This window comes from Uliginosibacterium aquaticum (genome assembly GCF_012972705.2).
GTDB classification, from domain to species: Bacteria; Pseudomonadota; Gammaproteobacteria; order Burkholderiales; family Rhodocyclaceae; genus Uliginosibacterium; species Uliginosibacterium aquaticum.
This window is the reverse complement of sequence record NZ_JABCSC020000006.1, coordinates 1-57,671: the sequence shown is the minus strand read 5'-3', so window position 1 is coordinate 57,671 and position 57,671 is coordinate 1. Positions and strand designations below refer to the sequence as shown.

47 protein-coding genes and 1 tRNA gene (1 of these 48 running past the window's edge) are annotated in these 57,671 nt (G+C 63.0%); 17 read left to right on the top strand and 31 right to left on the bottom strand.

Translation table 11 applies throughout. From position 1 onward, the window contains the following. Both gudD and HJ583_RS17950 read right to left on the bottom strand, forming a co-directional pair. Positions 1-1,199 carry the 5' portion of a glucarate dehydratase gene (gene gudD / locus HJ583_RS17955; RefSeq protein ID WP_170023200.1) on the bottom strand. The gene continues 157 nt to the left of window position 1, outside the view, so 1,199 of the gene's 1,356 nt are visible here — the first part of the coding sequence; it begins with the start codon at positions 1,197-1,199; its stop codon lies beyond the left edge, outside the window. 74 nt (positions 1,200-1,273) lie between these two features. Then, the gene (locus HJ583_RS17950) at positions 1,274-2,662 is read right to left on the bottom strand and encodes an MFS transporter (RefSeq protein ID WP_328824943.1); all 1,389 of its coding nucleotides are present in this window, start codon (positions 2,660-2,662) and stop codon (positions 1,274-1,276) included. Between the two features lie 197 nt (positions 2,663-2,859). Here HJ583_RS17950 and HJ583_RS17945 point away from each other — a divergent pair, with 197 nt between their 5' ends. The 4 genes from HJ583_RS17945 to groL all read left to right on the top strand — a co-directional run bounded on the left by HJ583_RS17945 (position 2,860) and on the right by groL (position 6,895). Next, the gene (locus tag HJ583_RS17945; protein ID WP_170023198.1) at positions 2,860-3,615 is read left to right on the top strand and encodes a FadR/GntR family transcriptional regulator; all 756 of its coding nucleotides are present in this window, start codon (positions 2,860-2,862) and stop codon (positions 3,613-3,615) included. Positions 3,616-3,680: 65 nt separating this feature from the next. Further along, positions 3,681-4,544, top strand: a complete 864-nt coding sequence (locus HJ583_RS17940) for a DMT family transporter (protein WP_170023197.1) — start codon at positions 3,681-3,683, stop codon at positions 4,542-4,544. Between the two features lie 317 nt (positions 4,545-4,861). Beyond that, positions 4,862-5,149, top strand: coding sequence for a co-chaperone GroES (locus HJ583_RS17935; protein ID WP_101940417.1), 288 nt, complete (start codon positions 4,862-4,864; stop codon positions 5,147-5,149). A 102-nt stretch (positions 5,150-5,251) separates the two neighbouring features. Further along, positions 5,252-6,895: a chaperonin GroEL gene (gene groL / locus HJ583_RS17930; protein WP_101940418.1), complete on the top strand. Its 1,644-nt coding sequence runs from the start codon at positions 5,252-5,254 to the stop codon at positions 6,893-6,895. Between the two features lie 217 nt (positions 6,896-7,112). Here groL and HJ583_RS17925 read toward each other — a convergent pair whose 3' ends face one another. Next, a complete protein-coding gene (locus HJ583_RS17925; RefSeq protein WP_170023196.1) occupies positions 7,113-7,739 on the bottom strand; it encodes a DUF4241 domain-containing protein in 627 nt (208 codons plus the stop codon). Between the two features lie 653 nt (positions 7,740-8,392). Here HJ583_RS17925 and HJ583_RS17920 point away from each other — a divergent pair. Together HJ583_RS17920 and HJ583_RS17915 are read left to right on the top strand one after the other, a co-directional pair. Then, complete coding sequence (locus HJ583_RS17920) at positions 8,393-8,899, top strand: DUF2214 family protein (protein WP_170023195.1); 507 nt, start codon at positions 8,393-8,395, stop codon at positions 8,897-8,899. 127 nt (positions 8,900-9,026) lie between these two features. After that, the gene (locus tag HJ583_RS17915; RefSeq protein WP_170023194.1) at positions 9,027-9,638 is read left to right on the top strand and encodes a LysE family translocator; all 612 of its coding nucleotides are present in this window, start codon (positions 9,027-9,029) and stop codon (positions 9,636-9,638) included. A 30-nt stretch (positions 9,639-9,668) separates the two neighbouring features. Here the strand turns inward: HJ583_RS17915 and HJ583_RS17910 are convergent, their stop codons facing one another. The 10 genes from HJ583_RS17910 to HJ583_RS17865 all read right to left on the bottom strand — a co-directional run bounded on the left by HJ583_RS17910 (position 9,669) and on the right by HJ583_RS17865 (position 22,173). Then, entirely contained in the window at positions 9,669-10,448 is a 780-nt protein-coding gene (locus tag HJ583_RS17910) for a substrate-binding periplasmic protein (RefSeq protein WP_170023193.1), read from the bottom strand. A gap of 104 nt (positions 10,449-10,552) precedes the next feature. Next, positions 10,553-11,251 (bottom strand): phospholipase D-like domain-containing protein, encoded by a 699-nt coding sequence (locus tag HJ583_RS17905; protein WP_170023192.1) that lies wholly within the window; start codon positions 11,249-11,251, stop codon positions 10,553-10,555. 8 nt (positions 11,252-11,259) lie between these two features. Then, a complete protein-coding gene (locus HJ583_RS17900; protein WP_170023191.1) occupies positions 11,260-12,021 on the bottom strand; it encodes a magnesium transporter CorA family protein in 762 nt (253 codons plus the stop codon). Between the two features lie 18 nt (positions 12,022-12,039). Next, a complete protein-coding gene (locus HJ583_RS17895) occupies positions 12,040-17,298 on the bottom strand; it encodes a DNA repair ATPase (protein WP_217423503.1) in 5,259 nt (1,752 codons plus the stop codon). Between the two features lie 215 nt (positions 17,299-17,513). After that, positions 17,514-17,753 carry a hypothetical protein gene (locus HJ583_RS17890; RefSeq protein ID WP_101940429.1) on the bottom strand — a complete coding sequence of 80 codons (240 nt, stop codon included), beginning with the start codon at positions 17,751-17,753 and terminating at the stop codon, positions 17,514-17,516. 15 nt (positions 17,754-17,768) lie between these two features. Then, a complete protein-coding gene (locus HJ583_RS17885) occupies positions 17,769-19,871 on the bottom strand; it encodes a flotillin family protein (protein WP_170023189.1) in 2,103 nt (700 codons plus the stop codon). Positions 19,872-19,935: 64 nt separating this feature from the next. Continuing rightward, positions 19,936-20,559, bottom strand: coding sequence for an OB-fold-containig protein (locus tag HJ583_RS17880; RefSeq protein ID WP_217423502.1), 624 nt, complete (start codon positions 20,557-20,559; stop codon positions 19,936-19,938). Positions 20,560-20,671: 112 nt separating this feature from the next. Further along, a complete protein-coding gene (locus HJ583_RS17875; RefSeq protein ID WP_101940432.1) occupies positions 20,672-21,013 on the bottom strand; it encodes a hypothetical protein in 342 nt (113 codons plus the stop codon). Then, the gene (locus HJ583_RS17870) at positions 21,010-21,744 is read right to left on the bottom strand and encodes a PspA/IM30 family protein (RefSeq protein WP_170023187.1); all 735 of its coding nucleotides are present in this window, start codon (positions 21,742-21,744) and stop codon (positions 21,010-21,012) included. The genes HJ583_RS17875 and HJ583_RS17870 overlap by 4 nt, the downstream gene beginning before the upstream one ends. A 12-nt stretch (positions 21,745-21,756) precedes the next feature. Beyond that, a complete protein-coding gene (locus HJ583_RS17865; RefSeq protein WP_101940434.1) occupies positions 21,757-22,173 on the bottom strand; it encodes a DUF2170 family protein in 417 nt (138 codons plus the stop codon). A 394-nt stretch (positions 22,174-22,567) separates the two neighbouring features. Here HJ583_RS17865 and HJ583_RS17860 point away from each other — a divergent pair, with 394 nt between their 5' ends. The 3 genes from HJ583_RS17860 to HJ583_RS17850 all read left to right on the top strand — a co-directional run bounded on the left by HJ583_RS17860 (position 22,568) and on the right by HJ583_RS17850 (position 26,042). Next, positions 22,568-23,614, top strand: coding sequence for a hypothetical protein (locus HJ583_RS17860; RefSeq protein ID WP_170023186.1), 1,047 nt, complete (start codon positions 22,568-22,570; stop codon positions 23,612-23,614). 223 nt (positions 23,615-23,837) lie between these two features. After that, positions 23,838-24,896: a hypothetical protein gene (locus tag HJ583_RS17855; RefSeq protein ID WP_170023185.1), complete on the top strand. Its 1,059-nt coding sequence runs from the start codon at positions 23,838-23,840 to the stop codon at positions 24,894-24,896. 132 nt (positions 24,897-25,028) lie between these two features. Next, the gene (locus HJ583_RS17850; RefSeq protein WP_170023184.1) at positions 25,029-26,042 is read left to right on the top strand and encodes a Fe(3+) ABC transporter substrate-binding protein; all 1,014 of its coding nucleotides are present in this window, start codon (positions 25,029-25,031) and stop codon (positions 26,040-26,042) included. A gap of 46 nt (positions 26,043-26,088) precedes the next feature. Here HJ583_RS17850 and HJ583_RS17845 read toward each other — a convergent pair whose 3' ends face one another. Both HJ583_RS17845 and HJ583_RS17840 read right to left on the bottom strand, forming a co-directional pair. Continuing rightward, positions 26,089-27,741 (bottom strand): GGDEF domain-containing protein, encoded by a 1,653-nt coding sequence (locus tag HJ583_RS17845; RefSeq protein ID WP_170023183.1) that lies wholly within the window; start codon positions 27,739-27,741, stop codon positions 26,089-26,091. Between the two features lie 62 nt (positions 27,742-27,803). Beyond that, positions 27,804-29,498, bottom strand: coding sequence for an ABC transporter permease (locus tag HJ583_RS17840; RefSeq protein ID WP_170023182.1), 1,695 nt, complete (start codon positions 29,496-29,498; stop codon positions 27,804-27,806). A gap of 23 nt (positions 29,499-29,521) precedes the next feature. Between HJ583_RS17840 and HJ583_RS17835 the strand changes: the two genes are divergently transcribed. After that, positions 29,522-30,580, top strand: a complete 1,059-nt coding sequence (locus HJ583_RS17835; protein WP_170023181.1) for an ABC transporter ATP-binding protein — start codon at positions 29,522-29,524, stop codon at positions 30,578-30,580. A 96-nt stretch (positions 30,581-30,676) separates the two neighbouring features. On the opposite strand, the gene pdxH is transcribed toward HJ583_RS17835, so the two are convergent. The 16 genes from pdxH to HJ583_RS17755 form a co-directional block, all read right to left on the bottom strand. Further along, entirely contained in the window at positions 30,677-31,270 is a 594-nt protein-coding gene (gene pdxH / locus HJ583_RS17830) for a pyridoxamine 5'-phosphate oxidase (protein WP_170023180.1), read from the bottom strand. Between the two features lie 36 nt (positions 31,271-31,306). Further along, positions 31,307-34,378, bottom strand: a complete 3,072-nt coding sequence (locus tag HJ583_RS17825; RefSeq protein WP_170023179.1) for an efflux RND transporter permease subunit — start codon at positions 34,376-34,378, stop codon at positions 31,307-31,309. 10 nt (positions 34,379-34,388) lie between these two features. Beyond that, positions 34,389-35,447, bottom strand: coding sequence for an efflux RND transporter periplasmic adaptor subunit (locus tag HJ583_RS17820; RefSeq protein ID WP_170023178.1), 1,059 nt, complete (start codon positions 35,445-35,447; stop codon positions 34,389-34,391). 122 nt (positions 35,448-35,569) lie between these two features. After that, on the bottom strand, positions 35,570-35,998 hold the full coding sequence (locus tag HJ583_RS17815; protein ID WP_170023177.1) for a hypothetical protein: 429 nt from the start codon (positions 35,996-35,998) through the stop codon (positions 35,570-35,572). Positions 35,999-36,168: 170 nt separating this feature from the next. After that, positions 36,169-40,092 (bottom strand): DUF3683 domain-containing protein, encoded by a 3,924-nt coding sequence (locus HJ583_RS17810; RefSeq protein WP_170023176.1) that lies wholly within the window; start codon positions 40,090-40,092, stop codon positions 36,169-36,171. A gap of 176 nt (positions 40,093-40,268) precedes the next feature. Further along, a complete protein-coding gene (locus HJ583_RS17805) occupies positions 40,269-40,625 on the bottom strand; it encodes a RidA family protein (protein ID WP_170023175.1) in 357 nt (118 codons plus the stop codon). Further along, positions 40,622-42,436: a protein-disulfide reductase DsbD gene (gene dsbD, locus HJ583_RS17800; RefSeq protein ID WP_170023174.1), complete on the bottom strand. Its 1,815-nt coding sequence runs from the start codon at positions 42,434-42,436 to the stop codon at positions 40,622-40,624. Before dsbD ends, HJ583_RS17805 begins: the two co-directional genes overlap by 4 nt. Continuing rightward, the gene (cutA, locus tag HJ583_RS17795; RefSeq protein ID WP_170023173.1) at positions 42,433-42,756 is read right to left on the bottom strand and encodes a divalent-cation tolerance protein CutA; all 324 of its coding nucleotides are present in this window, start codon (positions 42,754-42,756) and stop codon (positions 42,433-42,435) included. Before cutA ends, dsbD begins: the two co-directional genes overlap by 4 nt. Positions 42,757-42,785: 29 nt before the next feature. Further along, entirely contained in the window at positions 42,786-44,654 is a 1,869-nt protein-coding gene (locus HJ583_RS17790; RefSeq protein WP_170023172.1) for a sensor histidine kinase, read from the bottom strand. A gap of 101 nt (positions 44,655-44,755) precedes the next feature. Next, the gene (locus HJ583_RS17785) at positions 44,756-45,541 is read right to left on the bottom strand and encodes an ABC transporter permease (protein ID WP_170023171.1); all 786 of its coding nucleotides are present in this window, start codon (positions 45,539-45,541) and stop codon (positions 44,756-44,758) included. Then, on the bottom strand, positions 45,534-46,463 hold the full coding sequence (locus tag HJ583_RS17780; protein ID WP_170023170.1) for an ATP-binding cassette domain-containing protein: 930 nt from the start codon (positions 46,461-46,463) through the stop codon (positions 45,534-45,536). Before HJ583_RS17780 ends, HJ583_RS17785 begins: the two co-directional genes overlap by 8 nt. Continuing rightward, positions 46,463-47,071, bottom strand: a complete 609-nt coding sequence (locus tag HJ583_RS17775; protein ID WP_170023169.1) for a glutathione S-transferase — start codon at positions 47,069-47,071, stop codon at positions 46,463-46,465. Before HJ583_RS17775 ends, HJ583_RS17780 begins: the two co-directional genes overlap by 1 nt. Before the next feature lie 96 nt (positions 47,072-47,167). Further along, on the bottom strand, positions 47,168-47,824 hold the full coding sequence (locus tag HJ583_RS17770; protein ID WP_170023168.1) for an alpha/beta hydrolase: 657 nt from the start codon (positions 47,822-47,824) through the stop codon (positions 47,168-47,170). Further along, positions 47,821-48,132, bottom strand: coding sequence for a (2Fe-2S) ferredoxin domain-containing protein (locus HJ583_RS17765; RefSeq protein ID WP_101940454.1), 312 nt, complete (start codon positions 48,130-48,132; stop codon positions 47,821-47,823). The genes HJ583_RS17770 and HJ583_RS17765 overlap by 4 nt, the downstream gene beginning before the upstream one ends. Before the next feature lie 70 nt (positions 48,133-48,202). Then, positions 48,203-50,101 carry a PAS domain-containing hybrid sensor histidine kinase/response regulator gene (locus tag HJ583_RS17760; RefSeq protein ID WP_170023167.1) on the bottom strand — a complete coding sequence of 633 codons (1,899 nt, stop codon included), beginning with the start codon at positions 50,099-50,101 and terminating at the stop codon, positions 48,203-48,205. Then, the gene (locus tag HJ583_RS17755; RefSeq protein WP_170023166.1) at positions 50,098-51,408 is read right to left on the bottom strand and encodes an HD-GYP domain-containing protein; all 1,311 of its coding nucleotides are present in this window, start codon (positions 51,406-51,408) and stop codon (positions 50,098-50,100) included. The genes HJ583_RS17760 and HJ583_RS17755 overlap by 4 nt, the downstream gene beginning before the upstream one ends. Positions 51,409-51,553: 145 nt before the next feature. Between HJ583_RS17755 and HJ583_RS17750 the strand changes: the two genes are divergently transcribed. The 7 genes from HJ583_RS17750 to HJ583_RS17720 all read left to right on the top strand — a co-directional run bounded on the left by HJ583_RS17750 (position 51,554) and on the right by HJ583_RS17720 (position 57,526). Further along, positions 51,554-51,629, top strand: a tRNA-Phe gene (locus HJ583_RS17750). A gap of 417 nt (positions 51,630-52,046) precedes the next feature. Further along, on the top strand, positions 52,047-52,880 hold the full coding sequence (locus HJ583_RS17745; protein WP_170023165.1) for an ABC transporter ATP-binding protein: 834 nt from the start codon (positions 52,047-52,049) through the stop codon (positions 52,878-52,880). Beyond that, a complete protein-coding gene (locus HJ583_RS17740) occupies positions 52,877-53,755 on the top strand; it encodes an ABC transporter permease (RefSeq protein ID WP_170023164.1) in 879 nt (292 codons plus the stop codon). The genes HJ583_RS17745 and HJ583_RS17740 overlap by 4 nt, the downstream gene beginning before the upstream one ends. Then, a complete protein-coding gene (locus HJ583_RS17735) occupies positions 53,752-54,885 on the top strand; it encodes an ABC transporter permease (protein ID WP_170023163.1) in 1,134 nt (377 codons plus the stop codon). Before HJ583_RS17740 ends, HJ583_RS17735 begins: the two co-directional genes overlap by 4 nt. 53 nt (positions 54,886-54,938) lie before the next feature. Continuing rightward, a complete protein-coding gene (locus HJ583_RS17730; RefSeq protein ID WP_170023162.1) occupies positions 54,939-55,955 on the top strand; it encodes an ABC transporter substrate-binding protein in 1,017 nt (338 codons plus the stop codon). Positions 55,956-56,060: 105 nt separating this feature from the next. Next, positions 56,061-56,750: a TetR family transcriptional regulator C-terminal domain-containing protein gene (locus HJ583_RS17725; protein ID WP_170023161.1), complete on the top strand. Its 690-nt coding sequence runs from the start codon at positions 56,061-56,063 to the stop codon at positions 56,748-56,750. A 425-nt stretch (positions 56,751-57,175) separates the two neighbouring features. After that, positions 57,176-57,526 carry a hypothetical protein gene (locus HJ583_RS17720; RefSeq protein ID WP_170023160.1) on the top strand — a complete coding sequence of 117 codons (351 nt, stop codon included), beginning with the start codon at positions 57,176-57,178 and terminating at the stop codon, positions 57,524-57,526. The last annotated feature ends 145 nt before the right edge of the window (positions 57,527-57,671 follow it).

Genomic DNA, 57,671 nt, shown 5'->3' with positions numbered 1-57,671 from the left:
TTGTTCGACACGCGGATCAGGCCGCCTTCGATCTTGTAGGGCTCCTTGGTCAGGCGCTGCCCGTCCTGCCAGATCCAGTGCGTGTCGATGGCGGTGACCTTGCCCGGCGCAGCTGCGCCGACGTGGGTGAACATCGCCAGCGAAATGTCGAAGTGATTGTTGGAATGCGAGCCCCAGGTGAGGCCGAACATTTCGCACATCTGCGCGACACGCACCGAGCCCTGCATAGTCCAGAAATGGGGATCGGCGAGTGGGATGTCGACCGATTGCAGCTGGATCGAGTGGGCCATCTGGCGCCAGTCGGTGGCGATCATGTTGGTGGCGGTCGGCAGGCCGGTGGCACGGCGGAATTCAGCCATCACCTCGCGGCCGGAGAAGCCGCCTTCGGCCCCGGTGGGGTCTTCGGCGTAGGCCAGGATGCCGTGCTTGTCGCGGCACAGGCGGATGGCCTCGGCCAGCGACCAGGCGCCGTTCGGATCCAGCGTGATGCGGGCCTCGGGGAAGCGCTCGTGCAGGGCGATGATGGCTTCCATCTCTTCGTCGCCCGAGAGCACACCGCCCTTGAGCTTGAAATCGTTGAAACCGTAGCGGGCGTGAGTGGCTTCGGCGAGGCGCACGATGGCTTCCGGGGTGAGGGCTTCTTCATTGCGCAGACGGAACCAGTCGTTGTCCGCGCCTTCTTCGCTGCGGTAGTTCAGCGTGGTCTTCTTGCGGTCGCCCACATAGAACAGGTAGCCGAGGATCTCGACCGCCTCACGCTGCATGCCTTCGCCCAGCAAGGCGGCGACCGGCACGTTCATGAACTGGCCGAGCAGGTCCAGCAGGGCCGATTCAACCGCCGTGACGGCGTGAATCGTGGTGCGCAGATCGAAAGTCTGCAGACCACGGCCACCGGCATCGCGGTCTGCGAAGGCACGGCGCATGGCGTTGAGGATCTCGTTGTAGTCGCCCAGGGCCTTGCCGATCATGAAGGGGCGTGCATCTTCGATGGTCTGGCGGATCTTCTCGCCACCGGGCACTTCACCCAGGCCGGTGTTGCCGGCGCTGTCGGTGATGATCACGATGTTGCGGGTGAAGAAGGGACCGTGCGCACCGGAGAGGTTCAGCTCCATGCTGTCCTGCCCAGCCACCGGGATCACTTGCAGATTGACGATCTTCGGAGCGCCGCTGACGCGCTGATTGCCTGTGGTCTGATTCATGATGATTGCTTCCATGCTGTTTTGATTTGGCCGCCCCCGCATGGAGGGCGGCTCAAGAGGGAGGTCTTGTGATTTCAGCTGCGGGCGGCTGCGGGCAGGGCGCCTGTTGCGCTCGCCTGATCACCCAGCAGGGACTTCTTCAGGGTCACCCGCTTGATCTCGCCGACGATCAGCAGATAGCTCAGGATCGCCACCGCGGCATTGGCACCCACGAAGACCAGTGCGCCAGAGAAGGAACCGGTGCCCTGTACGATGTAGCCGATGATGATCGGGGTGGTAATGCCGGCAGTATTGCCAAAGGTGTTGAATAGGCCGCCGGAGAGACCGCCCGCTTCCTTCGGCGAGGTGTCAGCCACTACCGCCCAGCCCAGTGCACCCACGCCCTTGCCGAAGAAGGCCAGCGACATGATGGCGACGACGACCATGTCGGCCTCGACGTAGTTACAGGCAATCATGCTCATCGACATCAGCATGCCCATCACGATCGGCGTCTTGCGTGCCACGGAGAGGGAATAGCCGGCCTTGATCAGGCGGTCGGAGATGAAACCGCCGAGCACGCCGCCAAGGAAGCCGGCCACGGCCGGAAGCGAGGCCACGAAACCAGCCTTGAGGATGGTCATGTGGCGTTCCTGCACCAGATACACCGGGAACCAAGTCAGGAAGAAGTAGGTCAGGGTGGTGATGCAGTACTGGCCGATATACACGCCCAGCAGCATGCGGTTACTGAGCAGCTCCTTGATACAGGCCCAGGTGTTCACCTGCTTGGGAGCGGCATGGGCGCTGTCGAGATCAACCAGTGCGCCGCCGGCCTCGATGTAATCCAGCTCCTCGACACTGACGTTGGGATGGCTCTTCGGCCCGTAGATCGTCTTCATCCACACGAAGGCCACCACAATACCGAGGCTGCCCATCACGTAGAAGACGCTTTCCCAGCCATAGGTATGCACGATCCAGCCCATGATCGGTGCAAACAGCACGGTGGCGAAGTACTGCGCCGAGTTGAAGAGGGCCGCCGCCAGACCTCGCTCTTCGGTCGGGAACCAGGCCGAAGTGATCCGGCTGTTGCCCGGGAAGGACGGTGCTTCTGCAGCCCCGACCAGCAGGCGCAAGGCGAACAGCAAGGCAACCGCCAAGCCTCCTGACACGAAGCCGACCGTGCCCTGGAGCAGGGTGAACAGCGACCAGAAGAAGATGCTGAAGAAATAGGTGATCTTGGAACCGAAGCGGTCCAGCAGCCAGCCGCCAGGCAACTGGGCAAGGACGTAGGACCAGGCAAAGGCCGAGAAGATGTAGCCCATCTCCACCGGCGACAGGCCGAGCGCCTTCTTGATTTCCGGCCCGGCGATCGAAATCGTCGCGCGGTCGGCATAATTGAGGGTGGTCACAATGAAGAGGATCGCGAGGATGAACCAGCGCGTCCTGCCGACACTGCGTTTTGCTGAAGTTTCTTGCGTGCTATCCACTTTTGTCTCCTGTGTGAACGGCCCCGGACTGTCAGCAAACCTTTCGTTCACCGCAGGCCAGAACACCGCCAAGTCATCGCTGATAAAACTCGGATGCAGACGTCGCCAAGTCATCAGTCGTCGTACGTCTTATCAGCCAGTATAATGACGGCATGAGCATTTCCTATAAGCGTTATCTCTGACTGCGGAAAACCCCTATGAACCAAGCAGACGGCTCGCTGCAGCCAACCCGCAAACGCGGTCCCAGCCTGGTCGAAACAGTCATGAACGACCTGGCGGGCAAGATCCGCAGCGGTGTCTATCGGGCCGGTGCCAAGTTGCCGACCGAACCCGAAGTGATGGCCGAACATGGCGTGAGCCGCACTGTGGTGCGCGAAACCATGTCGCGCCTGCAGGCTGCCGGGCTGGTCGAGACGCGCCACGGCGTCGGCACCTTCGTGCTAGCTCAGGCGACAGCCTCGCCCTTGCGCATGGACAGCGCCACGGTCATGACCATCCGCGAACTGCTGGCCATGCTGGAGCTGCGCATCAGTGTGGAAACCGAGGCGGCTGGCCTCGCCGCCATGCGCCGCACAGATGAGCAGGTAGAGGCGATGCGCCAGGCACTGCGCGAATTCGACGACGAGCTCAGCAAAGGCGGTAGCTCGGTCGACGCAGATTTCAAGTTCCACCTGCTCGTTGCCCAGGCCACCGGCAATCCGTATTTCGAGAATTTCTACCGACAGCTCGGCACAAACACCATTCCGCGCACGCGGCTGGATACCTCGGTGTTTTCCTCGGCGCCAGGCCAGAACTATCTGCGCCGCTCCAATGAAGAACATATGAACATTCTCGAAGCGATTGCCCGTCGTGATCCTGAAAACGCCCGCGCCGGCATGCGCCTGCACCTCTCCAATAGCCGCGAACGACTGCGGCTGGCAAGCGAGGAGAGCGACAGACAGAATGCGGGCTGAAACCTCGCCCTTGTCATACGACGTCTTCTGACGAAAAATGGCGCCTCTTTTCAGGGGTTGCCGAGATGAACGCGCTGTGGATGCTGCTGACCTGCTTTCTGTTTGCCACCATGGGCGCCTGCGTGAAATCCGTTGGCGGCCACTTCAATATCGGCCAGATCGTGGGTGTGCGTGGTCTGGTGCCGGCCCTGATCCTGGGCCTGTGGGTGCTGTGGCAGCAGCGCTCGCTGTACTCGGCGCACTGGAAGAGCCACCTGTATCGCTCCACCGCCGGCACCCTGTCGATGCTGCTGTACTTCCTGGCGATCACGCACCTGCCGCTGGCCACGGCGGTCACGCTTAACAACACCTCGGCGCTGTTTCTCGCGGGCATCCTGTCTTTCCGCCAGCCGCCGCCGCGCGCGGTGTTTGGCGCGCTGGCGCTGGGTTTTGCCGGTGTGATCCTGGTGCTGCAGCCAAGCTTTGCCCAGGAGCAGTGGGTAGGCGCGGCCTATGGCCTGGCGTCAGCCTTTCTGACCTGTGTGGCGCAACTTAACCTGCGCGAGTTGGGGCGTGCCGGCGAGCCTGAATGGCGCACCGTGTGCATCTTTTCCCTGACCACGGCCTTGCTGGCCCTGCCGCTGGCGTTGTGGCTCTCCTCTTCCGCCGCGCAGGCAAGTGAGCTTGAGTGGGGCTACCTGATCGCTGTCGGACTGTGCGGCGGCCTCGGCCAGCTCACGCTGAGCCGGGCCTTCGGGCGCGGGCGGGCCATCGTCACGGCCAGCGTAGGCTATTCGACGGTGATCTTCTCCAGCCTCTACGGCGCGCTGCTGTGGGGAGACCGGATTTCCCTGCTCTCCACCCTGGGCATCGCCATGATCATCGTCGCCAGCCTGATCAGTACCCACCCCGCTGTGTGGCGCGGACACAAGGCCGAACACGCAGACTGAGCCCGCTCGGAACGAGTACCTGCAAACCTCCGTCGGTGTCTGCACAGAAGGCGCCGTAAGGCATCGCCCCCCCTGCAGAGGCTTGTCAGCAGCCCCTCTGCCAGCGGCTTTGGGCCGCCTTGGCTTACCCAAGCCGTTGGTGCGTAACAAAAATAGTTCACGGTCGTCCCTTGAAACCGCCCCACCCCGCCCCTATCATTAGCACTCGTCAGGGGAGAGTGCTAACAGCGCGGCGTCAGCCGCCCCGGCCCTCCCCGGGTTCCCCCGGGTGCCATGCACCCAAGATTTTTTAAATCAAACCCTTAACAGGAGTGGATATGAAGATTCGTCCCCTGCACGACCGCGTGGTCGTCAAGCGCGTTGAAGCCGAAGAAAAGACTTCTTCCGGCATCGTTCTGGCCAGCTCTGCCGTTGAAAAGCCCGACATGGGTGAAGTGGTGTCCGTGGGCACCGGCAAGCTGCTGGATGACGGCTCCGTGCGCGCCCTGCAACTGAAGGCTGGCGACAAGGTCATCTTCGGCAAGTACAGCGGCCAGACCGTCAAGGTCGACGGCGAAGAACTGCTGGTGATGCGCGAAGAAGACATCTTCGGCGTCATCGAGTAAGGACTGGTCTCGCGCAACGAATGCGGGTCGGGCTGAAGGCTCCGCTCGCGCAGCGCACCTCCTTTCATTCCACGAATTTTCTGAATATCACTGGAGCTATAAATGGCTGCTAAAGAAGTCAAGTTCGGCGATTCCGCTCGCGAACGCATGGTTGCTGGCGTTAACGTTCTCGCCAATGCCGTTAAAGTCACCCTCGGCCCGAAGGGTCGCAACGTGGTGCTGGAGCGCTCCTACGGCGCCCCGACCGTGACCAAGGACGGCGTTTCCGTCGCCAAGGAAATCGAACTGAAGGACAAGTTCGAAAACATGGGCGCCCAGATGGTCAAGGAAGTCGCTTCCAAGACCTCCGACATCGCCGGTGACGGCACCACCACCGCGACCGTGCTGGCCCAGGCCATCGTGCGCGAAGGCATGAAGTTCGTGGCCGCCGGCATGAACCCGATGGACCTGAAGCGCGGCATCGACAAGGCTGTTGCAGCCCTGATCGAAGAGCTGAAGAAGGTTTCCAAGCCCTGTTCCACCTCCAAGGAAATCGCTCAAGTTGGCTCCATCTCGGCCAACAGCGATGCTTCCATCGGCGAAATCATCGCTACCGCGATGGATAAGGTTGGCAAGGCTGGCGTGATCACCGTTGAAGACGGCAAGAGCCTGGACAACGAGCTGGACGTCGTCGAAGGTATGCAATTCGACCGCGGCTACCTGTCGCCCTACTTCATCAACAACCAAGATCGTCAGATCGCCACGATGGATAGCCCCTTCGTGCTGCTGTACGACAAGAAGGTCTCCAACATCCGTGACCTGCTGCCGGTGCTGGAGCAAGTCGCCAAGGCTGGCCGCCCGCTGCTGATCATCGCTGAAGACGTGGATGGCGAAGCTCTGGCAACCCTGGTGGTGAACAACATCCGTGGCATCCTGAAGACTGTTGCCGTCAAGGCTCCTGGCTTCGGCGACCGTCGCAAGGCCATGCTGGAAGACATCGCCATCCTGACCGGCGGTCAAGTGATCAGCGAAGAAGTTGGCCTGTCGCTCGAGAAGGCCACCCTGGCTGACCTGGGCCAAGCCAAGCGCATCGAAGTCGAGAAGGAAAACACCACCATCATCGACGGCGTGGGCAAGGCTGACGCCATCCAGGCGCGTGTCGCCCAGATCGAAGCACTGATCCAGGCATCCACCTCCGACTACGACAAGGAAAAGCTGCAAGAGCGCAAGGCCAAGCTGGCCGGCGGTGTTGCCGTGATCAAGGTTGGCGCTGCCACCGAAGTCGAAATGAAGGAAAAGAAGGCTCGCGTGGAAGACGCCCTGCACGCTACCCGCGCTGCTGTGGAAGAAGGCATCGTGGCCGGCGGCGGCGTGGCCCTGCTGCGTGCCCGCTCGCAAATCGGCGCTGTGAAGGGTGACAACCCCGATCAGGAAGCCGGCATCAAGATCGTGCTGCGCGCGATCGAAGAGCCGCTGCGCCAGATCGTCCAGAACGCCGGTGACGAGCCCTCCGTGGTCGTCTCCAAGGTGCTGGAAGGCAAGGGCAACTTCGGCTTCAACGCTGCCAACGGTGTCTATGGCGACATGGTTGAAATGGGCGTGCTGGACCCCACCAAGGTCACCCGCACCGCACTGCAGAACGCTGCTTCCGTCGCATCCCTGATGCTCACCACCGACTGCATGATCGGCGAACTGGCTGAAGACAAGCCGGCCGGCGGCATGCCTGACATGGGCGGCATGGGTGGTATGGGCGGCATGGGCATGTAATTTCGCTGCGCACTGCGCGCCATGGCGTCGTTGCCCGCCGCTTGCCGTACTAAATGTACTGTCTGCGCGGCGGGCGCCTAGCCCTGGCGCCCATTGCTTGCGAAACCGCGCCCCAAGCGCACTGCACTACAAAAGCAAAACCCCGCATCACGCGGGGTTTTGCTTTTGAAGCTAGTCATTTGGTCCTTTAAGGCAACTGCCGACGCCCTGCCAGCCCTCACTCCCAGGGCACCAGACCAAAATCGGTGATCGCAGCGATCAGCTTGCCGCGACTGTCGTAACCGAACCAGGTGGAATACACACCATCGCCATAGCCACTGGAGAACATGGCCACGGTTCCCTTGGCGGTTTCAAGCAGGTGCCAGCTGCGCGTGTGCTGGTAATGCTTGTCGAGCTCTTCGAACAAAGCATCGTCGAATTCCTCTCCCTCACGCTGGCGCCGCGCTTCGAATTCGCGCAAGGCGGCCAGATCCATGAATGCGCCGGTTCCGCTGTCCACGCCATAACCGAAGAATTCGCCCGGCTTGAGGCTGGCGCGATCCTGGCCGGCGGTGAGCGCCAGCTCCCAGGCCTCGATCCGCCCCGGGGCAAAGACGATTCGGGCGAAACCGATCCGCTCATCTTCCCCATTGCGGGCAATCGCCAGTTGAAGTGGGAAACGCCCGGCGGGCACGGCTTGAGTAAAGGGGAGATCGCAACTGACCAACGGATCGCAGGCCACGAGCTGGCCGCTTTCAAGGCGGATTTCGCCAATGAGCTGAGGGCGGAACTGATAGCGCTGCTCATCCACGGCAATCATGAAACCATCCGTGAACGCCTCGTTGAAGATCGGACCCTTGTGCATTTGCACGCCGGCTTGCTGAGGCGGCGCCGGAGGGCTGCCGCAGGCACTCAGTACCAGCCCCAGTACGCCACACAAGAATGCCCCCAGATGCGATAGCAAAGCCGTGGTACATGGCGGAGGCGGCATACGACCCATCATGCGGTGTCCTTTCGGCGCCAGTGGCAGCAAGGGTTGAAGCCATCGATGCTAGCGAATGTCATCACGCGCCAGCACGCACGCGCCCTCTTGGGACATCACTCCGCGAAGCACACGGCTTGAAGCCCGCACACTCAGGCGAGACGGGGATTGGTCGCGCCGCTCACCAACGCAGCGGATCAGAACTGCAGCGCTGCGCACCGGGCGGATTCCTGCCGCGTTACTCCGGCGCGATTTGACGCACGAGCGGAGGACGGCAGGTTCAGGCAGAGCGTTTCGCTCCGCGCAGGCCGGCTTTATTGATATACGTAAATGAACTCCAATCAGGAATCATTATCATTTACGGAGTCCTGTTCTTTCCTTGGGGGAGGCATTGGTGTGCGCGGCGTCCTGATCTGCCTTGCGCCGGCCGATTCCGGCTGGCTCCCGCAACTGGGCCCCCGAGAACACGATCCATCGCGTCGGCCTCACTGCGGGCCGACAACACCCGACAAGCCCCTGATATTGATGGCCTGAAAATGACTGCAAAATTCATCGTCGCGCTTGCGGCCTTCTACCACCTCATGGCGACCGTGGCGGCCATGATGGCGATTTTCCACTTCGCCCGCGTCTTGCGTGGCGAGGAAAGCAGCCACCCCGTCTGGCGGTATGTCTTCAACTGGGGCGAAGCTCATCTGTGGATTTCGGGCGCCATCCTGATCGGCGTCGGCATCTACCTGAACGGGCTGAGCGAATACCTGAACAATCCCAAGCTGTGGACCAAGGTGAGCCTCGTGCTGCTGTGGGGCTTGAACTCATGGGGAATCAGGAAAACCATCCAGACGGCTTCGGCGCTGCGCCGCAAGCTGATGTTCGGGATTTCTGCGGGCAGCCTGCTCTACGGCAGCTTCCTCGGTGTCGCCAAGCCCTTGGCCTACGGAGTGCTCGCTTTCCCGTGGTTTCTGGCCGGATTTCTCGCCACCATTGCAGCCTGCACCTACGGGGTCAGCCGGCTTTTCCCGCCATCCTCCACAGCAACCGTGTAGGACGACACGGAACAGTGCAATCCGCCACAAAGACAGCCGATAGAGGATTGAAATTGCCGGGGGCCATCCGCACCTGAGAGAGACGGCGTAGCATTCGGCAAGCCCTCGCATTTCAAGAAAACTCTCCATGTCCCTCGACTCCCTGCTGTTCGTCCTGAGCATCCACGCGCTGGCGCTGATTTCACCGGGACCGGACTTCGCGGTGGTCACGCGTCTTTCGATCGTCTCGGGACGGCAGACGGGGCTATGGGCCGCAGCCGGCGTAGCCAGCGCCATCGGCGTGTATGTCCTGATCTGTGCGCTGGGCTTGTCGCTGGTGCTGGCGGCGCTGCCGGGACTCTCCCGTCTGCTGGCCATCGTCGGGGCGCTTTATCTGGGCTGGCTGGGCGTGCAATGCCTGCGCTCACGTGGTGCGCTGCCCGAGGCTCAGGCCGCACAAGCCGGCGGCCGTGCCTTCGTGACCGGCTTCCTGACCAACCTGTTGAATCCGAAAGCCATGCTCTATTTCGGCTCCATCCTCTCGCAGGTGCTGACGCCAGAGCTGGGGCACACCGAAACCGCTCTGATCGGCGTCCTGCTTGTGGGTGAATCCCTGCTCTGGTTCGGGCTGGTCGCGAGCCTGTTCTCCTCACCTCAGGTGCTGAATTGGCTGCGCCACCGCATGGTCTGGTTCGAACGCTGTATCGGCGCGGTGCTGCTGGCCCTGGCCGCCAAGCTGGCCAGCTCCGCATTGCGTTGAAGGGCTGTTATCCGCGAGCCAGGTGAGCGCTCAATCCAGATTGCGCACCAGGTACTGAACTTTTCCGGCGAATTCCGGAGAAGTCCGTAGTTGCTGAATCTGCTTCCAGAAGTCCTTCACGACCTGAGGTTTGCGACTCGCGCAAACCTTTGAAAAAACAGTGTAAAAAGCCTCACGCTCAAAGGGCTGCGGGTGCATTTCAATCAGGCTGCGCAGGCTGATGGTATGGCGAAGCATTTCGCTGCCGTCGATAGTCTCGATGACAGCGGCTGCAATCTCGCCACGCTCCAGGCGCTTGAAGAGGTCCACATAGGACGTGGACGTGCTATCCACTTTGATCCCCATGGCCTGCAGGCTTTGAGCCGCAAAATTGCCGCGCCGGACACCGACCACCCCGCTCACCTGAAGTTTCTTGCCGTCCCAGAGCAGCTTGTCCTGCTTGCGATGAAACAGGCTGACACTGTTGTTGTACATGCGCTGCTGGACATCGGCGGGTCCGCTGGCCGGGCCCGGATACACCATGCTGGTCAGCCGTTCCGGCAGAAAGGCAATGCTGATCGCGCCATCCACGCGGCCTTGTTGCACCGCCTCGACACAGCCGGCGCCCGGCATCGGCAGCAGAACCAGCTTGATCTTCAGCGCCTTGGCCGCTTCGGTGGCCATGATCTGGCTGACTCCGGGCGTACGCTTGAGGAGCCAGGGGAAGGATTCGTCCTGGTTGTGACACAGCCGCAGGGATTCCTGCGCGGCGGCCGTCAGCGCAAAGAGGCTCAACCCTGCAAGAACGAAATACCTCGGGATGGGATGCATGATGATTCCGCAAAGAGAAACAGAGTCTCTTTCTTGACGGCGGGCCAGACCCGAAATGAAGAGGCGCCGCCGCAGACTACCCGGAAGGCCGGCACGGGCAGACTTCAGCTGCCCAAAGCACTCCAGAGCTGTTCGAACTGGGTGGAGAAGGCCGCCACGAGCGCCGCATCCTTGCTCACGACGAGGTTTTCCTCATTGCTGTGCGCGGCACTGCGCGTCCAGTTGTAACTACCGTTGAGGAGGTAGCTCTGATCGAGCAGCGCGAACTTGTGATGCATGTGGGCGGTGCTGCGATCGACGCGGACCGGAATGCCGGACTGCCGCAAGGCGGCGATGTCACTGCCGACATCGTCTTCCTTTTCGTTGTCGGTAATCAGGCGGATACGTACGCCACGCCGATGTGCTGCGTGGATCTCGTCGCTGATCCGGTCGTCCGAGATCGTGAACACGCAGATGTCGATCTGCCTGGCAGCCTGACGCAGGCGTTGCAGGATGGCGTTCAGGCAGTCCTGGCCCGGGCTGAAGAAAACCGCGTGGCTGGCGCTAGCAGGGGCCGGGCGCGCGGAATCAAGCGCCCGCATCACGCCCTCCAGCCAACGCAAGATATCCTGCACGGCAGCGTCCTCGCCCAGATGCTGGCGGGCAATTGCAAACGCGAGCTTGCGCACATGGCGCAGATTCTCTTCGAGTGGCCGTACCTCTCGCAGCACTTCAGTCAGGCCGCGTCGCTCTTCTTCGCTGAGGCGCTGATCAACAAAACTGGCTTCGAGCCGGGTAATGGCTTCTTCAAGGTAGGCGTGCATGGCGGCGCTTAGGATCGTCCGGACTTCTTCTTGCTGCCCGCTTCGAGCGCACTGACGCCGATCCAGCTCTTGACCAGCATGCCGAGCCCGAGCCCGCCAATGAACACCAGCCAGAAAAGCAGCGCCGACATCTGTTCCAGCCCGCTGTGCAGATTCATGCCGAATACGGCCGACACGCTCATCAACGGAAAGGCGATAGCGGCCAGGATATTGAGCTTGTGCTGGGCCCGGTTGCCAGCCTCTGCGGCCCGGGTCTGTTCCTCAGCGCTGCGCGCCAGGCGGAACTCCAGCGCCAGGCGGGCATCCGCCAACAGAAGCTCGAAACCACGCGCGATCTCGACGCTGCGATCTCGGAAATCGATGATGCGCGGGTCATTGCCCAGTTGCTCGCGGGCAGACTGCAGAGCAGCCTTCATGTTGGCAGAGGCACGTGCAATCGGAATCAGGCTGTCAATGATGGCAAACAGCGCGTCGATGCCGTGTGCTTTCTCGAAGCGCCTTTCCAGCTCGGCATGCAGGCCAAGATAGTCCTCCAGGTATTTGTTCAGAGCATGCTCGCCGCGATCCAGCCCCTTGTGCATCCACTTGCCTTCGGGCAGCCGCAGGAAGACTTCGTGCTCACGCTCGTTACCATCGCCACGCGGCGGCGTGTGCAGCACGAGCAGCAAATGCCCGGCCTCGAAGATGGCGCGCTGGGCGCCCCAGCTCTCGCTGCCCAGGCGAGCGTTGATGGCCTCTGGCAGGGGCCAGGCATACTGGGTTCGCTTCATTCGCTTGCTTCTCCTCGCTCAGGCCTTGTCACCGGATTTGCTGCGGCCAGCCCCGGCTTCGAGTGATTTTTCAAGTTTTTCAACGTAACCGGACATGCGCTTCATTTCTTCCCACAGCGTGTGGTCCAGTTTCATCTTGTGGTAAGTGGCCGTCACCAGCGGCAGCAGCACCCGGTCGTAGGCATCCGTCATGCCTTTGAGGGACTCGCCCAGGCCAGCCAGATCCGGCGCAGCGTTCGTGATGGTGATCTTGGGCTTGATCGCGCCAAGCGTTTCCGCCAGCGCCGTAAGCCCCTGGCGCAGGCTGTCATCCAGGCGCGAATCGCGCTTGAGACCGTCGACGGCCCGGGCCAGATCGAGCACGGTATTGGCAATTCGCGTGCTGCCGTCATCGCTGCCACCGAGTTTGCGAAGACGCATGAACTCATCCCGGATTTCCTGCCAGCGCGCCTGCTCATCAGGCGTTGGCGCTTCAAGCAGGTGGGCCAGTTTGAGCAGGTTCTCTTCGGCGCCGGTCGTGAGAGTCTGAGCCTCACCGCGATAGTGGTCACGCAGCAGGGAATCCAGCTCCTGCTCCGTCATCAGGGGCGTAATCCGCGCGGCAAGCTTGCTCATATTGCGGTAACTGCCCTGCAGCTTGAAGGGCGGTTCGCTGCGGTAATCCTCCTGCTGCGCGGCTGACGCGATGTAGCTGGCATTCACTTTCAGCAGCATGTTGCGGGCACGGAACAGGCGCTGCAGCAGGGCAGTGAGTTCATCCAGTTCCTGAGCGCTGTAAGCATGCGAGAACTCGCTGCCCGGCACTTCCTCGCCTTCGGCCAGGCGCACCAGGCGGTGCACATCCTTCGGGTCGCGCGAGGCCAGCGGCAACAATACCGGATTGGCGGTGATCGCGTTCTCGATGTAGGACAGCGCAAACACCGCTTCGCGGCCCGCCAGCACATCACCGAGATTGTAGATATCCGCGCGGTTGGCCAGCATGTCCGGGATCCGGAACACGTCGCCTGACTCGGTATAGGGATTGCCTGCCATCACCACGGCGAAGCGTTTGCCGCGCATGTCGTAGGTGCGAGGCTGGCCGTCCCATACGCCTTCGATGCGGCGCGTACCATCGGCAAGCGCAATGAATTTCTGCAGGAATTCCGGACTGGTGTGCTGGATGTCATCCAGATACAGCATCACATTGCTGCCCATGGCGAGGCCGAGGTTGAGCTTCTCCAGCTCCTGCCGGGCCGCAGCATGGGCAGCGCTGGCCGGGTCCAGCCCGGTCACCTCATGCCCCAGCACCGGGCAGTTGATGCGCACGAAAACCAGGCCCAGACGGTCCGCCACATACTCCATCAGGGTGGTCTTGCCATAGCCCGGTGGCGAGATCAACAGCAGCATGCCCATGCGATCGGTGCGATTACCTTCACCCACCGTGCCCAGCTGCTTGGCGAGGTTATCGCCCACGATGGGCAGATAGACTTCATCGATCAGGCGGTTACGCACGAAGGTGGCCAGAGGTTTGGCCTGAAACTGGGCCAGACGCAGGCGCGTCTTCTCGCGGCCAATAAGTTCCTGGCGCAAGGCCTGCAAGGCAGTGAAGGCAGGCACCACGCTGCGGCAGTGCGCGATGTAGCGTTGCCAGAAATCATTCAGGTTCAGACGCAATACACCACCGACGATACGCGGATGTTCACCGAGCAGGCCCTGCAGCTCCCGGTCCAGCTGGGCGTTCACACGCAGGCGCTGGGCCGGCTGGGCCAGCTGAATGGCCGCGTCGGGCACCCAGGCTGCGGCAGACTGTGCTTGTGCCGCATCGAAGGCGCGCAGCCATTCACAGGCTAGCGCCCAACGCTCGGCAGGCTGGGCATGGGCAAGATCCTGCTGCCAGGCGCTGAGCTTGCCGGCCCGCTCGAGCTGGCGAACAAGTTCGGCCGCCAGATCCTCACCGGCGGCCGCAATCACCCAGGCCTCCACGCCACGCTCGCTGGCCAACTGGCTAACCAGATATTCGGCAGCGCGCTCCTGCAGCGTCAGCACCGCAGCCTCATCGAGTCCATCTGGCAGACCAAAGGGCTGCATGAAGCCAGCCATGCTACGGGCCACCTCGCCCACCAGACGCTCAAAGCTGGCCCGTGCGCCAAACAGCGTGCGCATCTGCTCGGCGGCGCGGGCTCCGCGCGCCCAGGTATCACGCTCGGCATCGAAACAGCCGTGGAACCAGAACAGCTGAGCCCAGGCCCGCTCCAGCGGCCCAAACGCGAGCAGACCCGCTTCAGACTGCATGCCGACCAGATGCGTCAGGATCTGCAGGGCATCGCTGTCGTGCACACCCTTCTGATATCCCTCCTGATAGCGCTCGGCAGCGTGTTTGCGCACCAGCTCAGCAAGCTGCGCCGCGCCTTCCGACTGTGAGCACAGCGTTTGCAGCGCATCCCATGCCACCGGCCCCCGGCCTTCCAGCACGGACTCCAGCAAGCTGCCAGCCAGGTACTCGGCACGGTACAGGGCAGCGCTCTCGGAGATCAGGCTTTGCTGCCAGTAGGCTTTGAGTGCATCCAGACGCGCATCCGCGACCGGTGCGAAATAGTCGGTACCGGTGAGGTGGTAGAAGAGGCTGCCATCGCGCGGCGCCAGCGTGATATCCAGCGCCTGACGGCTGACCGTGAAGGCGTGCTTGCCCAGGCGCAGTGCATTGCCACCATCGCTGACCAGTTCAGCACGGTCCCGGACTGCGCGCTGGGCTTGATCGCGTGCAGTTTTCAGGCGCGTATCCAGCTCATCTGCGGCCACGGCGGCGTTCATGGCCCGCAGCTCTTCGATCAGCTTGCGCAGCTTGCCGAGCAAGGGGTCACCGGCAAAGTAGCTATGCACGGCGGGCAGATCGATCAGCTGCGCGACACGCCGCTGCACGCCCTCCAGGATCCGCTCGGCCGCATCCACCAGCGCCTGGCTGCGGCGCTGGCGCGCTTCGAGCAGACTCTGCTTGCGCGCGGTGATGGCCTCATAGACCGATTCGCGCTTGCTGGCGATATCGGCAATGTAAGCCTCCTGCTCGATGAAGCGCCCTTCAAGCTCCTCAAGCTGGGCCAGCAGACGCGTCAGCGCGTCATCGCACTTCTCCGGCGTATCGGCAAAATCCAGCGCGTTCTCGACAGCCTGCCCGAAGAGCTTGAACTGCGCGCCGAACTCCGCTGCGGATTCAGTCGCCCCCAGGCCTTTACGGGTGCGGCGTGCTTCGGCTCGTAGGCGATTGGCTTCGGCATACACCGCGCCGATCTGGTCCAGGATACGCGTGCGCATCACCGCATCGCCACCGGGCAAACTGCCCAGCTGCTCGGTGAGCAGATCGAGGCCGCTGGCCGTTTGATCCAGCGCCGCCAGTATTCGATCAATCTCGCTGGTATTGCCGGCCTGCAACAATTCGCTAGCCAGCCTGGCGAGCGCCTCGCGATAGCCGTTGAAGGCGGCATCCCCCGCCAGGAACTGCACGGCACGCTCGCCCACCCGGCCCTGTTCGGCAGCCAGATCGGCATCCAGCGTATCGATCACGCCCAACTCGACATAGCGCAGCTCGCGCAGGGACAGCAACTTGCCACGCTGCTCACGCAGGCGGCTCAAGGCCTGCACGAAATCATCCGGTTTGTGCCAGAGCATGCTGGCCACATCAGTCATCAATACCCGCTGCTCACTCTGGGCACGCGTGAGTGCCGCCGCCGATTCACGCCGGATGCTGTCGACTTTCTCGAACTCGTCGAGCGTCTGGCGGGCGCCTTCTGCAATCTGCTTCAGGCCGGAAAGCAGGCCGCCTGCCTCGTTAGCATCAAGCCAGAAGTAAGCATCCTGCACACGCACACACTGACGGATCAGATCTTCGTAGGCCGTGCGGGTAGGGGTTTGTTCGCGCAGGGCACGCGCAATGGCCATCAGTTCGGATATGCCGCGAACCAGCTCAGCATTGCCGACGCGACCGAAAAATCCTTGCGCCTTGGGGGAAGCTGCCGCGTGTTCCTCGCTGCAGAAGGGCGTCTGCCACAGCTGCATGGGGTGCACGCGGGTCGGCTCGCCGCTATCGGCCATGAAGACCAGCACCCGGCCATCCGGATAGCGTGCGTAGCCATTGGAGAGAATGGGCGTGGCCAGACTCTTGTTGATCAGGTTGTAGGTGAACAGGCCGTAGTGGCCGATGCCCGGCGCATAGAAGACGTACAGCACATCCTCGCCATTGGGCGAACGGATCATGCGCTTGAAACGCAGGTTGTCGACCACCTCACCAGGCATGTCGAAACGCTTCGATTCGCCGGACTGCAGGTAATAACCGCCGGGGAAAATGATGCCGTGGTCTTCCGGCAACTGCACGCAGGCCTTGCCAATGGCATCGATGCGGAGCACTTGCTGGGTGCGGATGTTGTAGACCAGATAACGTTCAAGCTGCTCGCGATACGGGCGCACGCGCAGCAGGATCAGCGAACCGAGCCTGGCGTAGGCAATCTCGGCGTCCGCCAGCGACTGATTACGATCCTCGACCGGCTCGGAATGGATGCCCAGCCCGGTCTCGCTATTGTTCTCGATCTTGATCGTGAGATCCCCGCCAACCGTTTCCACAAACACGGTGTCAAGGATGTTCACATGCGGATGCTTGCCACCCACGTGATCTTCGCGGGTGGTGGGAATCCACTCGAAATCGTGGGTAGGCGGCAAAGCCATGTCGCGCTCGCCACGATTGTCGAGGTAAGTGAGCGCGCCATCCCGATCGATGTTCCAGCGGAACACCCGCACATCGCCCAGCTGTGCACCAATCCGGAAAGCCGCGAGCAACTTGTCCTGCGTCACCCGCAACTGGATCAGCTGCGCCTGCTTGTAGTAGGCGTAGAGCTCGCGAAAATCGGAACCGAAGCGCGTGTCCTCGAGGAAGCTGCCGGCCAGCGGCACGCTTTCCAGCTCATCGGCGCCCTCGCTGGAGGCCAGCCGATACAGGGCAAACACGTCGCCAGGCGCGGTTTCACGGCGCAGGCCCAGGGTGACGTTGAAACCGAACAACAGCAGCTCGCCGATGCGCACGATGTCGCGCGCCACGCAGTTGTTTTCGGTGCGCGCACGCGCGCGCAGGATCAGCGCCTGATCAGACTTGCCGAAGGCTGCGACGCGCGCAGCATTGAGCGCAGAAGCCTGGGCCAGCAGCACATCGCCCTGATCGCTCAAGCGTTTCTTGAGCAGATCGTAGCTGCTGCTGCCAGCCAGCATGCTTTCGGCCTGGCTGCTTGCGGGTTGCGTTTGTGAGGTGTCGTCCATCTTCGCCATCTTGAATGTTCAGCGCCCCCGCAAGCGGGGCTTGATTACCAACCTGCGCGCAGCAACGCAATCAACTCGTCGCGCTGCGCTTGGCCATCAAGCCATTCGCGCACGCGTTTGATCTCGTCAATACAGGCATCCCCATGTTTGCTACGCGAGCTCGAAACGCACCCGCTCAGCGCGTGGCGCACAGTTGCAAGCAACGCGCGCGCCCATCAGATGCCCGTTGCCGCGCGTACGGCGTCGATCTTTGCGAGCATGTCCGGCGTCAGCTCATCGGTCTTGAGGCGACGCAGGATGTTGCGCAACACGCGCTTCTCGTTGGCATCCACCACTCCATCGCGCAAAGCGACATCGACCAGCTTCTGCAACTCGTCCACGCGCAGCTTGCCATCGTCGGAAAAACACTCGATGGAGCGGAAAGCTATCTCCAGGTAATCACGGTTCTCGCTCATTGCATCGGCTCCTTGTTACTTGCGGAAACCATCGATCAGGCTCTGCAGCGCAGCCTTCTGGCTGTCATTGCCATCGCGCGCCACCTTGGTCAGCAAAGCCGCCACGCTGAGGTTCTGCAGCTCAGCTGCGGAGCCTCCGAGCGCACCAATGATGTCGCGCACATCACCCACCATGTCACGCTCACCGCTCAAGTGATCCTTGAGGCCGATCTTCAGCGTATCGCTCTTGGCAATCGCGCCGTCGATACCCTTGCCGATAGACAGGGCGCGCACGAAGCTGTCGAAGTAATCGCCCTGGCCTCCCACGATATCGATCTTGGCGTTGGCCAGTGCGGTGCCCAGTACCTCGGCCTGGTCCTTGGCGATGCCGCTCTGCGCTTCGATACCAGCCATGGTTTCGGTATGCGCGCGTTCCAGACGCATGCGGAATTCCTCGTGCTCGCGCGTGTCCTGGCTCATCACCTTCATGGCATCGAACTTCTCGCGCAAGCCCTTGGCCTCAGCCTGGAAGCGGGCTTCAATGACCTGGGCTTCAGCCTGACCGGATTTGACAGTGGCATCGGCATCCGCACTGCGGACATGCACATCGGCCAGGCCAAGCTTTTCCTTGCCCTCGGCTTCAGCATCCATCTTGGCACGCAAGGCGTCGGCTTCGGCCAGACCATATTTGCTGACGGCCTCGGCCTCGGCGATCTTCACCTTGGCATCGACCATGCCCTGCTTTTCCTTGGCATCGGCGGACACCATCAGAACCCTCGCGTCGGCCAGGCCCGGTGCAGCGGCCATGGCTTCCACGCCCTCGGCCTCGCGCTTCTTGCCCTCGGCCTGCTTCTCGGCCACCTTGAGCTTGGCTTCTGCCAGGGTCAGCTCCTCGGCCGCCTTGTGACGGGCACGCCGCTCCTCGGCCTCGGCCGCCTTCACTTCCAGCACCAGCTGCTCTTCTGCCTTGCCTTCGGCGGTGATCACGACGGCCTTCTTGGTGCGATCGGCCTCGGCCACGACACGCAATTCCTTGATCGCTTCTTCCTGCTCGGCAACCGTACGCTCTACCACGATGCGCTCGCGCACCACGTCGGCAATCGCCTTCTTCTGCACTTCAACAGCCTTGTCCCGTTCGATTTCCTGCAGCGTGACTTCCTTCTCGCGATCCACAATCTCCAGCTCACGGGCCCGGGTGACCTTTTCCTCTTCGATGGCCACGGCACGCTTGCGATTGTTCTCCGCCACTTCCTTCTCGCGCAGCACGTTTTCCTGCTGCACCGCGATCAGCTGTTCGGATTGCAGGCGCGCCAGTTCAGCCTTGGTGTGTTCCTCGGCGGCCACCTTGTCGGACTCGGCTTTTTCACGCGCCCGCACATTGGCAACCTCGCGTGCCTGGCGAGCTTCTGCATCGGCCTGCTGACGCTCCAGTTCGAGCAGGGTTTCCTTGGTTTCAACGTCTTTCTTCTTGATCTGCATCTCTTCGTTACGACGCAGTTCATTGGTGCGCACATTTTCGACCGCCGTCAGCTCGGTAATTTTCTTGATGCCCTGGGCATCGAGGATGTTGTGCGGATCGAGCTTGGAGAGCGGCGTCTGCTCAAGGTAATCAATGGCTGCGTCTTCCAGCACATAGCCGGAAAGATCATCGCCAATCTGGCGGATGATCTCGTCGCGGAACTTGTCACGCGCCTGATAGAGCTCGACGAAATCCATCGCCTTGCCAACCGTCTTGAGGGCTTCGGAAAACTTGGAGGAAAACAGCTCTTCGAGCGTCTCCGGACTGGAGGCACGCTCGCAGCCGATCCCCTGTGCCACCTTGAGCACGTCTTCGGAAGTCTTGTTCACCCGCACGAAGAACTTCACCTTGATATCGGCGCGGATGTTGTCCTGGCAGATCAGGCCTTCATTGCCGGTGCGGTCGATCTCCACCGTCTTGAGCGCGATATCCATCATCTCGGCCTTGTGGATGATGGGATACACCATGCGGCCGGTGAAAGTAACCTCGGGCTCGGCACGCAGGGTGTTCACGATCATCGCGTAGCCCTGTTCCACCTTGCGGTAGAACTTGGCAAACATCGCGAAGATGACCAGCAGAAAGAGAGCGCCCAGGCCTGCGGCGACGTAAATCGGTTCCATGAAAGATCCTCAGGATAAGAAGGATGGAGAGTGACTAGTGACGGGGTGTGATGAAGGACTGCGCTCAGGGCTCGGCTGCGACCTGATAGCGGCCGGTATCGGCTTCGTATTCAAGAATCCTTGCACTGGCGCCTTTGCCCAGGGTGTTGGGAGTGGCCGCCCAGACCCGGATGTTGATCGACGCACCATTCGTGGCCACTTCGGCACGGCCGAATTTTTCGGTTACCGAGCCGGTCAGGATGCGACAGCTCTGGCCCACGATGCTGGCGTTGGACACCGCGTTATGACTGACGAAGAGTTTGCGCAAAGGGTGCACGATGCGAGCGGTCAGCACGATGGCCAACGCAAGTGACAGCAGCAGGATCAGTGTTCCAGCCAGTAGGCCAGGCAGCTTGCCGGGCAGCAAGGGCAGCAGCCATTCTGCGGCGGTGCAGGTGAGCGTCCAGGAAATCAGGATCAGCAGGCTGACAACGATGGAGAAAGGCACGCCGTTGAGACCCATGGCGAGGATGTAGCTGGCCAGCACGCTGATGTCGCCGGCATCACCATCCAGTTGCGCATCGGTATCGATCTCGATGCCGCTGGTTTCGAAATCCACCAGGCCGACCAAGGCCAGCAACCAGTAGAAGACAACGACCAGCAGCAAGGCGCTCAGTATCGCTGTCGGATAACTGAAAGCCGCTGCCATGAAACTCCCCATGATTCCCCCGTACCATCCGGGCCGCGCCAGGCGCCCTGTTATGCGATGCAATCCGCTTGGAGGCGGATTCTCCTTGCCAGACCTTGCAGGCGGCGCAGGCCTAGCCAGACCTGCCCTTTTGTCCATGCTGCGCGAAGGCAATCAATTCTCGTGTCACACGCTCCTTGATGGCCAGCCGCTCATCTGCAGGCACGCCATAGCGAGCGCCGAGCATCTCGTAATCCGCCTGCGCCAGCGAAACCGTCAGGCGTGGCCGCTTGGGGCGGCTCGAAACAGGCAAGCCCAAAATCTGGCGGATCTGGTCCGAGGTAGATAGATTCTGGTCAAAGGCCGCCTGGCGCACCGCCGACAGCACAGCCTCTTCCACATCGAAAGCCACCTGCACAGCCCGGATCGCTTCATCCGAGCTCTGCCAGCGTGCGGGCTTGTTACTGACGCTCATTCGCTGACCGCCGGCTTATCGGCCCCACCCGAGGCCACGGAAGTTTCGGCGCGTGCCCGGATCCGGGCCAGGATGCTGGCCCTGCGATCGGCGTCCGGACCAATACCGGCCGCCGCCAGCTTGGCTTCCAGCGCCTTGCTGCCCACTTCGCGCTCCAGTTGCTCGGCTGCCGTCATGCGATCCGACAGATCTTCGTGACGCTGGCGAATGCGTTCGAGCGACTCCTTGGCACTGAGCAGCTTGGAGCCGGTGCCATCCACGCTATCGGCAATGGAGCGCGTGGCGCGATAGACGCTCTCGGTCGTCTTGGCCATCACGATCTGGCGCTCATGCTCGCGGATCTTCGCCTCAGCGCCCTTGATCAACTCCTTCAGGCGCGCGACCTGCACGGCATAGCTGGCATGCGCCTTGGTCTGCTCATCCAGTTCAAGTTCCAGCTCGGCGACACGGCCAGCCACCTCCTCCGCCAGCGTGTCCTGCTGTTTGGTGAGAGCTTCCAGTGCCAGGGCCTCATAGCGGGCGACTTCACCACGCAGGCGCTCGATCTCACGGGCACTCTGCATTTCCTTGGCCATCACCCCTGTCAGATCGCCACGTGCCTGCGCCACGTTGTGCTTGGCGTCGAGAATTTCCTGTTCGTAGATGCGTGTGGCGTTAGCGTCCACAACGCTCTCACCAATCTCGCGCACGCTGCTGCGCATCAGGATTGCCAGTTTCTTCAGTACAGACATGATCGCCTCCGCTCAATTCAGGAATTCGGACATCGCGTCCAGCGCGTCAATGGCGTTGTCGCTCAAGGCGGCCACGTCCTGCGCCACGTCCTCGGCCCGCGCATTGCGCGATAAGGCACCAAGGAGCACGTAGTGCTTGCCCACCCGCCCAAAGGATGACAAGGGCACCGAGGGATTGAGGTCCAGCAGGGTCTCGAGCAATTCCGTCCGCCGCTCGGCACGCACATCCTCATCGGCCCACAGGTAACACATGCACAGCACCTGGCTGTCGGAGCAGGTCACATAGATCGGCAAGGCGTCACGCTGCTCGATGCTTACCTGAATCACCTCCACATCGCCCGGGATCGGCTGCAGCTGGACGCTCAAGCCGCCGAGTGCAGCACTCGTCATCAGATCCAGTCCACGCAACTGTTCTTGCAGGGTTTTCATGATCGTTCTCACCGCCTCCTGAATATGTCGAAGCAATAGGGTGATTCGAGATTAGAAGTTTCGACATAAAATGTCAAGACATAAAATGTCGTGGCTTGCATGCATAACGAGGGCACCAGACTTCCATAAAGCCCCAGAAAATAGAGCAGGGCGCGCGCCTCTGGTGCAGACTTGGCCACTTGTTCAGGACATCGCGCGCGACCTTCCGCTCAATCAGTCCAAGCCGCCGCTGGTCATGACATGGGCTGCAAGCGTGACTTTTGTCACACATAGAAGCCCTGCGTTCGTCGGAACTTGCGGGCAAGCAAGGGCATGAAAAGTCACTCTAGGCATAATCGCGAATCACAAAAAATTTGCCGGATTCGCGATCGGCCATGAGAGCGCAGGGGGAGTGATGTATCGCATCGAGTTCAACGGAGTCTTGTTGCCCGGCTTTGATCCGCAGATCGTACGGATGGATGTCGCGGTACGCCTGCGTCTGCAGGAGAAACAGGTTGACCGCCTGTTTACGGGCAAGACCGTGGTACTCAAGAAAGCGGTCGCCGAGGCCAGCAGCCAGGCTTATCTGACCGAGCTGCGCGGCATGGGGCTGGATGCCCGGCTGGTGCCGCTGGCGCAGGAAGAGGCGCCGCGCAAAGACGGCAGCGAGTTCAAGGCGGTGTTCTGGGGACGCCTGCTGCCCGGCTTCGAACGCACCGCCGTGATGGCCGCCGCAGCCAAGCGCCTGCGGGTGAGTCCGGCTCAGTTGATGCAGATGTTCAGCGGCTCGAAGGTCGTGCTCAAGCGCGGCATCACCGGAGACCAGGGCTCTCGCCTGGTGGTGGGGCTGGCGCTGATCGGCATGCAGATCGAACTCGAAATGGAGCAGGCCGCGCCGGAGGCTGCCGCCGCGCTGGAGGCCCAGACGCCGGCGTCGGAGGGGGAAGATGATCCGCAGTTCGGCGCCCTGTTGCGCACGGCCTGTGATCTCTCGGGTACGGCGTTTTCTGGCTACGACGTATCTTCGAACGTGGCACATGAGGAGCCCGCCGAGGAAATGCCCGTTCCGGTCATGCCACCGCCGCCCGCACGGCGAGGCACCGAAGGGTATGCGTCGGCCAATCAGGACGGCTACCTGAACTGCCCGCGCTGCGGCCTGTATCAGCCGCAGGCCGCGCAATGCACGAAGTGCGGTGTCGAATTGCCGGCACGTCGGCCTTATGGCGGCCGCCAACCCGTGTTCCACGATGCTGCGCCAACCACGCTGGTGACACCGGCCGAAGCGGCCCGCCCCTATCTGTCACCACAGGAAAGGCCGCGTGCCAAAGGGCCCTCGCTGCACACCCTGATGGAAGAGCAGGAGCTGCAGGAAGAGGAAACACCCGCCCGGCGTGCCCGCCTGCCGCTGCTGATTGCCGCCGCAGTCGTCGTGGCAGCCCTGGCCTGGGGGCTCATGCGCTGACCCGTGATGCTGCCGGGGCGACCAGCCCCGAGCCCGGTCGTGATGAAACATTGAGCCTGTAGGCATAGTACTTTTGTTGTACATAGGCGACGCTCAACTTCTCGGCGGCAAAAGTCTGGCGCGGTTGGTGAATGCCCTAATGGGCCTGCAGGTTAAGATTGCCCAAGATGATTCAAAACACCCGCTTGCGGCGGGGAACAAGAAGAATTGCGGGGGAATCTCGATGTACAACATTGTATTTAGTGGTCGCCTGCTGGATGGGCATGCGCCGGAAAAGGTACAGGCAGCCGTCGCCAAGCGCCTCGGGCTGAACCCGCCGCAGGTCGAACGCCTGTTCAGTGGCCGCAAGGTTGTACTCAAGAAGGGCGTCACTGAAGAATCAGCCAAGCTTTATCTGTCCGTGCTGCACGGCCTCGGCATGAATGCCGGAATGGCCCGCATCGCACGGGGCAACGCCTCGGTACAGGCACTGGCTACGTTCAAGGTCGTGTTCTGGGGGCGCACCCTCGATGGTTTTACGCGCGCCGCCGTGATGCAGGCCGCCGCCGCTCGCCTCAAGCTGAATCCGGCGCAGATCGTGCGCATCTTTGATGGCAGCAAGGCCGTTCTCAAGCGCGGAGTGAGTTCCGATGTGGGGAGCCGCTATGTGGTGGAGCTGGCTCGCATCGGCATGCAGATCGATCTGGAAGTCGAGACCGAAGCGCCTGCCGTAGTGAACGCTGCCGCACCCGTACCACGCAAGACCAGTGAGGATCCTTACGCCGGCCTGCTCCAGACCCAGTTCGAGTTGCCCGGCACCACGGATGAGGCTGAGGAAATGCGCCCGGCGGCTGCGGCGGAAAGCGCACCAGTGATGCGCCATGTCCCTCAGCCGGCACGCGCTACACAGCCGATTGCCGTGCCCGCAGCGAAGGCCGGCAGCAGCGTCATCGAATATGTACGCTGCGGCCAGTGCGGTAGCCGTCAGGCCAGCAGCACACGCTGCACGGTATGCGGCGTAGCCATGGAACGCCGCGCGGGCGAGCGTCGCCAGAGCCAGAAGCAGATTCCGATGGATGCCTCGGCCTATGCCACGCCAACCACCATCATGGGCAACATGCCGGAAGGCCTGGTGCGTCACAGCGCCGCTGTGGCCCGCCGCAGTACACCCAGTCTGCGTGAGGAGTTGCATCACCAGCCGCCGGTCAGTGCAGCCGTGCGCCAACGCTTCATCGATGAGCAGAAAAGCAAGCTGCTGGGTCTGGCCTTACTGGTGATCGCCGGGATCTGGCTGATCTGGTAAGCACACCGTAGATAAACACAGCCCGCTTCGGCGGGCTTTGTTTTTTACTCCATTTGAGAATGGTTTGCATTAAGCAACACCGCTGCGTATGATCAAAAGCCGCTCCCAATCTTCCCCTTCAGGAGAGTCTTCATGCATAAGCTGTTCGCCGCTGCCCTGCTGGGCGGCATTGCCAGCATGGCCGCCCAAGCTGCCGATACCGAGCTGAACCTGTATTCGGCCCGCCATTACCAGACCGACGAAGCCCTGTACAAGAACTTCGAGAAGGCCACCGGCATCAAGATCAACCGCATCGAGGCGCAGGAAGACGCGCTGCTCGAACGCATCAAGAACGAAGGCGCAAACAGCCCGGCCGACGTGTTCATCACCGTGGACGCCACGCGTCTGGCCAAGGCCGACGAACTGGGCATCTTTGCCGAAGTGAAATCGAAAGTGCTGGACAGCCGCATCCCGGCGCACCTGCGCACCGGCGAGTGGTTTGCCTTCTCCACGCGTGCCCGTGTGATCGTGTACAACAAGCTGGCGATCAAGGCCGAAGACGTGCAGACCTACGAGCAACTGGCTGATCCGAAGCTGAAAGGACAGGTCTGTGTACGCGGTGGCATGCATCCCTACAACCTGTCCCTCGGCGCAGCGATGATTGCTCACGAAGGTGAGGCCAAGACCGAAGCCTGGGTGCGCGGGCTGGTCGCCAACTTCGCGCGGGCCCCCAAGGGCGGCGATACCGACCAGATCAAGGCGGTGGGTGCTGGTGAATGCGGCGTGGCGCTGGCCAACTCCTATTACGTGGCGCGCATGATGCGCTCCTCCGCCCCGGAAGACCGCAAGGCGATGGAAGCCGTGAAGGTGGTGTGGCCGAACCAGCAGAGCTGGGGCACCCACATCAACGTCTCCGGCGGCGGCATGCTCAAGACCGCACCGCACAAGGAAGCGGCCGTGAAGTTCCTCGAATATCTGGCCTCCGACGAAGCCCAGATCTACTTTGCCGACGGCAACAACGAATGGCCCACCGTGCCCAGCGTGAAGGTGAAGAACCCGGCGCTGGAACGCCTCGGCCCGTTCAAGGCAGATACCCTGGAAATCGGCAAGACCTCGAAGGGCGCCATCACCGCCCAGAAGATCTTCGACCGCGCCGGCTGGCGCTGAGCAAATCAGGTTCGAAGCAAAAAGCCCCGCCTTGTGCGGGGCTTTTTCATGCCTGCCCGGTCCACCATTGAAAGCGCCCTCGCCCGCTGCGCTTGACGATGTACAGCGCTTCGTCGGCGCGGCGCAGGATGTCCTGCGGATGGTCGTCTGCAGCGCCCTGCGCACCACCGAGGCTGCAACCCACCCGCAGCGCCTGCACATCCGCCATGAAGGGCCGTTCGAAGCAGCCAAGGATGCGCTGCGCCACGGCCTCTCCCACCTGCTGCAGCTGGGCTCGCGGTGCCACCACCAGGACCACGAATTCGTCCCCGCCCAGGCGCGCCAGCATTTCACCGCTACGCACCACCTCCTGCAGACGTCGCGCCACATCACGCAGCAGTGCGTCGCCAATGCCATGGCCGTGGTTGTCATTCACCGCCTTGAAGCCATCCAGATCCATGGCCAGCACCGCCAGCCCTTCGCCGCTGCGGCGGGCTCGTTCAGCCGAAAGCTCCATGTGCAACTCCAGCGCACGTCGGTTGTGCAGGCCGGTGAGGGCATCGCGGTGGGCGAGTTGCTGCATGTCATCGAGCGCTTGCTCCCGATGCGTCAAGGTGTCCAGCATGTGCTGCAGCGCGCCGGAAAGACTATCGACCTCAGACAGATGAGAATCGCTGGCCGGAATCCGTGGCTCAGCGCCTTCGGTGATGGCTTCAGCGGCCTGCGCGATGCGCGCCAGCGGACGGGTAATGCGGCGGGCCTGGATGCAGGCTAGGCCTATCACGCCGAGCGTCAGCAAGAGTGCAGCGATAGCTAGCTGGATGCGTAGCTGGCGTACCGGGCTCAAAGCCCGGTCGCTGGGCTGGCGTACCAGCACCCGCCAGCCCAGCGCAGCCAGATGGTCGGGAGGTGGCATGTCGATCCAGGCAAACAGATGGCGCGGCTCGTCGGGCCAGGCCGCTTCATGCCAATGCGCCTTGCCAGTCCCGTCAGGCTTAGCCATTCCCTCCAGCGCGAGCATGCGTCCGACCTGCAGGGCCGGGCCAGCCAGTACACGGTTTTCATGATTGAGGATCAGCAGCTCGACGCCACGCACACGATCAAAATCGGTCAGCATCTGCCCGAAGAACTGGCGCACCCAGCTCCACGACAGATGGGTCGCCAGCACGCCGACATAGTTGTCGTGCTGGTCATACACCGGGCGGGCAATGTCGATGAAGCGCAAGGCCGCCTCGCCGTCCGGCGGTGGTCCCAGCAGGCGCGCGAGCAGCACGGCTTCATGCACGTCGCCGAGGAACAGACCTTTCTTGCCTTCGCTGAATACCGGCCGGGTGGCGATCGACTCGCCCTGCAGAAAACCATCGCTGGCCGCCTGCACACGGCCCTGGGCGTCGGTACGGCCGATCCAGGCAAACGCGGGATGACGCGTGCGCATCACATCAAAGGCCCGCCGAGCACCTTCCCGGTCGTTCTCCCGATACCACGCTCCGTGGCTGGCCAGCAGGTCGACATCTGCCACACGCTCGGCAAGATTGGCTTCTAGAGTCGCCGCCATGCGTGCCGCCGCACGGGCCAGGGATTCCCCGATGACCTGGCGTTCCCGTTTCTCGGCCAGCACACCTAGCAGGATCATCAGACCGAGCGCCAGCGCGCCCAGCGGGATGGCCAGACGCAGGATCAGCTCGGTGCTGAAGTTTCGGCTGAAAGGAAGGAGGCGCATGCCCTCATTCTGGGTGACAGAATGAGCTGCCGAAAGCGCCGACTGCTGCGGAAAACCGGCGTTTATTGAGCCCTGCCGATGCGCCGTGAGAGCAGGATCACCGGCAACAGGCCAACGATCACAATGGCCAGCGAAGCCGTAGCCGCCTCACTCAAGCGCTCATCGCTGGCCAGAGTGTAGGCCTGGGTGGCAAGGGTGTCGAAATTGAAGGGGCGCATCACCAGAGTAGCGGGCAGCTCCTTCATCACGTCCACAAAGACCAGCAGGCCGGCGGTGAGCAGGCTGCCGCGCAAGAGTGGCCAGTGCACCCGGGCGAGTGTGGTGGCGCGGCCGGCGCCGAGGCTGCGCGCGGCTTCGTCCATCGACGGGGTGATGCGTGCCAGCCCGGTTTCCAGCGTGCCCAGCGCCACGGTGAGGAAGCGCACCAGGTAGGCGTAAATCAGCGCAGCAAGACTGCCGGTCAGGAGCAGGCCGGGGTTGCTGCCGGTGGCCGAGTGGATCAGCGCGGCAAGCACATGGTCAAGACGTGTCACCGGAATCAGGATGCCCACCGCGATCACCGCACCGGGCAGGGCATAGCCGAGGCCGACCAGCCGGTTGAGGCCTGCCGGCAGGCGCGAGCGGCTCATGCGTGCGGCGTAGGCGAGCAGCAGCCCGAGCAGCACTGCGCAGCCGGCGGTGAGCCCGGCCACCAGCATGCTGTTATGCACCAGCTCCAGATAGCGGCCGCCCAGTTGCGCATCTCCCTCGCGAAAGGCCATCTGCAGCAACAAGTAGCCCGGCAGCAGGAAGCCCCCGGCCAGCGGCACAAAACAGGCGAGGCTCGCCAGCGCGGCGGCCAGCCCGCGCAACTCGGCACGCCGGCCGGGGCGGGCGCGCTGGCCGGCAGTATGGCGCGCACGTCCGCGCGAAGCCTTTTCCAGCAGCAGCACCAGGGCCACGCAACTGAGCAGGGCCGCGGCAAGCTGGGCAGCGGCGAGGCGGTCACCGAGCGAATACCAAGCGCGGAAGATGCCGGTGGTGAAGGTCTGCACCGCGAAGTAGGACACCGTGCCGAAGTCCGCCAGCGTCTCCATCAGCGCGAGGCTCACGCCGGCCACGATGGCCGGCCGCGCCAGCGGCAACGAGATGCGCACGAAGGCCGCCCAGGGGCCCAGCCCGGCACTGCGCGCGGCCTCGGTGAGGCTGCCGGCGCGGGCCAGAAAGGCGGTGCGGGCCAGCATGTAAACATAGGGATACAGCACCAGGGTGAACATCGCGCAGGCGCCGCCGACGCTGCGGATATCCGGGAACCAGTAATCGGCGCGGGTCCACTGGAAGGTTTCTCGCAGCCAGCTCTGCAGCGGGCCGACGAACTGCAGGAAATCGGTGTAGACGTAGGCCAGCACATAGGCCGGGAAGGCCAGCGGCAGGATCAGCGCCCACTCGAAGACGCGCCGGCCCGGGAACTCGGTCATCGTGGTGAGCCAGGCGCAGCTGACGCCGATCACCGCCACGCCCGCGCCGACAGCCACCACCATGATCGCGGTATTGAGCGCGAACTCGGGCAACACGGTTTCCAGCAGATGCACCCAGGTTTCGCCGGTGCCGCCGGCGAACACACTGCCGGCCACCACCACCACCGGCACGGCGAGGATCAGCGCACACAGCCCCCCGATAAGGGTGAGCGGGCTGAAGGAGGAACGCAGGCGCTGGAGGAAAGACTGCACGGGCGTGGTGCCGGTAGAGAGGAGTGTCGAGATTATAATGATTCTCATCTGACTCGCCCCGATCGCTGCACATGTCCGCACCCGTCCTGCAAACTCGTGATCTGCGCCTCGCCTACGGCAGGCATGAAGTCGTGCGTGGCCTCGGTTTCGAGCTGGCGCCCGGCGCCATCGCCTGCCTGCTGGGGCCTTCGGGCTGCGGCAAGACCACGGTGTTGCGCGCCATTGCCGGTTTCGAACGCTTGCTGGGCGGCGAAATTCACTTCGAAGCGCGTCTGATCGGCAGTGCCGACACCCACCTGGCACCCGAAGCGCGCGGCATCGGCATGGTATTTCAGGATTACGCCCTGTTCCCCCACCTCTCCGTAGCCGCCAACATCGGCTTCGGCCTCGGCAAGCTGGCACGGCCGGCGCGCGAAGCACGGGTCGCCGAAATGCTCGAACTGGTCGGCCTCGCCAGCGAAGCACAGAAATTCCCGCACGAGCTCTCCGGTGGCCAGCAGCAGCGCGTAGCCCTGGCCCGCGCCCTGGCCCCTCATCCAGCGCTGGTGCTGCTCGATGAGCCTTTTTCGAATCTGGACAGTGAGATGCGCGAGCGCCTGTCACTGGAAGTGCGCGACATTCTCAAGGCAGCCGGTACCGCCGCCATTCTGGTCACCCACGATCAGCACGAAGCCTTCGCCATGGCAGACGAGATTGGCGTGATGCACGAAGGGCGCATTCAGCAATGGGCCGATGCCTGGCAGCTCTACCACCGCCCGGCGAACCGCTTCGTGGCCGATTTCGTTGGCCAGGGCGCCATCGTGCAAGGCGTGGTGCGCGATCCGGCCACGGTGGAAATCGAACTCGGGCGGCTGAGTTCGAACGTACCGGTAGAGTGCTGCCATGGCAGCCGCGAATGCGTGGTGGACGTACTGCTGCGCCCGGACGACATCGTGCATGACGACAGCAGCCCGCTACAGGCCATCGTGGCCCGCAAGGCTTTCAAGGGTGCCGAAATCCTCTACACCCTGCGCCTGCCGAGCGGCGCGGAAGTGCTGTCACTGGTGCCCAGTCACCACAACCATACGATTGGCCAGCCGATCGGCATCCGCCTGGATGTTGAGCAGGTGGTGACCTTCCCGCACGCTTGAGCTTTCTAGGAGCGGTCGTCTTAGGGCCGACTTCAGTCGGCCTTGCCGCCTGTCTTGTGCGACTGAAGTCGCACCTACGAAAACGTTCGGCGCCGCTCAGGGAAACAGCACGCTGGTGTCCCAGCCGCCGTCCTCTGTCGGGCGATAGACGATGCGTTCGTGCAGGCGGAAGGGTTTGTCCTTCCAGAACTCGATCTTGGTCGGCACGATGCGGAAGCCGCTCCAGAATTCGGGGCGCGGGATTTCGCTGATGCCGAATTTCAGCGCGTATTTCGCCACGCGCTGCTCCAGCTCGAAGCGCCCTTCCATGACCTGCGACTGCTTTGAAGCCCAGGCGCCGATGCGTGAATCACGCGCGCGGCTGGCGTAGTAGGCGTCGGCCTCTTCCTTGCTGACAGGCTCCACATTGCCTTCGACGCGCACCTGGCGTTTGAGTGACTTCCAGTGGAAGCACAGCGCAGCCTTGGGATGCGCCGCCAGTTCATGCCCCTTCTGGCTCTCAAGATTCGTATAAAACACGAAGCCGCGCTCATCGAAACCCTTGAGCAGAACCATGCGCACCGAGGGCATGCCGTCCGGCCCAACGGAAGCGATGGACATCGCATTCGGATCGTTCGGCTCGCTCTTTTCGGCCTCGGACAGCCATTGCTGGAAGAGTTCGAAGGGCGTGGCGTGAGGGGTGTGGCTCATGGCGAATCCTTGCTGCAGAGGTCGTATTGTGACGGATCAGGCACGCTTGCGGCGCAGCACCTGGAGTGCCCACAGGCGTGCGTCATCCACGTAGGTGAATAACACCGGAATCACCAGCAGGCTCAGGAAGGTGGAGGTGATCAGGCCGCCGATGATGACGATGGCCATCGGCGCGCGGAAGCTCGGGTCGGTGCCCATGCCGATGGCGATTGGCAGCATGCCGGCCCCCATCGCCACGGTGGTCATCACGATCGGGCGGGCGCGCTTGCGACAAGCATCCAGCAGGGCGTCGAGCCGGCTCATGCCCTGATCGCGGCGGGCCATGATCACGTATTCGACGAGCAGGATGGAGTTCTTGGTGGCAATCCCCATCAGCATGATCATGCCGATCATGGCCGGCATGGTCAGCGCGTTGCGGGTCACGAACAGCGCCAGAATCGCCCCGGGCACCGACAGCACCAGCGCGGCGAGGATGGTGACCGGCTGGACGAAATCCTTGAACAGCAGGATCAGCACGATGTAGATGCACAGCACACCGGCCCCCATCGCCATCGTGAAGCCGGTGAACAGCTCGCCCATCGCTTCGGCATCGCCGAAAGCGGTCTGGGTCACGCCCGGTGGCAGCTGCTGCACGCTGGGCAGCTTCTGCACCAGCGCTTCGACTTCGCCGAGCGGCTGGCCGTTGAGCTCGATCTCGAAGTTCACGCTGCGGCGGCGATCGTAACGGTTGATCTGTGCCGGGCCGCCATCCAGCGTGATGCTGGCAACATTGGCAAGACTGACCGGGCCACGTGCACCGGGCACATTCAGACGCGAAATCAGGTCGAGGTCCTGGCGCGCCGAATCCCGCAGCTTGACCATCACCGGCACCTGGCGCTGGGCGAGGTTGAGCTTGGCCAGCGACTGATCGTAATCGCCCGCCAGTGCCACCCGCAGGGTGTCGGCGATAGCGGCGGCACTCACACCGAGGTCAGCGGCGCGCGCGAAATCTGGCCGGATCACCAGCTCGGGGCGCACCAGGCTAGCGTTGGTGGTGATCGCACCGATGCCGGGAATGCCGCTGCGCATCTCGCGCTCGATCTTGCGCGCCTGCTCCAGCAACACCTCGCCATCGTCCCCGGCCAGCGACATCTGGTACTTCTCGCTGGAGCCACCGAAGCCGACCTTGATGCGCACGCCGGCAATGTCCTGCAGTTGCTGCCGGAAGTCGGCCTCGATGTCCTGCTTGCTGATCCCGCGCCGCTCGCTGCGCGCGCTGAGATTGATGGTCAGCGTGGCCTTGCCGACTTCCGCCGCGCCTTTGGGCGCGAAGGGGTCTGCCCCCGAGGCGCCGCCCCCGATGGCGGTGTAGACCGACTTCACTTGCGGATGCTTGCGCACCACGGCCTCGGCCTGCGCCACGACGCTCTGGGCCTGCACCAGCGTGCTGCCCGGCGGCAGAGTCAGCATCACCTGGGTCTGTGGCAGATCGTCCGGCGGCATGAAGCCGGCTGGCAGCAGCGGGGTGAGGCCGATCAGCACCCCGAAGAAGAACACGATGGTGATCACGGCTGTTTTCACGCGGTGAGCCAGACACCAGTCGGCCAGACGCATGTAGAGCTGCTCCCAGCGCGCCAGCTCATGCCCAGGGGTATCGGCGCGCAACAGGTAGGCCGCCATCATCGGGGTGAGCATGCGCGCCACGACCAGCGAGAAGAACACCGAGATCGCGGCGGTCCAGCCGAACTGGACAAAGAACTTGCCGACCACGCCAGTCATGAAAGCGGTAGGCAGGAACACCGCGATCAGGGTGAAGGTGGTGGCAATCACCGCCAGGCCGATTTCGTCCGCCGCTTCCATCGCCGCCTGATAAGGCGTCTTGCCCATGCGCAGATGGCGGATGATGTTTTCGATCTCGACGATAGCGTCATCCACCAGGATGCCGACCACCAGCGAGAGCGACAGCAAGGTCACCACGTTGATGGTGAATCCCATCAGGTACATCACCGCGAAGGTCGGGATGATCGACAGCGGCAAGGCGGTGGCGGAGACCAGGGTGGCGCGCCAGTCGCGCAGGAACAGCCACACCACGAGGATCGCCAGCAGCGCGCCTTCGTACATCAGGTTCAGCGAGCTGTCGTAGTTGTCGATCACCGGATTGACGAAGTTGAAGGCCTCGGTGATGGCAATGTCCGGATGGCGTTCGCGCAATTGCTCGAGTTGCTTGCGCGCACCGTTCATGACGTCGACTTCGCTGGCGCCCTTGCTGCGCACGATCTCGAAGGCCACCACCGGCTGGCCGTCCAGGAGCGCTTGCGAGCGGCGCTCAGCAATGGTGTCGCTGACGTTCGCAACTTCATCCAGGCGCACGCTGCGCCCATCACTGAGCGGAATCTCGATAGCAGCCAGTTCGGTCGCGCTCTGCACGGTGGCAATGGTGCGCACCGATTGCTCGGCGCCCCCCAGATCGGTACGCCCACCGGAGGCCTCCTGCTGCACCTGACGCAGCTGGCGCGAGATCTCGGCGGCAGTGGCGCCCAGCGCCAGCATACGGTCAGGGTCCAGCTCCACGCCCACCTGGCGCGTCACCCCGCCGACGCGGCTGACCGCTCCCACGCCCTTCACCGAGAGCAGCGAACGGGCGACGTCATTGTCCACAAACCAGGACAGGGCTTCCTCGTCCATGCGTGAGGAGGCCACGGTGTAAGTCAGGATCGGAGTACCGGCGATGGACGAGCGGGCGATCACCGGATCGCGCATGTCGCCGGGCAGATCCGAGCGGATCCGCGAGACGGCGTCGCGCACGTCATCGGTCGCTTCCTGGGTCGGCTTTTCGAGCCGGAATTCGATGGTCACCGAGGCCGTGCCATCCTGCACCAAGGTGTAGATATGCTTCACGCCCTGAATCGCGGCCACCGAATTTTCGATCTTGCGCGCGATCTCGGTTTCCATCTGTGCCGGCGAAGCGCCGGGCAGGCTGGCAGTGACGACGACCATCGGCAGATCAATGTCCGGCATGTTCTGGATCTGCATCGCGCGGAAGCTCAGCAGGCCGCCCAGGGTGAGCAGCACGAAGAGCAGGATGGCCGGAATCGGATTGCGGATCGACCAGGAGGAGACGTTGAACATGGACGGCCCCTCAGCGTGCTGCAGCCGGTGCTACACGCACCAGATCGCCATCCGCGAGAAAGCCCACGCCACTCACGACCACCTGGCTGCCCGCCTCCAGCCCGGCACTGACTTCCACCCGCTCGCCCTGGCGACGCCCCAGCGTGACCTTGGTCTGCAGCACCCGGCTGTCCGTGCCGAGCCGGAACACATAGGCAAAGCCGTCGCGCAGCAGCACTGCGCCTTGCGGCAGGGTCAGAACTTTCTGGGCACCCAGACGGATTTCACCGCGCGCAAACATACCGGGCCGCGCTTCACCCCGTGTCTTGATATCGGCATAAACCAACGCGTTGCGGGTCTTCGGGTCCACGGTCGGGGCGAGTGCGCGCACCGTGGCCGCAATCGGTTCGCCACTGGCCGGGAAGACCTGTGCCGTCATGCCCGGCTTCACCTTGGCCAGATCGGCCGCGGGCAGCTCGGCGCGCCATTCGAGGCGGTCCTGACGAATCAGGCGGAACAGCTCCTGGCCAGCCTGGAGCACAGCGCCGAGAGTGGCGCTACGAGCGGAAATCGTGCCGTCATCGGGCGCCCGCACCACGGTCTTATCCATGCGCAACTGATCCGCACGCAGCTTGGCCTTTAGCACCTCGACGCGGGCCTGCGCAGTCGCCTCGCTGGTGATGTAGCGATCCACCTGCTGGGCGCTGAAAGTGCCACTGTCCTTGATCTGGCGGGCACGATCGGCGTTGGTCTTGGCCTCGAACAGGGCGGCTTCGGCCTCGGCCAGACTGGCCCGGCTCTGTGCCAGCTCGGCCTCCACCACATCGCGCTGCATGCGAGCCAGCACCTGACCGCGCTTGACGTGATCACCCACGTTCACCGCCACCTCGTCGAGGCGCAAGCCGCCAATTTCGGCGCCAATGATGGCCTCCTGCCAGGCCGCGATGCTGCCATTGGCGGTGATCTGGGTAGACCAGTCCTGCGCCTGGGGGGTGACCAGGCTGACCGTCAGTGCGGGCTTACCGGCCGGCTGGGCAGCCGCTGAAACAACGTGGACAAGGGCGATGCAGGCAAGCAGGCGGAAAGACATGATGGCAGCGGATCGGCAGATGAAGAGGAGAGCCCGAGCAATCCGCTCGGGAATGCCATGCTGCCGTAAAACAGCGCCCCTGTCATGCCTGCTGGATGACAGGAGGCAATGTGCTTCTTAGCTCAGAAACCGAGGCAGCGCATGACCTCTGGCGAAACCCGCTCGAAGGACATTTCGGGAATGCCCAGCTCGTACACCGAGCCACTGTGGGTACGCACGCGGCGGGTCAGCGGATCGAACGCGGCAATCGGGCTGGTGCGGCCCTTGGGAATCTGCACAGCCGAGCCCACGATGTGATTCGGAGTAATAGCTTCGACAACACCACGCACCAGCACTAAGCGCCAGTTGTCGAGGCGCATGGGAGCAGGAGGCTGCGACAGGCAAACGGTGGGAATGGCCGGCAGATCGATCGGCCCGTTAGCCGCCACGGCAGTCTGCGTCGTAAGGGCCAGAGTAGCCGGGTACTCTTCTTTATTCGCGAAAACCTCGTAGCCCTCGAGATCGAAGCAGGTCGTAGTCAGGGCATCGTCATTGCGGGTTGCGTGCTGCATGGCTTCATCCATAGATACGGTAGCGGACTGATTCTACGAAGCCGTGCCGGCCTTGCCGGCCTGCCGAAAGGGCAGTTTCCGAGGCTTTGCCCGAGGGGACAGGCCCCAAGCAAAAGGCCCATGTGACAAAAGTCACATGGGCCTTCTTGATGACACACGGTTGTGGAGGCTTAAAGCAGCACGCGCTCAATGCCACCGGTATTGGCCTGTTGCACATAGGTGGGTAGCCAGTCCGGGCCGAGGATATTCTTGGCCAGCTCGATCACGATGTAATCGGCATCCAGCTTTTCAACATCTTCGTTGTAGCGCTGCAGCCCCTGCAGGCAGGCCGGGCAGGAAGTGAGCACCTTCAGATCGCCTTCGAAGCCATCCGCACGCAGCTTGTCGGCGCCTTTCACCAGCTCTTCTTCCTTGCGGAAGCGCACCTGGGTGGAGATGTCCGGGCGGGCCACGGCCAACGTGCCGGATTCGCCGCAGCAGCGGTCGGACTTCTCGATCTTCGCCTGACCTGCGACGCCGGAGATCAGCGCATTCACCGTCTTGAGCGGATCCTGCTGCTTCATCGGGCTGTGGCAGGGGTCGTGATACATGTAGCGGGTGCCACTCACCCCTTCCAGCTTCACACCCTTCTCGAGCAGGAATTCGTGGATGTCCATCAGGCGGCAGCCCGGGAAGATCTTGTCGAATTCGTACTTGGTGAGCTGGTCAAAGCAGGTGCCGCAACTGACCACCACGGTCTTGATGTCGAGGTAGTTGAGGGTGTTGGCAACGCGGTGGAAGAGCACGCGGTTGTCGGTGGTGATCTTCTCGGCTTTGTCGTCCTGACCCGAGCCGCGCTGCGGGTAGCCGCAGCACAGATAGCCCGGCGGCAGCACCGTCTGCACGCCGACGTGATACAGCATGGCCTGCGTGGCCAGCCCCACTTGCGAGAACAGGCGCTCCGAGCCGCAGCCCGGGAAGTAGAACACCGCTTCGGAATCCACCTTGGTCTTCTGCGGGTCGCGGATCACCGGCACGACGTGATCGTCCTCGATGTCGAGCAGCGCGCGCGAAGTCTTCTTCGGCAGATTGCCCGGCATCTTCTTGTTCACGAAGTGGATCACCTGCGCCTTCAGCGCTGGCTTGCCCAGCGAGGCCGGCGGCTGGCGCGTAGAGCCCTTGCTGAATGGGCGCAGCAGATCCACGCCCAGGCGTTGCGCCTTGTAAGCCCACTCGATCGAGACCTTGCGCAGGAACTTGATCTTCTCCGGCGAGGTGGTGTTGAGGAAGGCCATGGCCAGGGTCTTGGCCGGGTTGAAACTCTGCTTGCCCATCTTGCGCAGGAGTGAGCGCATGGCCATCGACACGTCGCCGAAGTCGATATCCACCGGGCAAGGCGTGTAGCACTTGTGGCAGATCGTGCAGTGATCGCCCACGTCTTCGAATTCTTCCCAGTGCTTGATCGACACGCCGCGGCGGGTCTGCTCTTCGTAGAGGAAGGCTTCGATCAAGAGAGATGTGGCGAGGATCTTGTTGCGCGGCGAGTAGAGCAGGTTGGCGCGCGGCACATGGGTGGAGCAGACCGGCTTGCACTTGCCGCAACGCAGGCAGTCCTTCACCGAGGCGGAGATCGCGCCGATGTCGCTCTGCTGCATGATCAGCGACTCGTGGCCCATCAAGTTGAAAGACGGGGTGTAGGCATTGCGCAGGTCGGCACCGGGCATCAGCTTGCCGGCGTTGAAGCGCCCTTCCGGGTCAACCTTCTGCTTGTAGGCGTGGAAGGGGGCGAGCTCTTCCTCGCTGAGGAATTCGTACTTGGTAATGCCGATGCCATGCTCGCCGGAGATCACGCCACCGAGCCCGCGGGCCAGATGCATGATGCGTTCGACCGCGGCATAGGCTTCCTGCAGCATGGCGTAGTGATCGGAGTTGACCGGCAGGTTGGTGTGCACATTGCCGTCGCCCGCGTGCATGTGCAGGGCCACGAACACGCGGCTGCGCAGCACTTCCTTGTGGATCGCCTCCATGCGCTCGATGATCGGGCGATAAGTGTTGCCTTCGAAAACTTCTTCGATGGCCGCCTTCAGCTCGGCCTTCCACGAAATGCGCACGGAATAATCCTGAACGCGATGGAAGAGACGCAGCACTTCAGCTCTGTTCTGCAGCGGGCCGGCTTCGATGCCCAGCCCGGCGAAAGCGGCTTCGGCCTCGGCGAGCGGCAGGTCCAGATTGTCGAGAATCCAGGTCCAGCGCGCACGCACGGCGGCGATGGTGTCCAGCACACGGATGCGGCGGTCGCCGATCAGCTCATCCTTCTCCAGCGCGGATTCGGTGGCGCGCAGGGGCAGATCGCCGCGGAAGAAAGTGTCCAGCGCTTCGACCAGACGCAGCTTGCTCTTGATCGACAGCTCGATGTTGATGCGCTCGATGCCATCGCAATAATCACCCATGCGCGGCAGCGGGATCACTACGTCTTCATTCACCTTGAAGGCGTTGGTGTGCTTGGCGATCGCGGCGGTGCGCGAGCGGTCGAGCCAGAACTTCTTGCGCGTATCGGGGCTGACGGCGATGAAGCCTTCTGCGCCGCGCGCATTGCACAGGCGCACCACTTCGGAGGCAGCCTGAGCCACGGCCGTCTCGTCGTCGCCGACGATGTCGCCGATCAGCACCATCTTCGGCCGGCCGTGGCGCTTGGCTTTCGTCGCGTAGCCGACCGCCTTCACATAGCGCTCGTCGAGGTGCTCAAGGCCGGCCAGCAGGACGCGATTGTCGCCGGTCTTGGGCAGGGCTTCGATGAAGTCCTTGATCTCAACGATGGCCGGCACGGCTTCGCGCACCTGGCTGAAGAACTCCAGACACACCGTGCGGGTATGCGGCGGCATCTTGTGCAGGATCCAGCGCGCGCTGGTGATGATGCCGTCGCAGCCCTCCTTCTGGATGCCGGGCAGGCCGCCGAGGAATTTGTCGGTCACATCCTTGCCAAGGCCCACCTTGCGGAAGCGCTCGCCGGGGATGGTGAGGAATTCTTCGCCGAGCAGCTTCTTGCCATCGGCATCAAAGCGCTTCAAGCGGAACATCACTTCGGCCTGATCGTGGATCTTGCCGAGGTTATGGTTCAGGCGCTCGACTTCCAGCCAGTTGCCATCCGGCGTGACCATCTTCCACGAGGCGAGGTTATCCAGCGCCGTGCCCCACAGCACGGCCTTCTTGCCGCCGGCGTTCATGGCGATGTTGCCGCCGATGCAGGAAGCGTCGGCCGAGGTCGGATCGCAGGCGAAAACGAGGCCGGTGTCGTCGGCCAGATCCATCACCCGGCGCGTTACCACGCCCGCCCCGGTGAACACCGTGGCGTAAGGCTGCTCCACGCCGGGCAGTGAGGTATTGAAATCCACCTTGCCGATATCGATCAGCTTCTCGGTGTTGATAACCACCGAGTTCGGTGTGAGCGGTACGGCGCCACCGGTATAGCCGGTGCCGCCGCCACGCGGGATGATGGTGAGGCCCAGCTCGATCGAGCTACGCACCAGATGGCCAATTTCCTCTTCGGTATCCGGGTAGAGCACCACGAAGGGGAACTCCACGCGCCAGTCGGTCGCATCGGTAACGTGGGCCACACGAGCGTAGCCATCGAAGGCGATGTTGTCGCGGCGGGTGTGGCGCGACAGCAGCTTGAGCGCCTTGGCTCGCAGGGCAGCGGTACGCTCAAAGTGCTCGGCAAACGCATCCACCGCTTGGTTGGCTGCAGCGACCAGCAGACCCACTTTCTCGCTGCGATCTGCATCTTCGGTGGCCGAATCCAGGCGACGCTTCTCGACCTCGCGCAGGCGATGGCGCAGCGCTTCGAGCAGTGCCTTGCGACGCCCCGGATTGTCGAGCAGATCGTCTTCGAGGTAGGGATTGCGCTGCACCACCCAGATATCGCCGAGCACTTCGTAAAGCATGCGTGCAGAACGACCGGTGACGCGCTCGGCGCGCAGACTATCCAGCACGGCCCACATCTCGGCACCCAACAGGCGGATGACGATCTCGCGATCGGAAAACGAGGTGTAGTTGTAAGGAATCTCGCGCAAACGCACGGGCGGCTGGGCTGTCACGAATTCTGGGGCGAGTTGCATAGCTGGGGGCGCTTTTCTGTGGCCTGCCGGGGGCGGCAGACCCTCCATTTTAGGGCTTCGGGGGGGCAAACGCGACCCGTCGCTGAGTGCGGGTTTGGGCAAGCATGAACGTGAAGGAGGGCTGTAGGGCGGACTTCAGTCCGCTGCACACGCTCGGTGTGCGACTGAAGTCGCACCTACACGCCCTGTGCCGCCATCACCGCAATCTCCACTCGCCAGCCCGGCCGGGCCAGCGCGGCCACCTGCACGCAGGCGCGCGCCGGAGCGCAGCCGGCGGGCAGCCAGGCTTCCCACACCTCGTTCATGCCCGCGTAGTCCGCCATGTCGATGAGGTAGAGGGTGGCCATCAACAGCCGGCCCTTGTCCGAACCGGCGGCTTCCAGCGTAGATTCAAGCAGGGCCAGCATTTCGGCGGTCTGGCTGCGGATATCACCCTCCTCGGAGGCGGGTACTTCGACAGCCTGCACCAAGCCCTTGAAGATCGTGGCGTCGGCATAGCGGGCCGCCGGATTGAGGCGTTCGATATCGCTCATGGCTGGCCTTTCACGTTTTGCAGGATCTTGCCGAAGCGCTCCGGTGCCATGAAGCCGATCACCCGGCTACCCGCCACTTCCTTGCCGGCCGGCGCAAAGAACAGAGTGCCGGGCGGGCCGAAGAGGCCGAAGCGTTTGAGCAGTTCGCGGTGCTCGGGCAGATTGGCGGTGACGTCTGCCTGCAGAAGCGTGAAACCGGCGAGTTGAGCAGCAATGGCCGGGTCGGCGAAGGTCTGTTGCTCCATTTCCTTGCAGCTCACGCACCAGTCGGCGTAGAAGTCGAGCATCACCGGCCGGCTACTGGCGGCGATGCGCGCATCCAGCTCAGCGCTGCTGTTGATGCGCTCAAAGCGCGGTGCGGCATTTTCACAGGCGGCTGCGGTGCTGCAGCCGCTGAGGCCAGACAGAGGCTGGAGCGGATTGCGGCTGCCGGCCAGCGCGCCGATGAAGATGGCGGCGCCGGCGAGCAGCAGCAGAATGCCCAGGGCCTTGAACAGACGTTGCAGCGGCTTCGCATCGGGCGGCAGGCTATCCAGCGCATGCAGGAAAATGCCGCCGACCAACAGCAGTGCGGCCCAGCCAAGCATGGGCAGGAGCGGTGGCAATACCGGGGCGACGAGATACAGCGCGGTGGCCAGCAACAGGAAGCCGAAGAAGCGCTTGACGCCTTCCATCCAGGCGCCGGGTTTGGGCAGAAAGCGGCGCGCGGCTACGCCAACCAGGATCAGCGGTGCCCCCATGCCGAGGCCCAGCATGAACAGGGCAAGGCCACCGAGCAGGGCATCGTGCGTCTTGGCGATATAGAGCAGGGCGCCGGCCAGCGGGGCGGCAACGCAGGGACCCACAATCAGCGCCGAGATGGCGCCCATGATGGCGAGCTGGCGGGCCGAGCCACCATGATGATGAGCGCTGGCCGAAAGCTTGTGCTGCCAGCGCGCCGGCACTTGCAACTCGTACACGCCGAACATGGCCAGCGCGAGAACCACGAAGAGCAGCGCGAAGGCGCCGAGCACCCATACGTTCTGCAGCCAGGCTGACAACAGCTGGCCCGAGAAGGCCGCGGCGACTCCAGCCGCAGCATAGGTGGCGGCCATCCCCAGCACATAGGCGCTGCACAGGAAGAAGGCGCGGCGGTGGCTGATCTTGTGGCCGTGGCCGACGATGATGCCGGAGATGATCGGCACCATCGGCAGCACGCAGGGCGTGAAGCTGAGCAACAGGCCGAAGCCGAAGAAGCTGGCGAGAATCAGCAGGAGGTTTCCGCCATCGAGCAGACCGGAGATGCGCTCCTCTTCAGGCGCAGACACCGCTGCGGAAGCGGTTTCCTGTGCCCCCGGCGGTGGCGTTTCAAGCGCGAGCAGCGAGGCGCCAGAGGCTTTGCTCACCTGGCTCATGGTGGCTGGGTGGAGCTCAATCGGCACTTCGCTGGGTGGGTAGCAGATGCCGAAATCAGCACAGCCCTGGTGGCTCACGGTGAGCACCGCGCCCTCGCCCACCGCCTGATCCAGTGGCAGGGTGAAGACCACGCCTTCACGATAGACCGGCTGTTTGCCGAAGAACCGGTCTTCGTGGGGCAGGCCCGGTGGCAATGCGATCTTGCCCAGCGTCGCCGGAGTGCCGGCCAGCGCGAAGCCGAGCTTGGACTGATACAGGTAGTAGCCGGGCTCGATCTGGAAACGCACTTCAATCGTGCGTTCATCAAGCAGGCTGGCGGCAAGGCGATAGGCTTGCTCCGGTGGCAGCGGTTCGGGCTGGGCGGCATGGCCAAGCAGGCTTGCACACAGCAGCAGGAGGGTAAACAGGGCTTTCATGCCGTTTCCTGAACAAGCCAAGCGAGGTAAGCCGGCAGGCCGGCAGCAATCGGCAGGGCAATGATTTCCGGGACTTCGTAGGGATGCAACGTGCGCAGCGCGCTTTCAAGTTCGGCGTAACGCGCGGCCGTGCTCTTGATCAGCAGCGGTACTTCGCTGGCGGTTTCGACCTTGCCCTGCCAGCAATACACCGATTGGCAGGGCGCGAGGATGTTGACACAGGCGGCGAGCCGGCGTTCCACGAGCGCCTGGGCGATCGTTTGTGCACAAGCGGCATCGGGTACGTTACAAAGAATCAGCAGGGCATCGGTGGCAGGCATGGCGGCAAGCTTACCAGCGCCACCGGCCGCTAGGCGTCGTCCGCGACCTCTTCGCGCTGCGGTGCGATACGCGGCAGCTCAAGCCTGAAGCTGGCACCCTCGCCCTCGGTGGAACGCACGCTGATGCTGCCACCCAGGATGGTGGTGACGAGACGGTGGGTGATCGACAGGCCCAGCCCGGAGCCGCCGCGGCCCAGGCGGGTGGTGAAGAAGGGGTCGAAGATACGCGGCAGGTGTTCGGCGGCAATGCCACGACCGTTGTCGCTGACCACGATCTCCAGCCGCTCGGTGCCGACGGCGCGGGTTTCGATGCTGACCGTACCGTGGTCTGCGCCATCGAGACCGTGCAGGATGGCGTTCTGGGTCAGGTTGCTGATGACCTGACCGAGCGGGCCGGGATAGCTGTCCATGGCAATGCCGGGCGCCAGATCGACACGCAGCTCGATCGGCTTGTGCTTGAACATGGGCCTCAGGGTGCTGAGGATGTCACCCATGGCTCCGGCCAGATCAAAACCGCGGCGGCGCTCGGAAGCCTGATCCACCGCGACCTGCTTGAAGCTGGTGACCAGCTCGGCCGCCCGCAGCAGGCTCTGCGCCACCAGGTCTGCGCCGGTATGCTGATCGCCGAGAAAATCGAAAAGGGCCTGCTTGGTGATCGGCTCGCGCCGGATGCGCTCCGAAAAGTCACGCACCTGATCCTGCAGAGCCGTGCTGACTGTCAGTGCATTGCCGATCGGGGTATTCAGCTCATGCGAAATGCCCGCCACCATCGAGCCCAGCGAGGCCATCGTTTCAGCATGCACCAGTTCATCCTGCGTCTGCTGCAGGGTCTCCAGGCTGCGCGCCAGCGACTGGTTGGCCTCAGCGAGGCTGCGTGTGCGCTCGGCCACGTGTTCCTCGAGCTTTACATTGAGTTCGCGCAAGCGGGCCTCAGCTTCACGCTGCTCGGTGATATCGATGAAAGCCGCAAACACACAGCGCTCGCCCTCGTAGTTGATCACCTCGCTGCTGGCGAGGAAGTAGCGGATAGAACCATCGCGCAGGCGAAAACGCGTCAGCCGGTTGCTCAGGCGTCCGGCCGCACTGAATTCGGCAATCCATTCCTCACGTTCCTCCGGCGTAACCCAGATGCCCAGATCCAGCGAGTTACGGCCGCGCAACTCCTCGCCAGTCCAGCCGCCAATTTTTTCCCAAGCCGGATTGACCTCTACATAGCGCCCGGTGCTGAGTGAGGTAATACTCACCGGCACCGGGTTCATGAAAAAGAAGGTGGAGAACTTCTCCCTGGCCTGCTGCATCTCACGAACCTGATCAGCCAACTGTTCCCCGAGTTGCTTCTGGCGACTGTAATGGCCTTGCAGGGTGTAAGCGATCCGGCTGGCGATGATGGAGCCGGTGATGATGCAAAAGGCATAGCTGGCCCAGAAATTGAGGGCCGAACGTGGCTTCTGCTGGGGCCAGAAAATACTGTCCAAACCCGCCATCAGGCCCAGCGCGCTGAGCGCGAAGAGGCCCAGGGCGAGCGTCTCGCGCTGGCGGCCGGACCAGGCACTGAGCATCACCACCACCGGCAACAGCGCCGCAATCGGGCTGCGGATGCCGTTGACCAGCAGACACTGCAACACGATCAGGCTCGTAAAGCCCCAGGTGAAGGTCCGCCGCGCCACGGCTGGCGGATAGTGTTCCAGCAGAAGAAGCGACACCCCACACAGCAGTGCCAGCCCGAACACCACCGCCCAGCCCAGTGGCAGCGGCTGTTCGTTACCCAGAACGACCAGCAGACCGAGACCGACGCCCAGACTCAGGGTGAGCAGAATGATCATGCGCAGCAGGCCGGTGGCCTGTCGCGCAAGCAGCTCCTCGTCTGAATCGCTTCCGGACTCCTGGGTTAATTTCATGATCGAGACAGATTAAGCGGCCCCTCGGGCCAGCCCCGGCAAGGCACCGGCCCGCTGATTCTGAGGGCCGGCAGCCCAAGTGCACTTGCCCTTGCGGGCAATCAGCGCAGCAGGCGACGACGCATCAGGGCCCTGGCTACTGCCATGCCGATCAGGGCGTATGCAGACAGCACCAGCACATGCAGCCAGAGCCCATCCGTAGCTCCGCTCAGCAGCAGTGGCCGGATCGCCCCGATGGCATGCCCCAGCGGCAGCACCAGCGCCGCGCCCTGCACGAAGGCCGGCAACTGTTCCAGCGGGAAGAACACGCCGCAGAGCATGGCCATCGGGCTGATGAAGAGCGTGAACCAGTACATGAAAAAGTCATAGCCAGGCGCCAGCGCCGTGGCGATATAGCCGATGCCGGCAAAACACAGCCCGGTGAGGAACACCAGCGGCAGCGCCGCCAGCGCATGCGTCCAGGGCACCAGCCCGAAGAGGCTGATCACGATCAGGATCGCCCCGCCCGAGAACAGCGATTTGGTCGCCGCCCACAGCCACTCGCCGGCCATCACGTCATCCAGCGAGAGGGGTGCGTTCATGATCGCCTCCCAAGTCTTCTGCTGATGTGCCCGGGCGTAGCCGGAATAAAGCGCCTCGAAGGTGGCGGCGTTCATGGTCGAGAAGGCCACGGTGCCGGTGGCGAGGAAGCTGATGTAGCTCACGCCATGCACCTGCGGCAGCAGAGCGCCGAGACCCAGCCCAAGACCGAGCAGGTAGATCAGCGGATCGGCCAGATTGCCGAGCAAGGAAGGAATCGCGAGGCGGCGCCAGACATCGGCATTGCGGCGCCATACTGACAGGGCGCGACGCGGGGAGAGATCCAGTGGAACCAGGAGTTTACTCATCCCGCATCTCCCGTCCGGTGAGCTTGAGGAACACATCTTCCAGATTGGCCGGGCGGTGCAGGGTACGCAGGCCGCCCTGGGCGGCAAGGTGGGCGAGCAGGGCTTCGGGGTGCTCAAGGTAGCAGAAGGCGGTTTCACCGCTCACCTCAAAACGCTGGGCGTACTCGCCAGCATGGGCCGCCGCCCAGGCGGCCGCGCCCCCCTCATGCCCGGCCCATTCACCGAAGACCTCGACGACCTGCGGCTCGATGTGGGCCGCAATCACTTCGCGTGGCGTGCCCATGGCGATGATCTGGCCGCGGTCGAGGATGGCGATGCGGTGAGCGAGGCGCTCGGCTTCGTCCATGAAATGGGTGGTCAGGAAAATTGTCTTGCCCTGCGCGATGAGGCCCTTGAGGCGATCCCAGATCAGATGGCGCGCCTGCGGGTCCAGCCCGGTAGTGGGCTCGTCCATGATCAGCAGATCCGGATCGGCGACCAGCGCGCGGGCCATGGTCAGGCGGCGCTTCATGCCGCCGGAGAGCGCCGGCACTTTGGCCTCGGCCTTGGCCTCCAGCCCGGCAAAAGTCAGCAGCTCGGGCACACGCGCCTGGGCTGCCTCGCGACTCAAGCCGAAATAGCGCGCAAAGGTGAGCAGGTTTTCGGTGACAGTGAAATCCGGGTCGAGGCTGTCGCTCTGCGGCACCACGCCGACCTTGGCACGCGCTTCACGGGCACGGGCCGGTACCGGCAGGCCGCAGAGTTCGATGCTGCCGGCGGAGGGCTCGGTGTGGCCCAGCACGCAGCGCAGGGTGGTGGTCTTGCCGGCGCCATTGGGGCCGAGCAGGGCGAAGCATTCACCAGGCTGAAGCTGCAGGCTGATGCCACGCACCACCTCCAGCTCGCCATAGTGCTTGTGCAGGTTTTCGATGAGCAGCGGCATCAGGCGACGGGGATGGTCTGTTCAAAACTCGGCCGGGCCAGCACGCGCGCAGTGTGGGCGGCGAGCGCCGGTCGGCTGCTACGCCAGTCATAGGCCGGGAAACGGAAGTCGATCCAGGCCAGGCCACAGGCCATCGCGATGTCCGCGCGACTGAACTGGCCGCCGTACAGGAATTCATGGCTGCCCAGACGCGCTTCGACAGCATCCAGGCCTCGCTCCATCTTGCCGCGCTGGCGTTCGATCACTGCGGCATCCTGTTTTTCGGCGGCGCGGCGGGTTTCGAGCAGCCACACCACGGCAGCATCGGTAATGCCATCGGCCAGCGCTTCGAGCTGCTTCACGCGCAGCACTTCGAGCGCGTCAGTGGGCAGCTCGGGCGGATACACACCGAGGGTTTCAAGGTAGTCGGCGAGAATCGGCGAATCGAAGAAGATCTCGCCGGTATCCGTCACCAGCGCCGGCACCTTGCCGAGCGGGTTGAACTCCGCCACATGATTGCCCGGCTCCCACGGGGAATCATTCACGAACTCGAAGGGAATGCCTTTTTCGAGCAGCAGCACGCGAATCTTGCGCACATAGGGGCTGGTAAGGGAACCGATCAGCTTCATGATGTTGCTCCGTTCAGGATTGTTCAGGAGATCAAGCGTGAGCCGCACGCCATGCGTGGAGGCCGACTGAAGTCGGCCCTACAGGATTGCTGTTGTTCAGTGACACTCGCAGGAAGAGCGATTAATGATGTCCTTCAGGCAGTGCAGACGACCGTGGAAGAAGTGGTCTGCGCCGGGCACTACCACGACCGGCACATCGAGTGGCTCGGCCCAGGCCAGCACATTGGCGAGCGGTACGGTTTCATCCTTGGAACCATGGATCACAAGGCTGTCCGGGCCAACGGCCTCGGTCGCGTACTGGCGAGCACCTTCGACAAACCCGGCGGCGGTGCCGACGAGAATCAGGCGTTTGGCGGCCTGTCCGGCTTCACGCAGGCGCTTGGCGACCCGGGTCTGGACGAAGGCGCCGAAGGAGAAACCGGCCAGCACGGTGGGGCGGTAGGCATCCAGGTTCCAGCGCGCATGGGCCCAGTCGAGCACGGCGAGCATGTCTTCGGTCTCGGCACCACCATTGTCGTGCGTCCCTTCGGATTTGCCGACACCGCGGAAATTCGGTCGCAGCGCTACATAGCCCAGATCGCGCAGGGTGCGGGCCAGGGTGTGCGCCACCTTGTTGGTGTTGGCGCCGCCGAACAGCGGATGCGGATGACAAACCAGCGCAATGCCCCGCGGGGCCTCGGGCGCATCGATCAGCAGCTCGATGGCCCCGTCCGGGCCTGCGATCAGCTGGGCTTCAGTAGGCTGCGCTTTCATACCTTCAGGCGCTCCACGATGCGGCCGTTCTGCAGGTGCTCGCGGATGATCTCGTCGATGTCTTCCTTATCGACGAAGGTGTACCAGGTGCCCTCCGGGTAGACGACCAGCACCGGACCATCATCACAGCGGCCGAGGCAGCCGGATTTGTTGATACGCACCTGGCCCTTGCCGGACAGGCCCAGTTCCTTGACGCGTTCCTTGGCATAGGTCTGCAGCTCGCTGGCACCATGGGTGTTGCAGCAGGCGTCCGGCGCGGCGCGCTGGTTGCAGCAGACGAAAACGTGATGGGTGAAATACTGGCTCATGGCGGGGGCGCTCGTTTGTTGTTCTGACGGGAGCAGCAATTGTAGGCTGGTCCGCGCCCGACGGCGATGCTCAGGCCGCGCCCAGCCAAGCCTCGATGGTACGGCGCAGGGCTTCGAGTGCCACCGGCTTGGTCAGGTAGTCATTCATGCCGGCACCCAAGGCGGCATGGTGGTCACTGGCCATGGCATCGGCGCTGACGCCAACAATGCGCGTGCTGACCCCGCGCTCCCTCAGCAGGCGGGTGGCAGTGAGGCCATCCATCTCGGGCATGTGGGTATCCATCAGGATCAGGTCGAAGCTCCGGGCTGCGCATTGCTCCAGCGCTTCGAGACCGTTGCGGGCCACGCTGAGCTGGCGTGCGCCCAGCTTCTTGAGCAGGTTGCTGATCACCATGATGTTCACGCTGTTGTCTTCGACGATGAGGATGCTGGCCTCCTCCGGCACCATGGCCTGCGACACACTGGGCCGGGCCTCGCGCTGGACGTCGACCTCCGCGCAGGCGAGCCAGATCTCGAACCAGAATTCCGAGCCCTCGCCAGCCTGGCTGCTGACGCCGATCTCACCCTCCATCAGCTCGCACAGCATGCGGCAGATGGAAAGCCCCAGGCCAGTGCCGCCGAAGCGCCGGGTGGTACTCATGTCGGCCTGCTCGAAAGGCGTGAAGATGTTGGTCTGCTTGTCAGCCGGAATGCCGATGCCTGAATCACGCACGGCAAAGCGCAGGCGGGTCCGCGCAGCCTCGCGCTGCACTTCATTCACGGTGACATGGATGGAACCGCGAGCGGTGAACTTAAAGGCATTGCCGATCAGATTGACCAGAATCTGGCGCAGGCGGGTGGGATCACCCTCCACGCTGAGCGGGGTGCCCGGTGCCATCAGGCTGTGATAGCTGAGGCCCTTGTCACGCGCCTGCAGCGAGAACAGGCGGCCGAGATCTTCGAGCAAGCTGTCGAGGCGGAAGCGGGTCTTCTCCAGCTCCAGCTTGCGCGCCTCGATCTTCGAGTAGTCGAGGATGTCATTGATGATGGCCAGCAGGGCATCACCCGAGGTCCGCATGGTGCGCACGTACTCATGCTGCTCGGTGTTCAACGGGGTGGATTCGAGCAGCTGGGCCATGCCGATGATGCCGTTCATGGGCGTGCGGATCTCGTGCGACATCATGGCGAGAAACTCGCCCTTGGCGCGGCTGGCGGCGGTAGCTGCATCGCGCGCGGCGATCAGATCCTGCTCGGCACGGTAGCGCTGGGTAACATCAGTGAAGCAATACACCCGGCCGATCACCTGTTCGCCGTGGCGGGCCGGACGCGACTTGCACTCGAACATGCGGCCATCACGCAGCGGCAAGGCATCGAAAGTCTCGCGCTCGTCATCGGCGCCCAGTTCGGTGATCCGTCGCGCATGGATTTCCGGCTCGCTGATCTGGTCGAGAATGTAGGCCATCAGGCGCCGATCCTCGTGGCGCAGCAGCAGCTCACCCGGCAGCTGCCACATCCGCGAGAAACGCCGGTTCATGTTGCTGATCTGGCCCTGGCGATCCAGCACCAGGATGCCATCGGCCGTGGCTTCGAGCGTGGCACGCAGCTGCGAAGTCATCAGCGCCAGCTCTTCCTCAGCACGCTTCCTGGCTGCGATTCCGTGCGCCCGCACGATGATCCAGCCCGGCGCCTCGCTCATCCGGGTCACATTCTTGAGCGTGGCCAGCATTTCGCCATCGGCACACTGATGCAGGCCTTCCGCATCCACCAGCTCAGCACTGCCACCATTGCGCACCTCTTCCCAGAAGAACACGTCCGCGAGCGCACATTCAATATCGGTGATCAGCTTGCCGAGCAATTCCTCACGCGAATAGCCCAGCTCGCGGGTGGCCGCCGCACTCGCCGCGACAATCGCCAGCGAGACCGGATCGACCAGCAGCATGATCTCGCTGCAGGCGTCGAGCAGGATGGCCTCCGGTGCCGGCTGACTCATGACCTGCCGCCTCCGCCACGCGAATCGGCGTCAAAGAAATACGTTACCCGGGTGCGCGGACTCAGGTAGCGGAACACCTCGGCCGGCAACTGACCCGGGCGGATCGCCTTGCTAATGTTGATCTCAGGCTCCTGTTCCAGATCCAGCATGATGGCCTCTTCCTTGGGCACATCCGGGTCATACACCACCACCCAGGGACGCAGGGGCTTCTGCGGATTCACCGACTGTACCAAGGCCAGCGCATCGTTGGACAGTTTCACGATGCTGCCCGGCGGATAGACGCCGAGGTTCTTGATCAGGATCTGCAGAACCTTGGCATCGAACTTGGCACGCCGCTGCGCGAACATCAGCGACAAGGCCTCATGAGGTGTCAGCGCCTTCGCGGTATTCACTGGATTGCACAGATTGTCGTAGTAGTTTGCCAGCGACACGATGCGCGCCAGCGGATGGATCGCCTCGCCCTTGAGTCCCTTTGGATAGCCCGTACCGTCCGCCATCTCATGGTGCTGGAAGATGATGCTCAGCACGCTGCCCGGCAGCCCCGCCTTCTGACCGATGCGCACGCCGTACTCGCAATGCAGCTTGCGCAATTCGCTCTCAGCATGGGTCAGCTCATCGGTTTTCTTCAGCACCCGGTCCGGAATCTCGATCAGGCCAATGTCGTGCATCAGTGCGCCAAGGCCCAGCACCTTGCCCTCCTCCATGGCCATACCCATATCGCGGGCCAACATCATGGAAAGAATCGAGGTATTGAGGCCGTGGTAATACACCTCTTCACCACCCGCCTTCTCGCCCATCACATGCAGGGTCAGCTCGGGCGCCTCAAGAAAGGCCTGGGCCATCTGCTGCACCAGCTCGCCGATTTCCTCGATACATTCCTTCGGCCGCGCCTGCAGGTTTCGATTGATGTTGCGCATGATGCTGGCCGCCTTCACGAAGGCCTTCTCCACATTGCCCATGCGAACGCGCTGCTCGCGCAAACGCTCAACGCGCTCACGCTTGGCGGCCAAAGCAGGGTCAGCCGCATCGGCAGGCTCCGGCAAAGACGCCTCCGCCGTCGTTACCACCGGCTCGGCCGTAGCCACGGCGGCGGCCGGAAACTGCGGTGCGTCGCTGCGATCCGGGTCATAACGGAAACGCTTCACACCCAGCCCACGCAGGGTCTGGATCTGGTCATTGCTGCGGATCTTGAAACTGTTGAAACTGAATGGATGGCTGAACCAGGGCAAATCGATGAACACGAAGAGCCCGATGCTCAGCTGCTCGGGGGTGATGAAATAATCTTTCTGGGAGCTCTCGGTATTCATGGGGTGAGCGGTCTGTTCCAACGTATTCGCAGGGCTATCGGCATCCGCACGGATAAATTGAGTTACACATGCGGGTACATCCAAGTTTCTCTGCACGAAGAGCTTGCCAAACAAGAAAAGTGTTGCTATATTTCTTGGCTCGTTTGGCCGGTTAGCTCAGTTGGTAGAGCAGCGGATTGAAAATCCGCGTGTCCGTGGTTCGATTCCGCGACCGGCCACCAAAGATTCAAGCAAAAAGCCCAGCCCTCGCGCTGGGCTTTTTGCTTTTCGGCTGCCGAAAACCTGTGCCGCACCGCCCACCGGCCTGAATGTCACGGCCTGGACGTACCTGAGCGCGCCGGGATCTGCTCGGGCGCTTTCGCCATTGCGCCGCTTCGAGTCGGCGACCAGCCTGCAGCCCTTGAGCCGGTCAGCACCTTCCGAGATCGCACGAGCAGGCAAGCCGCCTGCCGCCGGGCTGACGCCCCAATTTGCATCAATTCCGCGTTGCCACGCACCGTTTTCGGACGGTCTGAGGCCCGTTTTGCGGGTGCGGGAACGATTCTGCGGCGTATTGCGGTGGTGGCATGAAGTTTGCGATAGGTGTTCTGAATTTAAACCATTTGGTCAAGAAATTGACGGTTCAGGACGCCTTCCCGATGAATGCACCGCACCCCACCGAACTTCAGGCCAGCCCTCACTCCGCACTTGAAACCCCCGTTGCCCGGCCCGCCGTTGTGGCCCGCAAGGCCAGCGTGATCTACCAGGCTGCGGATCGCCCGGTACATGCGTTGAGCGAGATCGATTTCACGATCAACCGGGGCGAATTCGTGTCGCTGATCGGGCCGTCCGGCTGTGGCAAGACCACCCTGCTGCGCGTGATCGCCGATCTGGAGCCAATCACTTCAGGCGAGGTGCTGGTCAACGGCATGACGCCGAGCGATGCACGCGAGCGCCGCGCCTATGGCTATGTTTTTCAGGCGCCGGCCCTGTTCCCCTGGCGCACCGTGCTGGCCAACGTGATGCTGCCCCTGCAGCTGATCGGGCGCAGCAAGGCCGAGTGCGAGGCGATTGCGCGCGAGCAGCTGGGGCGGGTCGGGCTGGCCGGCTTCGAGAAGAAGTATCCCTGGCAACTCTCCGGCGGCATGCAGCAGCGCGTGTCGATTGCCCGCGCCCTGGGCTTCGAACCGAAGATCCTGATGATGGACGAGCCCTTCGGCGCGCTGGATGAAATCACCCGCGACAAGCTCAACGAGCAGTTGCAGCAGCTCTGGCTGCGCGAGCGCCGCACCGTGGTGTTCGTGACTCACTCGATCGCCGAGGCGGTGTATCTGTCGACGCGCATCGTGGTGATGTCGCCGCGCCCCGGGCGGATCGTGAAAGTGATCGAGTCGCCGCTGCCCTTCGAACGCGATCTCTCGATCCGCGATACCCCCGAGTTCACCCGCCTGGCCCAGGAAGTACGCGAGGCGCTGGCGGAGGGCCATCAATGAGCCAGAACCGGTTTCAACAGCATCTGGTTCCGGTCGCGACCCTGCTCGCGGTCGGGCTCGTCCTCTGGTATCTGCTCGCCATCTGGCTCAATGCGGCCGGGGTGATCGAACGGGTCCTCGCGCCGCAAGGCGCCTGGAGCTGGCAGGAGCTGGTCGCCGCGACCTTCAGCATGCAGCGCCCGGTGCTGCCGGTGCCGCATCAGATCGCGCTGGATCTGTGGACCTCGATTTTTGACGCGCCGCTCGACTCACCGCGCAACCTGTTGCTGCACGCCTGGGTCACGGCGGGCGCCACGCTGACCGGCTTCCTCATGGGCCTGGTCCTCGGCGGCCTGCTCGCCGTATGCATTGTGCATTCGCGCACGCTCGACCGGGCGCTGATGCCGTGGATCGTCGCGAGTCAGAGCGTGCCGGTGCTGGCCATCGCCCCGATCGTGCTGATCATTCTTGGCAGCCTGGGCATCACCGGCATGCTGCCCAAGGCCACGATCGCGATGTACCTGTGTTTCTTTCCGGTCACGGTCGCCATGGTGCAGGGCCTGCGTGCCCCGCAGCGCCTCGAGATGGAGCTGATCCACACCTATTCGGCCTCGCGCATCCAGACTTTCTTCGTCCTGCGCCTGCCCTCTTCCCTGCCCTTCCTGTTTCCCTCCCTGCGCGTGGCCATCGCGGCTGGGCTCGCCGGCACCATCGTGGCCGAGTTGCCCACCGGTGCGCAGGCCGGCCTCGGCGCGCGGCTCCTCACCGGTTCGTACTACGGCAACACCCTGCAGATCTGGTCGGCCCTGATCATGGCAGCGCTGCTGGGCGTAGTGCTCACCGCGCTGGTCGCTGCGGTGGAATACCTGATTGTCGGGCGCAGGAGGCAGGCATGAGTCAGACCAAACTTCCCGGCGCCATCGGCGCACTGCTGGCGATCATTCCGGCCGGCCTGGCACTGAGCCAGACCTTCTCGCTCAGCGGCTTCGATCCGGTCATCCCGCTGCCGGCCCTGCATAGCCCCGCGCTGCGCATTGCGGCACTCCAGATCGTTTGTGTGCTGCTGGCGGCGCAACCCCTGCGCTGCCTGCTCGGCACCCTCCCGTTGCTGCTGGGCAGCCTGCTCACCGGAGCCCTGCTATTGCTGTCGGTGCCTAGCGGAGAATCCGAGCCGGCCACTGCGTTCTGGTTGCTGTGCATCGCCCAGTTCCTGCTCGCCCGCACCAGCGTGCAGCGACTGGCCATGCTGGACTCGCCCCCCTGGGTCGCCACGCTGACGGCCGTCCTGTTCGGACTCTGGATGCTCTATTTCTGGCAACTCCTGGTCACGGCCTTTGCCGTGCCCCGCGTACTCCTGCCAGCACCGGCCGACATCCTCCTTGCGTTATTCACCGAAGCCGACAAGCTGGGCGGCGATTTTGTGCAGACCGTGCTGAAGTCCGTTCTGACCGGCTATGTGCTGGGCAGCGGGCTGGGCATCGCCACCGGCATCGCCATCGAGCGCTCCCCCTTCCTGCAACGCGGCCTGCTGCCGATCGCCTCGCTCACCAGCACCATTCCGCTGGTCGGCGTCGCCCCGATTGCGGTGATGTGGTTCGGCTTCGACTGGCCTTCCAAGGTGGCCGTGGTGGTGTTGATGACCTTCTTCCCAGCCATGGTCAGCACCCTGGCGGGCCTTGGGGCCGCCGGCAAGCTGGAGCGCGAACTGATGCATTCCTATGCGGCCAGCCCACGTCAGCAGTTGCTGGCACTGCGATTGCCCGCGGCCATGCCCTTCATCTTCGGTGCGCTCAAGGTCAATGCCAGCCTGGCCCTGATCGGCGCCATCGTGGCCGAGTTCTTCGGCTCGCCCACGGCAGGCCTGGGCTTCCGGATCTCCACCGAGGCTGCGCGCATGCAGATGCCGCTGGTCTGGGCCGCGATCGTGCTCTCGGCCATCGTGGGTTCGGCGCTCTACAGCCTGCTGGTGCTCTGCGAACGGCGCGTCAATTTCTGGCACCCGTCAGTGCGCGCGGCGCAATCCTGAGCCCCTTCTTTTCGTTCTTGCCCCCTCGTTTCACCCAACCAAGGAGTTGTCCGATGTCCACGTTGCACATGTTCAGGAAGCATCTTGTCTTTAGCGCACTGGCGGCCGCTGCGGCTTTCGGTTCGATCGGCGCCCAAGCGGCCGAGAAGGTCACTCTGCAGCTCAAATGGGTGCCGCAGGCGCAGTTCGCCGGCTATTACGTGGCGCAGGCCAAGGGCTACTACAAGGAAGCCGGGCTGGATGTAACGATCAAGCCGGGCGGGCCGGACATCTCGCCGGTGCAGGTGATCGCCGGCAAGTCGGCCGACGTGGTGGTGAACTGGATGCCGGATGCCCTCGCTGCACGCGAAGCCGGCGTACCGCTGGTGAACATCGCTCAGGTCTTCGACAAGTCCGGCCTGATGCTCACCTGCAAGAAGGCTTCCGGCGTGAGCTCGCCCAAGGATCTCAAGGGCAAGACCCTCGGTGTCTGGTACGGCGGCAACGAGTACCCCTTCCTGAACTGGATGGGCAAGCTGGGCTACAAGCCGGGCAAGGACATTACCGTGCTCAAGCAGGGCTTCAACGTGGATCCGTTGCTGCAGAACCAGGCCGCCTGTATCTCGACCATGATTTACAACGAGTACTGGCAGGTGGTGGATGCCGGCGTAAAAGAGTCCGATCTGCTCGCCTTCTTCTATCAGGATCAGGGCGTGGCCTCGCTGGAAGACGGTCTCTACGTGCTTGAATCCAACCTGCGCGACAAGGCTTTCGTCGCCAAGATGGCCAAGTTCCTCAAGGCCAGCTTCAAGGGCTGGAACGACGCGGTGAAGAATCCGGAAGAGGCCGCCAAGATCGTGGTGGCCCAGGATGCTTCGGGCAGCGCCACCGTCGCGGTGCAGAAGCGCCAGATGGAAAACGTCGCCAAGCTGATCTCCAACGCCAACACGCCGAAGATCGGCTACCTCGACCCGGCCGCCTATGAGCGCACGGTGAAGGTGCTGATGAGCGGGGGTTCGGATCCAGTCATCAAAAAGGATCCGGGCAAGGCTGCCATGACTCACATGGTGTGGGACGCGGCCGCCAAGTAAGCAAGCCCGGCCGGGAGGGGCGGCGGCGCCACCCCTCCCGGCTGCCCCGGCCATCCGGCCCGGAAGCTAGAATGTGGGCCCCACTGCCCGCCCGAGACCATGGCCATGACGACCCGGAAAACTGCAAGCCGTGCAAAGGCCGCGCTCGTTGAAGAGTCAGACGTCAGCAAAAGCCGGATTCGCCAGCTCAACGAAACCGCCATCCTCAGCGGTGCCGAACGCGTCTTCGCGCGAGCCGGCTTCGGCGGCGCCACCATGGCCCAAATCGCCGAAGAAGCAGGCGTACCCAAACCCAATCTGCATTACTACTTCGGCAACAAGGCCGAGCTCTATCGCGCGGTGCTCGATCGGGTGCTGCACGACTGGCTCTCGCCCACCGACGTGATCACGGCAGACGCTGATCCGCGTGAAGCGATCGAGAGCTATGTGCGCCGCAAGATGGCCCTGGCCTATGAGCGGCCGGATGCCTCGCGGGTGTTTGCCAACGAATTACTGCATGGCGCGCCGGTGGTGGGCGAAATGCTGCAAAGCGAATTGCGTCGCACGGTGCGCGAGAAAGCGGCCGTGCTGGACGCCTGGATTGCCGCCGGGCGCATCGCCCCGGTGGACAGCACCCACTTCTTTTTCACGCTGTGGGCCAATACCCAGACCTACGCCGATTTCGACGTGCAGATCCAGGCCGTGCTCGGGGCTGACACCCAAAGCCCCCGCGCACGCAAGCGTGCCCTCGAGCATGTGCTGAACGTCACGCTGCGGGCTTGCGGGCTTTCGTCGCTTCCCAACTCTTCGTCATGATCACAACGCTGGCGTGATCTGAAGTGGCGCTGGGATCAGCCGCTTCAAGCGCTCCGGACGACTGGCCTCTGCAACGCTCAAGGGCAAAACCGACGGCACAGGCATCATCTTGAGCGACTGCTCACCGACGCCGCGCTTGATGCCAGCGGACTAGAATGGCTGCGGCTGGTCAGGTTCTGATATTCAGGCTTGCCGCTGCAAAGTGGCCGTAATGAGCTTAAAGCCTGAAATCTGCAGAGTGAGGTTTTTGTCGACGCTGTTAATGCGGGTCCGATGTACAGCAGGATCGTGAAAAGCTAGTCTGGAAGCCAATCTTCGCTGATCGGTCATGCCATGTTAGGGAGCATGTGCCGATGATGAATAGCAAAACTGATCCCCATAACACGTTAGGCTTGAACAAAACACATCCCCGCAAAGGAGCGCCGATGAATCACATAGAAATAAATTTGTTCAAAGATAGTCGTGAGCCTTTTTTGAAAATGCTCACCGATGAAAATATCGAGTACGGTGAGATTCATAAATTCAGCGTCGGCGCTGTTCTTGCCAGCGGTACATCTATCGGAGTAAGCCTTATTCAGGCTTCTGCGCCATGGGTTGCGTTCTCCGCAGTCCTTGTTGCATGGATAAGATCAAGAAGTAGCCGAAAAGTCATAATTACAACCAAAGATCACGTTGTTATCCATATTGAAGGGATGTCACAACAGGACGTTGAGAAAATTCTGGATCGGGTCGAAAACATTACTGTTATCGATACAAAGCCGCCTGAAAATGAATAGTGCTCGCATGCCTAACCATTCTCTAAGGGACTTCCCGTCAACTGGTTTGTGAATGCCGGCCGCTAGGCCGGTTTTCTTTTTGTTTCTCCGGAACGCTTCAAACCGCTGCTTTCGTGCTGACGACCGCGACCAGACTGTCATCTCT

Excerpts from the sequence above, each read along its gene's own strand:
- dsbD (WP_170023174.1), bottom strand. The coding sequence starts at position 42,436 with ATGAAAGCCCTGTTTACCCTCCTGCTGCTGTGTGCAAGCCTGCTTGGC.
- HJ583_RS17910 (WP_170023193.1), bottom strand. The coding sequence starts at position 10,448 with ATGCATCCCATCCCGAGGTATTTCGTTCTTGCAGGGTTGAGCCTCTTT.
- HJ583_RS17875 (WP_101940432.1), bottom strand. The coding sequence starts at position 21,013 with ATGAGCGTCAGTAACAAGCCCGCACGCTGGCAGAGCTCGGATGAAGCG.
- HJ583_RS17810 (WP_170023176.1), bottom strand. The coding sequence starts at position 40,092 with ATGCAACTCGCCCCAGAATTCGTGACAGCCCAGCCGCCCGTGCGTTTG.
- HJ583_RS17815 (WP_170023177.1), bottom strand. The coding sequence starts at position 35,998 with ATGCAGCACGCAACCCGCAATGACGATGCCCTGACTACGACCTGCTTC.
- HJ583_RS17945 (WP_170023198.1), top strand. The coding sequence starts at position 2,860 with ATGAACCAAGCAGACGGCTCGCTGCAGCCAACCCGCAAACGCGGTCCC.
- HJ583_RS17755 (WP_170023166.1), bottom strand. The coding sequence starts at position 51,408 with ATGAATACCGAGAGCTCCCAGAAAGATTATTTCATCACCCCCGAGCAG.
- HJ583_RS17840 (WP_170023182.1), bottom strand. The coding sequence starts at position 29,498 with ATGAGAATCATTATAATCTCGACACTCCTCTCTACCGGCACCACGCCC.
- HJ583_RS17770 (WP_170023168.1), bottom strand. The coding sequence starts at position 47,824 with ATGAAAGCGCAGCCTACTGAAGCCCAGCTGATCGCAGGCCCGGACGGG.
- HJ583_RS17915 (WP_170023194.1), top strand. The coding sequence starts at position 9,027 with ATGTCCCTCGACTCCCTGCTGTTCGTCCTGAGCATCCACGCGCTGGCG.
- HJ583_RS17865 (WP_101940434.1), bottom strand. The coding sequence starts at position 22,173 with ATGAAAACCCTGCAAGAACAGTTGCGTGGACTGGATCTGATGACGAGT.
- HJ583_RS17820 (WP_170023178.1), bottom strand. The coding sequence starts at position 35,447 with ATGTCTTTCCGCCTGCTTGCCTGCATCGCCCTTGTCCACGTTGTTTCA.
- HJ583_RS17790 (WP_170023172.1), bottom strand. The coding sequence starts at position 44,654 with ATGAAATTAACCCAGGAGTCCGGAAGCGATTCAGACGAGGAGCTGCTT.
- groL (WP_101940418.1), top strand. The coding sequence starts at position 5,252 with ATGGCTGCTAAAGAAGTCAAGTTCGGCGATTCCGCTCGCGAACGCATG.
- HJ583_RS17925 (WP_170023196.1), bottom strand. The coding sequence starts at position 7,739 with ATGCACAAGGGTCCGATCTTCAACGAGGCGTTCACGGATGGTTTCATG.
- HJ583_RS17765 (WP_101940454.1), bottom strand. The coding sequence starts at position 48,132 with ATGAGCCAGTATTTCACCCATCACGTTTTCGTCTGCTGCAACCAGCGC.
- HJ583_RS17895 (WP_217423503.1), bottom strand. The coding sequence starts at position 17,298 with ATGGACGACACCTCACAAACGCAACCCGCAAGCAGCCAGGCCGAAAGC.
- HJ583_RS17845 (WP_170023183.1), bottom strand. The coding sequence starts at position 27,741 with ATGCGCCTCCTTCCTTTCAGCCGAAACTTCAGCACCGAGCTGATCCTG.
- HJ583_RS17940 (WP_170023197.1), top strand. The coding sequence starts at position 3,681 with ATGAACGCGCTGTGGATGCTGCTGACCTGCTTTCTGTTTGCCACCATG.
- HJ583_RS17890 (WP_101940429.1), bottom strand. The coding sequence starts at position 17,753 with ATGAGCGAGAACCGTGATTACCTGGAGATAGCTTTCCGCTCCATCGAG.
- HJ583_RS17730 (WP_170023162.1), top strand. The coding sequence starts at position 54,939 with ATGTCCACGTTGCACATGTTCAGGAAGCATCTTGTCTTTAGCGCACTG.
- cutA (WP_170023173.1), bottom strand. The coding sequence starts at position 42,756 with ATGCCTGCCACCGATGCCCTGCTGATTCTTTGTAACGTACCCGATGCC.
- HJ583_RS17850 (WP_170023184.1), top strand. The coding sequence starts at position 25,029 with ATGCATAAGCTGTTCGCCGCTGCCCTGCTGGGCGGCATTGCCAGCATG.
- HJ583_RS17735 (WP_170023163.1), top strand. The coding sequence starts at position 53,752 with ATGAGTCAGACCAAACTTCCCGGCGCCATCGGCGCACTGCTGGCGATC.
- HJ583_RS17920 (WP_170023195.1), top strand. The coding sequence starts at position 8,393 with ATGACTGCAAAATTCATCGTCGCGCTTGCGGCCTTCTACCACCTCATG.
- HJ583_RS17780 (WP_170023170.1), bottom strand. The coding sequence starts at position 46,463 with ATGCCGCTGCTCATCGAAAACCTGCACAAGCACTATGGCGAGCTGGAG.
- HJ583_RS17855 (WP_170023185.1), top strand. The coding sequence starts at position 23,838 with ATGTACAACATTGTATTTAGTGGTCGCCTGCTGGATGGGCATGCGCCG.
- HJ583_RS17870 (WP_170023187.1), bottom strand. The coding sequence starts at position 21,744 with ATGTCTGTACTGAAGAAACTGGCAATCCTGATGCGCAGCAGCGTGCGC.
- HJ583_RS17905 (WP_170023192.1), bottom strand. The coding sequence starts at position 11,251 with ATGCACGCCTACCTTGAAGAAGCCATTACCCGGCTCGAAGCCAGTTTT.
- HJ583_RS17935 (WP_101940417.1), top strand. The coding sequence starts at position 4,862 with ATGAAGATTCGTCCCCTGCACGACCGCGTGGTCGTCAAGCGCGTTGAA.
- HJ583_RS17900 (WP_170023191.1), bottom strand. The coding sequence starts at position 12,021 with ATGAAGCGAACCCAGTATGCCTGGCCCCTGCCAGAGGCCATCAACGCT.
- HJ583_RS17720 (WP_170023160.1), top strand. The coding sequence starts at position 57,176 with ATGAATCACATAGAAATAAATTTGTTCAAAGATAGTCGTGAGCCTTTT.
- HJ583_RS17775 (WP_170023169.1), bottom strand. The coding sequence starts at position 47,071 with ATGAAGCTGATCGGTTCCCTTACCAGCCCCTATGTGCGCAAGATTCGC.
- HJ583_RS17745 (WP_170023165.1), top strand. The coding sequence starts at position 52,047 with ATGAATGCACCGCACCCCACCGAACTTCAGGCCAGCCCTCACTCCGCA.
- HJ583_RS17835 (WP_170023181.1), top strand. The coding sequence starts at position 29,522 with ATGTCCGCACCCGTCCTGCAAACTCGTGATCTGCGCCTCGCCTACGGC.
- HJ583_RS17725 (WP_170023161.1), top strand. The coding sequence starts at position 56,061 with ATGACGACCCGGAAAACTGCAAGCCGTGCAAAGGCCGCGCTCGTTGAA.
- HJ583_RS17825 (WP_170023179.1), bottom strand. The coding sequence starts at position 34,378 with ATGTTCAACGTCTCCTCCTGGTCGATCCGCAATCCGATTCCGGCCATC.
- HJ583_RS17880 (WP_217423502.1), bottom strand. The coding sequence starts at position 20,559 with ATGGCAGCGGCTTTCAGTTATCCGACAGCGATACTGAGCGCCTTGCTG.
- HJ583_RS17860 (WP_170023186.1), top strand. The coding sequence starts at position 22,568 with ATGTATCGCATCGAGTTCAACGGAGTCTTGTTGCCCGGCTTTGATCCG.
- HJ583_RS17885 (WP_170023189.1), bottom strand. The coding sequence starts at position 19,871 with ATGGAACCGATTTACGTCGCCGCAGGCCTGGGCGCTCTCTTTCTGCTG.
- HJ583_RS17805 (WP_170023175.1), bottom strand. The coding sequence starts at position 40,625 with ATGAGCGATATCGAACGCCTCAATCCGGCGGCCCGCTATGCCGACGCC.
- HJ583_RS17740 (WP_170023164.1), top strand. The coding sequence starts at position 52,877 with ATGAGCCAGAACCGGTTTCAACAGCATCTGGTTCCGGTCGCGACCCTG.
- pdxH (WP_170023180.1), bottom strand. The coding sequence starts at position 31,270 with ATGAGCCACACCCCTCACGCCACGCCCTTCGAACTCTTCCAGCAATGG.
- HJ583_RS17760 (WP_170023167.1), bottom strand. The coding sequence starts at position 50,101 with ATGAGTCAGCCGGCACCGGAGGCCATCCTGCTCGACGCCTGCAGCGAG.
- HJ583_RS17785 (WP_170023171.1), bottom strand. The coding sequence starts at position 45,541 with ATGAGTAAACTCCTGGTTCCACTGGATCTCTCCCCGCGTCGCGCCCTG.